Below are 57,671 nucleotides of genomic sequence, written 5' to 3'. Positions count from 1 at the left end.
TAAGACCCGGGACCGGTACCTCATGTCCACCGACTCCCTCGCAGCGCGTCGGGCGGCGCTGCGGTCGAAGCGCGTGCGCGGCGCGCTCCGTACCGCGGCGTTCATGTCGCCCTGGCTGATCGGCTTCAGCGTCTTCTTCGCGTACCCGCTCGTCTCGACCGTCTACTTCTCGCTGATGAAGTACGACGGCCTCAACCCGCCGACCTGGCGGGGCCTGGACAACTGGGCGTACGTCTTCTCCGATCTGCCGAAGTTCTGGCCGGCGATGCAGAACACCCTGTGGCTGGCGGTCGTCATGGTCGCCTGCCGGGTGGTGTTCGGCCTCGGCATCGGCCTGCTCGTCACCAGGATCAAGACCGGTGCCGGGGTCTTCCGCACCCTGTTCTACCTGCCGTACCTGGCCCCGCCGGTGGCCGCGACGCTGGCCTTCGTCTTCCTGCTCAACCCGGGCACGGGGCCGGTCAACTCGCTCCTGGAGGCCGTCGGGATCCCCGCGCCCTCCTGGTTCAACGACACCGCCTGGGCCAAGCCGGCGCTGACCGTCCTCGCCGTGTGGGGCGTCGGGGACCTCATGGTCATCTTCATGGCCGCGCTGCTCGACGTGCCGAAGGAGCAGTACGAGGCGGCGGAGCTGGACGGGGCCTCGGCCTGGCAGCGGTTCCGCTACGTCACCCTGCCGAACATCGCGCCGATCGTCCTCTTCGCGGTCGTCACCGGGATCATCGGCGCGATGCAGTACTACACCCAGCCGATCGTGGCGGCGAAGGTCGCCTCCGGGGTGATGGGCGGGTCGGGCCAGACCTTCGAGCCGGGTTATCCGGACGACTCCACCCTGACCCTGCCGCAGCTGGTCTACAACCTCGGCTTCGGCCGCTTCGACTACGGCGCGGCCAGCGTCGTGGCCCTCGTCCTGTTCGCCCTCTCCATGGCCTTCACGGCGCTGCTCATGCGCCGGCGGGGCGGCCTGATCGGCTCGGGTGACTGACCATGACCTCCGTATCCACGCTCGACCGACCCGCGCGCGAGGCGTCCCCGGACGCCGCCCGGACGACAGTCCGCCGCAAGGCACTCCTCCACTGGATCGCCGTGCACTCCCTCGGGGTGGCCGCGGCCCTGTTCTTCGTGCTGCCGTTCGTCTTCGTCCTCCTGACGTCCCTGATGAGCGACCAGCAGGCGCTCACCCGCGACCTCACGCCGAACTCCTGGCACTGGGACAACTACGTCCGGGTCTTCGAGACCCCCGGCTTCCTGTCCTGGTGGAAGAACTCCCTGCTGTACGCGGGGCTCGGCACCGCGCTCGTGGTGGTGTCCTCGATCCCGGTGGCGTACGCGCTCGCCAAGTTCCGCTTCCGGGGCCGGCATCTGTCGCTGCTGCTCGTCATCTCGATGATGATGCTGCCGCCGCAGGTGATCATCATTCCGATGTACCTGTTCTGGGCCAAGCAGATGGACCTCTCGGGCACGCTGTGGCCGCTGATCATCCCGATGGCCTTCGGTGACGCCTTCGCGATCTTCCTGCTGCGCCAGTTCCTGCTGACGATCCCGAACGAGTACATCGAGGCCGCGAGGATCGACGGCTGCGGCGAACTGCGCACCCTGCTCAAGGTCGTGCTCCCGATGGCGAAGCCCGGCATCGCCGCCGTGGCGCTGTTCCAGTTCTTCTACTGCTGGAACGACTACTTCGGACCGCAGATCTACACCTCCGACAACCCGGCGGCGTACACGCTGAGCTACGGCCTGGAGTCCTTCAAGGGCGCGCACCACACCGACTGGAATCTGACCATGGCCGCGACCGTCCTGGTCATGGCCCCTGTGATCCTCGTCTTCTTCTTCGCCCAGAAGGCGTTCGTCGAGGGAGTCACACTGACCGGAGTGAAGGGCTAGCCGAAGAATGAAGCTCGCTGTCGTGGGGGGCGGCTCCACCTACACCCCCGAACTGATCGACGGATTCGCGCGGTTGCGCGACACCTTGCCCGTCACCGAACTCGTCCTCGTCGATCCGGCCGCCGACCGGCTAGAACTGGTCGGCGGGCTCGCCCGGCGGATCTTCGCCAAGCAGGCCCACGAGGGGAAGATCGTCACCACCTCCGACGTCGACGCCGGGGTGGAGGGCGCGGACGCCGTGCTGCTCCAGCTGCGGGTCGGCGGCCAGGCGGCCAGGAACCAGGACGAGACCTGGCCGCTGGAGTGCGGCTGTGTGGGCCAGGAGACCACCGGCGCCGGCGGTCTCGCGAAGGCGCTGCGCACCGTGCCGGTGGTCCTGGACATCGCCGAGCGGGTCCGGCGCACCAACCCGGACGCCTGGATCATCGACTTCACCAACCCCGTCGGCATCGTCACGCGCGCGCTGCTCCAGGCCGGCCACAAGGCCGTGGGGCTCTGCAACGTGGCCATCGGCTTCCAGCGGAAGTTCGCGCAGCTGCTGGACGTGACCCCGGCCGAGATCCACCTCGACCACGTCGGGCTCAACCATCTGACCTGGGAGACCGCCGTCAGGCTGGGCGGCCCGGAGGGCGAGAACGTGCTGCCCCGGCTGCTCGCCGAGCACGGTGACACGCTCGCCGACGATCTGCACCTGCCGCGCCTGGTCATGGACCGCTTCGGCGTCGTCCCCTCGTACTACCTGCGCTACTTCTACGCGCACGACGAGGTAGTACGGGAGCTGGGCACCAAGCCCTCGCGGGCCGCCGAGGTCGCCGCGATGGAGAAGGAGCTCCTGGAGATGTACGGGGACCCGGCGCTCGACGAGAAGCCGGCGCTGCTCGCCAAGCGGGGCGGGGCCTTCTACTCGGAGGCGGCCGTGGACCTCGCCGCGTCCCTGCTGGGCGGGGGAGGTTCTCCGTACCAGGTCGTGAACGCGTACAACAACGGCACGCTGCCGTTCCTCGCCGACGACGCCGTGATCGAGGTGCAGGCGGCGGTGGGGCCGAACGGTGCGACGCCGCTGCCGGTGGCGCCGCTCGACCCGCTGTACGCCGGGCTGATCTCCCATGTGACCGCGTACGAGGAGCTGGCTCTGGAGGCGGCGCTGCACGGTGGCCGCGACCGGGTGTTCAAGGCGCTGCTCGCGCACCCGCTGGTCGGGCAGTACGAGTACGCCGACGGCCTCACCGACCGGCTGATCGCCCACAACCGGGAGCACCTCGCGTGGGCGTGAACGCGGCGTTCCTGGCGATCGACGCGGGCAACAGCAAGACGGACGTGGCGATCGTGGGGGCGGACGGGGCCGTGCTCGGCTCGGCGCGCGGCGGCGGGTTCCAGCCGCCCGTGGTCGGCGTCGAGGCGGCCCTGGACGTCCTGGCGGAGGCGGTGGGACGGGCGGCCGCCCCGACGGGCCTCCCCTTGCAGTTCACACATGTCTCCGCCTGTCTCGCCAACGCCGATCTCCCGGTGGAGGAGGCGGAGTTGAAGGAGGGCCTGGAGGCGAGGGGCTGGAGCCGGTCGGTACGGGTGCACAACGACACGTTCGCCGTGCTGCGCGCCGGGCTCGACGAGCCGCGCGGTGTCGCCGTGGTGTGCGGGGCGGGGATCAACTGCGTCGGGATGCTGCCGGACGGGCGGACGGCCCGCTTCCCCGCGCTCGGGAAGATCTCTGGCGACTGGGGCGGCGGCAGCGGGCTCGCCGAGGAGGCGCTGTGGTTCGCCGCCCGCGCGGAGGACGGGCGGGGCGAACCGACTTCGCTGGCCCGGGAGTTGCCCGCGCACTTCGGACTGCCGACCATGTACGCGCTGATCGAGGCGCTGCACCTGGGACGCATCGCCTTCGAGCGGCGGCACGAGCTGACGCCGGTGCTGTTCCGTACGAGCGCCGGGGGCGACGCGGTCGCCCGCTCGCTGGTGCGGCGGCTGGCCGAGGAGGTCGTGGCGCTGTCGACGGTCGCGCTCGGCCGGCTCGGGCTGCTCGACGAGGAGGCTCCCGTGATGCTGGGCGGCAGCGTGCTGGCCGCGCGCCATCCCGAACTGGACGGACTGATCGCCGAACTCCTCGCGGTGAAGGCGCCGAAGGCCGTGGTCGGGGTGGTCACCGCGCCGCCGGTGCTGGGCGCGGCACTGCTCGCCCTGGACGAGGTGGCGGCGGCACCGGAGGCCGCGGCGCGGCTGCGGCTCCACTACGCCTGAGGTTCCGCCCGGACTGAAGCCGCGCGGCCGGTCGAAGCCGCGGACGGGCTGCGGGGCGCCTCCCTGACGGGGGCGCCCCGTCGCTGTTTCACCCGTTCGTGGCGGGCCCGCACTGGAACCGATTTCGGCCGGGAGGCGTATTCATAGCAGGGGGTTCGCCTACGGGGGTGGCGCGAGATGGGGCACGATAGGAACAAGATCCAGTCAATCCTGGTGTGCGGGTGGGGCCCCTGAGGCCATACTGCTGGCCGGGAACGTCGGACCGAGGGGGAGGCCACGTTGACACACCCGCCGAATGCGCCCGCCGCCTCGGCGCCGGGGACCACACCCGTGCACCCGGGTCCTGGTGTGCCCGCGCAGGCGTCGCCGCCGTCCGGCGCTCCCGTGTCCGCGTCCTCCCTCGCGCCGTCACCGGCCGGGGCACCCGCCGGGCGCGGGCCCTGGGACGAGATCCGGGTGCGGATGCGCCGCGCGGCGACGACCGAGCCGGGCCGCCTCCAGATCCTCGGTGCCGTACTGGCCCTGCTGGTCGTCGCGTTCGGCGCCGTCACCGCGTACGAGGTCTCCGACCGGGCCGGCTCCGCCGACGACGTGGTGAGTCGCAGCCAGCCCCTGAGCGCCGACGCGGCCGACATCTACCGCTCGCTCGCCGACGCCGACACGGCCGCGGCCAGCGCCTTCCTGTCCAAGGAGCGGGATCCCGCCGATCTCCAGAAGCGATACACGGACGACATCACCACCGCGTCCCGTCTCCTGGTCAAGGCGGCGGCGAGCACCGGCGGTTCGTCGCAGTCCGCGCGCGAGATCACCACCCTCAACGAACAACTCCCGCGCTACACCGGCCTGATCGAACGGGCGCGTGCCGCCAACCGGCAGGGCCTGCCGCTCGGCGGCGCCTATCTGCGGTACGCGAACCAGTTGATGACCACCCAGCTGCTGCCCGCGGCCGAGCGGCTGTACGAGGCCGAGACCGCGCGGCTCCAGCAGGACGACGAGGACGCCCGCGACTGGCCGTTCCTCTCCCTGGCCCTCGGGGTCGCCGCCCTCGCCGTCCTGGTCTGGGCGCAGCGCCGGACCTACGCGCGGACGAACCGGGTGTTCAACCAGGGGCTGCTCGCCGCGACCGCCGCCTCCGTGATCGTGCTGCTCTGGCTCGCGGCGGCCCACACCGTCGCCCGCGCGGGCCTGAACGACGCCCGTGAGCACGGGCAGAGCTCGCTCCAGGTCCTCAACGCCGCCCGGATCAGCTCCCTGAAGGCGCGGGCCAACGAGAACCTGACGCTGGTCGCCCGGGGAGCGGTCCTCACCGACGACGGCAAGAACGACAAGTACGAGACCGACTACACCACGAGCATGGAGTCGCTGACGACCGCGCTCGCCGAGGCCCGCGAGCTGGCCGACGACGACGCCGGCCGCGATCCGCTCGCCGCCGCGGCGGACCGTACGGCCGACTGGCGGGAGCGCCACAAGGACGCCCGGGACAAGGACGACGCGGGCAACTACGAGGGCGCGCGGACCAGTGTCGTCGGACCGGGCGCCTCCACGGGGCAGTCCTTCGACCAGGTCGACGCGGCCCTGAAGCAGGCCCTGGACCACGAGCAGAGCGAGTTCACCCAGGCCGCCGAGAGCGGCCGGGGTGCGCTCACCGCCCTCCCGCTGGGTGCGGCCGCGCTCGGAATCCTGGGCGCGGCGGGCGCCGTCATGGGCATCAACCGCAGGCTGTCGGAGTACCGGTGAGAGGGGGCGGGATGCGGAACGGCGTCGACGGCGCGAGGAAGCGCGGCCCGGCCCGGCTCCTCGGCGGGCGTCCCCTGGGGCGGCTGCGCGGCTGGGGCGGTGTCGGGGCGATGGCGGTGGCCTGTGGGCTGACCGCGTCGCTGACCCTGCTGCCGCTGACCCACAGCGCGAACGGCGCCCCGGTCTCCCCCTCGGTGACCGGGCCTGGCGTCGGTGCCGGTGTGCAGGTCAAGGCTGACGCCTGCCGGAACCCCGAGGCGTCGCTCACCCCGTCCACCGCCGACGGCCCGGCCGTGGAGGCGATCAAGGCGCGCGGGAAGCTCGTCGTCGGCGTCGACCAGAACAGCTTCAACTGGGGGTACTTCAACCCCGAGACCAGGGAGCTGGAGGGGTTCGACATCGCGCTGGCCAAGGCGATCGCCAAGGACCTGCTGGGCAGCGAGGACGCGATCATCTTCCGCACGATCCCCACCAACCAGCGGATCGCGGCCCTGGACAGCGGGAAGGTCGACCTCGTCGTCCGCACGATGACGATCAACTGCAAGCGGATCGAGCAGGTCGCCTTCTCCACGGCATACTTCCAGGCCGGCCAGCAGGTCCTCGCGCCCAAGGACTCGACCGGGATCACCGGGTACGACTCCTCGCTCAGCGGCAAGCGGGTCTGCACGGCGGAGGGCTCCACTGCCTACGAGGCCCTGGAGGACAACTCCTTCGGCGCCACGTTCAAGGACGAGGGCGACGGCACCGAGCGGGACAAGGACCGCTTCACCGTCCCGAACCAACTGGACTGCCTGGCCCGGCTCCAGATGGGCGAGGTCGACGCCGTCGTCACCGACAACGCGCTGGCGGCGGGGCAGGCCGCGCAGGACCCGGCCGTCGAGCTCAAGGGCCGGCCGTTCACCACCGAGTACTACGGAGTCGCCGCCAAGCTCGGCAACGACGACCTGGTCCGCCGGGTCAACCAGGTCCTGGTGCAGTACCGCCAGGGCGCCTGGACGGCGGCGTACGACAAGTGGCTGAAGGCGGACCTGCCCGGGATATCCGGGCCGCCCGCACCCATGTACAAGTAGAGCGAGAGGTGATCGATGGGCGTCGCGGGCACCCCCGGGCCGGTGATGGACCGGGACGAGGTGGACCGTGCGCTGGCGCGGCTCGGCGCGGAGCACAAGGCGATCGAGGACTCGCTGCTGGCGCTCCAGGACCACGCGGGCCGCAGGCTGCTCGAAGGCGCCGAGCTGACCGGGACCACCCGGGACCGCTGGCAGTCCACCGAGCGGACGATCACCCTGCTCTGGACCTGCTTCGACGCGTACACGGACGCCCTGCACGACGCCCGTGAGCTCCGGGCACGAAGGCGCTGGGCCAGCCGTGAGGACCTGGTGGAGCTGACCGAGCGGCTGCGCGGCGAGAGCGTGCTCGTCGCGGGCGGGGCGCAGGAGCAGGCCCTGCTCTCCGAGCGGTTCACCCTGGAGGCGCTCGTACGGCGGATGAACGAGCTGTACGCCTCCTCGCTCGACATGGTCGTGACCGCCGACGCCGTCTGGTCCGCGCTGCCCGCCCGGATAGACCTCCTCGCCGCCGAGCTCGGACGGACGCGCTCGCTCGCGCACTCCGTGGGGGTACGGCCCGGGGAGCATCCGGCGGGCGACGAGCTGGAGGAGATCACCGCCGAGCTGACCGCGCTGCGCACCCAGGTCGTCACCGACCCGCTGGCCTTCTGGCGGCCCGCCGCCGGGAGTTCGGCGCCGGGCGGCGGAAGGCCGGACACCGAGCGGTACGACCGGGCGGCCCGCGCACTGGAGGACATCCGGCGGGAGATCGAGGCGGTCCTCGCGGTCCGGCAGGACTCCGAGGAGCGGCTGCTGAGGCTGCGGGACGTCCTCTCTCGCGCCGACCGGACGCTCTCCGAGGCCCGTGCGGCACGCGGCGAGGTCCTCGCCAAGATCGCCGCCTCCGAGGTGCCGGCGGTCAGCGGCCCGCCGACGGTCCTCCAGGAACGTCTCTCGACGGCCGCCGAGTACCGCAGACACGCCCAGTGGCACCGGCTCTCGCCGCTCCTGGAGTCCCTGGAGCAGGAGGCCGAGGACGAACTGCAGCGCGCCCGAGCGTCCTTGACCGCCGTCACCGCGCCGCTCGCGGTCCGCGCCGAGCTGCGCGGCCGGCTCGACGCGTACAAGGCGAAGGTGGCCCGGCTCGGCGCGGCGGAGGATCCACTGCTGATCGAGCGGTACGACGCGGCGCGCCGGATGCTGTGGAGCGCGCCCTGCGACCTGCGCGTCGCCGAGCAGGCGGTCCTGCGCTACCAGCAGGCCGCGGCGGAGGTCCTGTCCGGGCCCCGAGATGCCAGGGGGAGTCAGTGGTGAGCACCTGTCAGCGTCCCTCGTGCGAGGGATCGTACGAGGACATGGGCGGCGGCGAGCTGTACTGCGACACCTGCGGGCTCGCGCCGGTCGTCGCCGCGGGCGGAATGCTCCAGGCCAATCCGACCGGGATGGCGGTGCCCGGCAAGGGGTCGGCCTCGTCCCGTTCGAGCTCGCGCGCCTCGTCGCGCAGCTCCTCGCGCTCCTCCCGCTCGTCCACGTCCCGCCGTTCGGTCTCCGGGCGCCTGTCGCGCTCCCTGTCGGCCGGCAGCAGCGGCCGTTCGGTGTCGGTGCGCAGCTCGGGCTCGTCGACCGCCCAGTCCGGGCGGAACCGGCTGGGCGCCGGGTTGGTCGCGATCCCCGAGGTGCCGCGCCCCGACCCGCGCGCCGCGGTCATGGAGAACCCCGAGGTTCCCGAGCGGAAGCGATTCTGCTCGCGCTCGGACTGCGGTGCTCCGGTGGGCCGTTCGCGCGGTGACCGGCCGGGCCGTACGGAGGGCTTCTGCACCAAGTGCGGCCACCCGTACTCCTTCGTGCCGAAGCTGCGCGGGGGGGACGTCGTGCACGGGCAGTACGAGGTAGCGGGCTGTCTCGCGCACGGCGGCCTCGGCTGGATCTACCTCGCCGTCGACCGGGCGGTATCCGACCGGTGGGTCGTCCTCAAGGGCCTGCTGGACACGGGCGACCAGGACGCGATGGCGGCGGCGATCTCCGAGCGCCGCTTCCTCGCCGAGATCGAGCACTCCAACATCGTCCGGATCTACAACTTCGTCGAGCACCTCGACGCCCGTACCGGCTCCCTCGACGGCTACATCGTCATGGAGTACGTCGGCGGCAAGGCGCTCAAGGAGATCGCGAACGACCGCCGCACGCCGGACGGCCGGCGCGATCCGCTGCCGGTCGAGCAGGCCTGCGCGTACGGGATCGAGGCCCTGGAGGCGCTCGGCCACCTGCACAGCCGGAACCTGCTGTACTGCGACTTCAAGGTCGACAACGCGATCCAGAGCGAGGACCAGCTCAAGCTGATCGACATGGGCGCGGTCCGGCGGATGGACGACGACGAGTCCGCGATCTACGGCACGGTGGGCTACCAGGCGCCGGAGGTGGCCGAGGTCGGCCCGTCGGTGGCGAGCGACCTGTACACGGTGGCGCGCACGCTCGCCGTGCTGACCTTCGACTTCCAGGGGTACACGAACGTCTTCGTCGACTCGCTGCCCGACCCGGAGCACATCGAGGTCTTCCGGACGTACGAGTCGTTCTACCGTCTCCTGGTCCGCGCGACGGACCCCGACCCGGCCCGCCGTTTCGCCTCCGCGCAGGAGATGGCGGAGCAGCTGACGGGCGTCCTGCGCGAGGTCGTCGCCCTCCAGTCGGGCCGTCCGCGCCCGGCCCTGTCGACCCTGTTCGGCACCGAACTGCGGGTCACGGACACGGAGTTGTTCGCCGAGCTGACGGAGGACGTCTCCCTCCTCGGCGCCCGGCAGCCGGCGCGTGGGCGGAGGCGCGGCGTGGCGGGGGGCGGCGCGGCACAGCCCGTCGCGGCGGTCCCCGCGCAGGGCGCCCCGCTTCCCGTACCGGCCGGACCGGCCCCCGCGCATGCGCCGGGCGGGGCGTTTCTCGCGGCGCTCGACGGACGGGCCGCTTCGCTCGCGCTGCCCGTGCCGCGGGTGGATCCCGGGGACCCCAACGCGGGATTCCTCGCGGGCCTGATGGCCTCCGCCCCGGCCGAGCTGATCAGCGCCCTGGGGCATGCGCCCGCGCCCTCCCTGGAGTTGCGGCTGCGCGAGCTGCGGGCCCTCCTGGAGATGGCCGACCTCGGCTCCGCCGGGCGCGCCCTCGCCACGCTCGAGGAGGAGCACCCGGACGACTGGCGGGTCGTCTGGTACCGCGGCGTCGCCTCTCTGGTGACCGGCGACCACGCGCACGCGGCGCTGGCCTTCGACGCGGTCTACGACGCGTTCCCCGGTGAGCCCGCGCCCAAGCTGGCGCTGGGCATCTGCGCCGAGGTGCTCGGCCAGCTGGACAACGCCGCCGAGTACTACCGCCTGGTGTGGGCGACCGACCCGAGCTACGTGAGCGCCGCGTTCGGGCTCGCCCGGGTGCGCCTCGCGGCCGGTGACCGTACCGGAGCCGTACGGACCCTGGAGTCGGTACCGGAGGCGTCCATCCACTACACGGCCGCGCGGGTCGCGGCCGTGCGGGCGCGGCTGCGGCGGCGTGCGGCGCACGAACCGCTCGGCGCGGACCTGACGGCGGCCGCGGCACAGGTCTCGGAGCTCCAGGACTTCGGTCTGGACGCGGTGCGCCGCGAGCGGTTGTCGACGGAGGTCCTCGGTTCGGCGCTCGACTGGGTACTCTCCGGGAGTCCCGGTACTGCTCCGGGCGGGGCACGGCTGCTCGGCAGCGAACTGGACGAGCGCGGACTGCGCTTCGGCCTCGAACGCTCGTACCGGGTGCTCGCCCGGCTCGCTCAGCGGGGCGAGGAGAGGATCGAACTGGTGGAGCGGGCCAACCGTTTCCGCCCCCGGACGTGGGTGTGAGTATGTCCCAGAAGCCCCAGCACGAATTCTCCGCCTGCCCTGGCTGCGCGGAGCCGCTGGAGTCGGGTGACCGGTTCTGCGGGGCGTGCGGCTACGACCTCGCGGCCGTCCCGGCCGCGGCCCCGGAGCCGGACCGTCCGACGGTGGCGATCGGTACGCCGGTGAACTGGCCCGAGCCCCCTCCGCGCGAGCCGGGCTCCCTCTCGACGGCCACACAGCACCCGGGTGACCTTCCGGGCACGGACTCGGGCGGCCGCGACCTGCCGACGCTGGCGGTCCGCACGGACGGTCCGCCCAGGCCTGAAGCCTCGGGAGCGCCCGGTGCACCCGCGCCGGGCGGCGTGCCCGGCACGAGCGGCGCGAACGCCACTCCGGGCGTCCCCTCAGCGCCGGTCACGCCTGCGGCCCCCGCGCCCGTCCCGTCCGCCGCGCCTGTCAGTGGGGTCGCGGCGCTCGCCGCCGAGGCCGCGGTCAGTCCGGAGCAGCCCGTCTCCACCCCCGAGGGGGACTTCACCCTCGCCGCGCCCGACCCCCGCGCCGCCGCGCAGCTCGCCACCCCGCCCGCCGGGACCAAGCTGTGCGTCGCCTGCCGGGCCGGGGCCGTGGACGCCGACGGGTACTGCGAGAACTGCGGGCACGCCCAGCCGCGCGAGCGCGACCACATGGAGCAGGAGCTCTCCACCGTCGCCGCCGTCAGCGACCGCGGACTGCGCCACCACCGCAACGAGGACGCGTTCGCGGTCTCGGCCACCGCCCTGCCCGACGGCTCCCCCGCCTCCCTGGCGATCGTCTGCGACGGCGTCTCCTCCGCGACCCGCCCCGACGAGGCTTCCGCGGCCGCCGCCCGGGCGGCCGGGCAGTCGCTGCTCTCCGCCCTGCCCCGCGGCACCCACCCGCAGCAGGCGATGCACGAGGCGATCGTCGCCGCCTCCGAGGCGGTCAACTCCCTCGCCGAGGAGCCCGGCCAGGACGGCATGGAGCACGATCAGCACCGCCACCAGAACGCCCCGGCCTGCACCATCGTCGGCGCGATCATCGCCGACGGACTGCTGATCGTCGGCTGGGTCGGCGACAGCCGCGCCTACTGGGTGCCGGACGACCGCACGTCCCCGCCCGCCCGCCTCACCCAGGACGACTCCTGGGCCGCTCAGATGGTCGCGACGGGCCTGATGAACGAGGCGGAGGCGTACGCCGACGCGCGCGCCCACGCCATCACCGGCTGGCTCGGCGCCGACGCGTACGAACTGGAGCCGCACACCGCCGCGTTCAAGCCCGACCGCCCCGGGGTGGTCGTGGTCTGCACCGACGGGCTCTGGAACTACGCCGAGGCCGCCGACGACATGGCCCGGGTCGTGCCCGCCGACGCCGCGGGGCGCCCGCTGCACGGGGCCCAGGTGCTGGTCGGGCACGCCCTGGACGGCGGGGGCCACGACAACGTAACAGTGGCCCTGCTGCCGTTCTCCCCCTCGCCGCAAGGGGCAGGATCGGCCTGAGCGGTCGCCGGCGCCCTGCCTCTTTCACCCTTCACGCTTGTCTGTCGAGGAGCCTCAACCCATGGCGAACTTCTCCAAGTCGAACGTGCCGCAGTTCTCGGTGGACGTGTACCAGAACGAGTTCCTGCCGGAGGGCGGCCGCGAGGTCAACGCCATCGTCACGGTCACCTCGACCGGCGGCGGTACGAGCGGCCGCGCGGCGCCGAGCGGTTCCGACGCGGACGCGGGCGTGGTGATCATGGTCGACTGCTCCGGTTCGATGGAGTACCCGCCGACGAAGATGCGCGGCGCCCGTGATGCCACGGCCGCCGCCATCGACGCCCTGCGCGACGGCACCTCCTTCGCCGTCGTCGCCGGTACGCACGTGGCCAAGGAGGTCTACCCGGGCGACGGCCGGCTCGCCGTCGCAGGACCGGCGACCCGTGGCCAGGCCAAGGACGCACTGCGCCGGCTGAGCGCGGGCGGGGGTACGGCGATCGGCACCTGGCTGCGTCTCGCGGACCGGCTGCTCGGCTCCGCCGACGTGTCGATCCGGCACGGCATCCTGCTCACCGACGGGCGCAACGAGCACGAGTCGCCCGAGGACCTGCGGGCCGCGCTCGACGCGTGCGCGGGCCGCTTCACGTGTGACGCACGTGGTGTCGGTACGGACTGGGAGGTCAAGGAGGTCACCGGCATCGCCTCGGCGCTGCTCGGCACGGCCGACATCGTGGCCGATCCGCAGGGGCTCACGGCGGACTTCACGGCGATGATGGAGAACACCATGGGCAAGGAGGTCGCGGATGTCGCGCTCCGTCTGTGGACTCCGGTCGGCGTGGAGATCGGATTCGTGAAGCAGGTCGCGCCGACCGTCGAGGAGCTGACCGCGCGCCGTACGGAGGCGACCGCGCGGGCCGGGGACTACCCGACCGGATCGTGGGGCGACGAGTCCCGCGACTACCACGTGTGCGTACGGGTTCCCCAGGCCGGAATCGGCCAGGAGATGCTCGCCGCCCGGGTCTCGCTGATCGTCCCCGATCCGCTGGGCGACGCCCCGAAGACGCTCGGCCAGGGGCTGGTACGGGCCGTGTGGACGGACGACATGGCGATGTCGACGTCGATCAACCCCCAGGTCGCGCACTACACCGGCCAGGCCGAGTTGGCGCAGGTCATCCAGCAGGGACTGGACGCCCGCAAGTCCGGCGACCACGACGGGGCGACGGCGAAACTGGGGCGCGCGGTGCAGTTGGCGGCCGCGTCCGGCAACGAGGACACTGCGAAACTGCTTTCGAAGGTGGTGGACGTCGTCGACGCGGCGACGGGTACTGTGCGTTTGAAGGCGAAGGTCGCGGATGCGGACGAGATGACTCTCGAGACCCGCTCCACCAAGACCGTTCGCGTCAAGAAGTAGCCCGGCCACGGGCCGGACGACGAGAGGGGGAAGCACCGACATGCCGACCTGCCCGAACGGACACCAGTCGGTCTCCGACGACTGGTGCGAGGTCTGCGGCCACCGCATGACCGGGGCGGGTGCGCCGGCGGGTGCCGTACCGCCGCCTCCCCCGCCGCCGCCCGCGTACGGCTATCCCGGGCCCGGAGGCCCCGGCGGTCATCCCGGTGGTCCCCCCGGCCCCCCGCCCGGGGGCTACGACCCGAACGCGACCGCCCAGGCGGAGCTCTGCCCCCAGTGCCGCACCCCGCGCGAGGCCATGGCCCCGTTCTGCGAGGAGTGCCGCTGGAACTTCCTGACCAACACCGCGACCTCGTACACGCCGGTCGCGCCGCCCTCGCCGCAGCAGAGCCCGCCTCCGGGCCTCAACCTGCCTCCGGGCTTCCAGTCGCCGCCGCGGCCGCCGCAGCCCCAGCAGCCGGATCCGTACGAGTACCAGGGCTCGCGGCCCTCGCAGATGAACCGGCCGGCCGAGCCGCTCTCCGCCGACCCGACGCACCACCAGGCGCCGCCGCAGCGCCCGCCGGCCCCGCAGCAGCCGCAACAGCAGCCGCCACAGGGGTTCCAGCAGGGCCCGCCGCAGCCTCCGCCGTCCTTCTTCCAGGCACCGCCGCCGGGCGCACCGCCCGCGCAGCAGGGCCCGCCCGCGCCTCCGGCCGCGCCGCAGCGGCAGTCGCCGCCCGGTGGGGGCGGCGACGACTGGCTGCTGCCCCCGCCCTCGCAGCCGCAGGCTCCGCCGCAGCAGCATCACCAGCCGCAGGCGCCTCAGCAGGCGCACCAGCCGCACCAGCCCCAGCAGCAGTACCAGCCGCCGCGGCCCGCAGCGGGCTGGTCGGCGTACATCGGGCCGGACCGCGAGTACTTCCTGGCGATGATGCAGCGCAGCGGCCCGGAGGCGACGGGCCTGAACCTGCCCGCGTACTCCCCCGAGAAGCACCTGCCGCTCCAGGGCAACCAGATCAGCATCGGCCGCCGCCGGCACTCCACCGGCGAATCCCCGGACATCGACCTGTCGGTGCCGCCGGAGGACCCGGGTGTCTCGCACCAGCACGCCGTGCTGGTGCAGCAGCCGGACGGCTCGTGGGCGGTGGTGGACCAGAACTCCACCAACGGCACCACGATCAACGGCGCGGAGGAACCGATTCAGCCCTACGTGCCGGTCCAGCTCCAGGACGGCGACCGGGTGCACGTCGGCGCCTGGACGACGATCACGATCAGGCACGGCTAGCGCGGACATCGGATCAGGGATTTCGGATCACGGATATTGGATCCAAGATCCGATATCCCTGATCCAGGATCCGATATCCGCTCAGCCGCTCAGCCGCTCAGCCGCTCGGCAGTGACCAGGCGTACGGCCCCTCCGGGTCGTCCAGCCAGGCCCACTGCCGGCCGCCGCTCACCGTCACCCCGAAGCGCTCCCGCTCCGGCTGCCTCTCGCGCTGCCAGAGCGCGAGCGCTTCGCGCGCGTCGAGGGTCGCCTCCACCAGCGTGCGCAGGAACTGGAAGCGTTCGTCGTCGAACACGTGCCGGGGCAGCCCCATCGGCCGCCCGCGCGGGAAGCGGGCGTTTCCTCCGCGCAGAGCGACGAAGTACGCGGACGTGGCCAGGAATCGCCCCTCGGCGTGCGACGCGTCACGGACCCGCAGCCGGAGCAGCCCGGTGGAGAGCGGCGCGAGGACGACGGCGTCTGGGCGGCACTGCGCGAGCCAGGCGTACGGGATCGACGGCAGCGTGCAGGTCGCGATGATCCGGTCGAAGGGAGCGCGCCCGGTGCAGCCTCGGGCCCCGTCGCCGGTGATCACGGTTGGCCGGTGTCCGGCGGCGGCGAGATGGGCCCGGGCGGACTCGGTGATCTCCTCGTCGATGTCGACGGTGGTGACGTGCTCCGCGCCGAGCCGGTGGCTGAGCAGGGCGGCGTTGTAGCCGGTGCCGGCGCCGATCTCCAGGACGTCGTGCCCGTCCCGTACGTCCAGCGCCTCCAGCATCTCGGCCATCAGGGAGGGCTGGCTGGAGGAGGTGACGAGTTCGCCGTCCCGTACCCGGGTGGCCAGCGGTGCGTCCCGGTACGCCCCGCGCAGCCAGCGGGTGCGCCGTGCGGGATCGGGGTCGCCGGACCAGAGACGTTCGTAGCCGCCGATCCCGGAGACGTAGTAGTAGGGGACGAAGAGATGCCGGGGTACGTCCGAGAAGGCCGCGCGCCAGGCGGGGTCGCCCAGCGCGCCGTACGCCTCGATCTCCCGCACCAGCGCCCGTCGCGCCCGCGCACCGTCCTCGGCGAACTCGTCCCGCTGAGCGCCCATGCCTCCACTGTCCTGCGCGCGCGGTGGGGAGGCGAGTGGTCCTGGACCTCCGGTCCTCGGTCCGGCCATCTGAGACGATGGAACGGTGATGGAGATTCCGCGCGGCACACTTCAGGAGCAGACCTTCTACGAGCAGGTGGGTGGCGAGGAGACCTTCCGACGTCTCGTCCGCCGCTTCTACCAGGGAGTCGCGGAGGACCCGCTGCTGCGCCCCATGTACCCCGAGGAGGACCTCGGCCCGGCTGAGGAGCGCCTCGTGCTCTTCCTGATCCAGTACTGGGGCGGCCCCCGCACGTACAGCGACAACCGCGGCCATCCGCGTCTGCGAATGCGGCACGCTCCGTTCGCGGTGGACAAGGCGGCCCACGACGCCTGGCTGAAGCACATGCGCGCGGCGGTGGACGAGCTCGGTCTGGCGCCGGAGCACGAGAGCCAGCTGTGGAAGTACCTGACCTACGCGGCGGCATCGATGGTGAACACCGCGGAGTGACGTAGCGCCGCGGAGTGACACGGCACCACGGAGTGACCGAGCACCGTGGATCGACGTATTCCGGAGCGTGACCGCCGGATAACGGTCACGATCGAGTCAAGGTCCCCGTGCAAGCGGTTTCCACCGGCACGTGCCCTCTGAAAGCATCGGACGAACGTTCGGCGGGGTTCAGGGGGATGCGTGACCGGGTTCGTACTGCTGCGCGTGCGGGCGCACCGGTTGCTGCTCGCCGCGGCGCTCCTCGCCGTCCTGCTGACCACCTCCGTGCTCGCGACCCTCGCCGCGTTCTCCGGCTCCATCGGCGACGCCGCCCTTCAGGGCGCACTGCGGGGGCGCGCCGCGCCCGCCGCGGCGCTGGTGGTGACCGGACAGGTGCCGCCGGCCCGGCGGGAGAGCGCCGACACCGCCACGCGGGAGGCGGCCGGCCGGACCTTCGACGGGCTGCCGGTGACCGTACGGAAACTGGAGCGATCCGGGCCGTACGCGCTGCCCCGCGCCCTGCAGAGCCCGGGCGCGCGCCTGGGCGAGCCCGACCTCACCCACTTCGCGGCCCTCGACCGTTCGCGGCTCGCGCTCGTCAAGGGCGCCTGGCCCGACGGCACCGCCGGCACCGTGATCGACGTGGCGGTGCCCGAGGAGGCCGCCGGGCGGCTCCGGATCGGGCCGGGGACCGTGCTCGACCTCGCCGACCGGTTCGGCGGGAAACCGGTGCGGGCGCGGGTCACCGGGGTGTACCGGCCCGCCGATCTCACCGATCTGTACTGGCAGTTGGACCACGCGGGCGGGCGCGGTGTGAAGACCGTCAACTTCACGACGTACGGGCCGCTGCTCACCGACCCCGCCGTGCTCCGCTCCGGGCGGGTCACCTCCGGTGAGACGGCCTGGCTGGCCACCGCCGACTTCACCGGCGTCACCACCGACCGCATGGACGCGCTGCGCGCCTCCGCGTCGGCCGAGCCGAAGGCGCTGACCGCCGACACGGCCCCCTTCGGCGGTGCCGTCAGCGCGCACACCGCGCTGCCGACCGTCCTGGAGCAGACCGAGCGGTCCCTGCTCGTCTCCCGGTCGACGCTGATGATCGTCGCCGTGCAGCTGGTGCTGCTCGCCGCGTACGCCCTGCTGCTCGTCGCCCGGCTGCTCAGCTCCGAGCGGTCCGGCGAGACGGCGCTGCTGCGGGCCCGCGGCGGTTCACGGCGCCGGATCGCCGCGCTCGCCGCCGCCGAGGCGCTGCTGCTCGCCCTGCCCGCGGCCGTGATCGCCCCGCTGCTCGCGGGTCCGCTGACCCGGCTGCTCGCGGGCCGGGCCTCGCTCGACGCCCTCGGCGTACGGCTCGACGACGTCCCGCTCGGCCAGGTGTGGCTGGTCGCGGCGCTGGTCGCCGTGGCCTGTGCGGCCGCCGTCGTGGCCCCCGCGCTGAGCACCGGGGACGATGGCGCCGTCACCCTGCGCAAGGGACGTGCGGCGGCGCTGCCCGCGCCCGTACGGGCCGGGGCGGACGTCGGTCTGCTCGTCGTCGCGGCCGTGGCCTACTGGCAGCTCGACCGGCAGACCGGCGGGTCCGGCGGGGGCTCGGGCGGTGGTGCGCTCAGCGGCGACCGCGGGGGTTCGCTCGGCATCGATCCGCTGCTCGTCGCCGCCCCCGCGCTCGCGCTGCTCGCCGGCACCGTCCTGACCCTGCGGCTGCTGCCGCCCACCGCCCGGCTCGCCGAGCGGCGTGCCGCGAGCGGGCGCGGGCTTCCGGCCGCGCTGGCCGGCTGGCAGTTCAGCCGCCGCCCGCTGCGCGGCGCGGGCCCGGTGCTGCTGCTCGTCCTCGCCGTCGCGATGGGCATGCTCGCCGTCGGGCAGAGCGCCTCCTGGGACCGCTCGCAGGAGGACCGGGCCGACTTCCGTACGGGTACGGCGCTCCGGGTCCTGAGCGCCGGGGGCGCCGACCCGTCCCTGGCCGGGCAGTACACGGCTCTTCCGGGAGTCCGTTCGGTCGCTCCGGCGCACCGCGCCACGACGAGCTTCGCGGGCAACCGCACCGCGACCGTCCTCGCCCTCGACACCCGGCACGCCGCCGACGGCTTCCTGCTCCGCGAGGACCTCGCGGACGCCCCGGCCCGCGAGCTGCTCCCGTCGCTCGCCCCGAAGGCGGGTCCGCGCCCGGGGCTCGTGCTGCCGGCCGACAGCCGTGGCCTGACGTTCGAGCTGCGGCGCAGCGCGCCACGCGGCACGGCCCCGGCGCAGGTGACGGTGGTCGTGGAGGACCCGTACGGCGTTCCGTACCGTCAGCTCCTCGGGCCGCTGCCCGCCGACGGCCGGTCGCACCGGCTCACCCTCGACCTGGGCGGTCCCGGGGAGGTCCGGAGCACGCCCGTGGGCCCGTTGACGCTGACCGGCGTGGAGCTGGACGGGACGGTCGTCGACGGGCAGGACGGGAAGCAGACCTTCGCCGTCGAACGGCTCGTCTCCCGCCACGACGGCGGCTCCGAGCGCCCGGTCGACGCCGTCCGCTCCCTCGTCTCGTGGCGCGCCGGCTATCAGGAGACCAGTGGTGGCGACCCCGGGGACCCGGTCGCGCTGACCGGACGGTCCGCCGGTCCGACGCCGTACGAGGTCGGGTTCACGACCGGTGTGACGGAGCCGCAGGTGCCGTCGGGCCAGGAGGACTTCGGGCTGCGGATCACCGCGCCACGCACCGCGCCGCCGGCGACGCTGAGCGGGGTGGCGACGGACGCGTTCCTCTCGGCCGCCGGGGCGAAGCGGGGCGACCGGGTCGAGGTGGCCCTCGGCAGTCTGCACCTGAAGGTGACGATCGTGGACACCGTACGGGAGCTGCCGACCACCGGCGCCGGGGCCACGACCCTGTCCGCGTCCGCACCGGTCGCCACGCCCGACGACGGGGGTGCGCTCCTGGTCGATCTGCACGCGGCGAACCGGTCCCTCGCCGCCGACCCCACCGCGGCCCTCCAGCCCAACGAGTGGTGGCTTACCACCGAGCCCGGCCGCGCCGACGACGTGGCCCGGGCCCTGCGCGCCCGGCCCGACACCGATCCGGCGCAGGTGCTCGTACGGGACGAGGCCGCGGCCGAGCTGCTCGGCGATCCGCTCGGCGCGGGCCCCGACGCGGCGCTGATGGCGGTCGCGGTGGCCGCGGCGGCGCTCGCGGCCGTCGGCTTCGCGGTCGGCGCGGCCGGCTCGACGCGGGAACGGTCCGCGGAGTTCGGGGTGTTGCGGGCGCTGGGCGCCCCGCGCCGCCAGCTGGCCCGGCTGATCGCCGCCGAGCAGGGCCTGCTGGTCGGCATCGGCCTGCTGGTGGGCTTGGCGCTGGGCGCCGTGCTGACCCGGGCCGTCGTCCCCCTGATCGTGCTGACCGGCCAGGCGGCTCAGCCCGTCCCACGCGTCCTGGTCCAGCTCCCGCCCGGGCATGTGGCCCTGCTGCTCGCCGGGGTCGCCGCGCTGCCGCTGCTGATCGTCGCCACGATCGCGCTGCGCCGCACCGACCCGGCCGTGACCCTGCGGCACCAGGGGGACCAGTGACGCGCCGCGAGGACCGCGTGCCTCCCCCGCCCTCTCCCGGGTCCCCGCCCGCACCCGTCAGAAAGGCAGCCGCCATGCCCCGCACGCCCGTCCGCGCCGTGGCGCCCTGGGTGCGGACCCGGCTGCGGGTCGCCCCGGGGACGGCCTGGGCCTTCGCGCTGCTCGTCCTGGTCACGGCGTTCCTCGCCGCCGCGCTCCCGCGGACCGTGGACGCGTACGAGTCCGAGGGTCTGCGGCACGACATCGCCGAGGCGGCCCCCCGCACCACGGTCCTCGAGATCGCGACCCCGCTGGTCCGGCCCGACGGCCTGCCGGACGGGCAGGCGAACGGTACGGCCCCCGACGACCTGGCGCGGCAGCGGGCGCAGCTGGAGCGACTGCTGCCCGCCCCGCTGCGCATCGACCCGGAGGAGTCGGTGCACGGTGTACGCACCACCAAGTGGGTCACCGGCCTCGATCCCTGGCTTCCGCAGCCGTACGGGGTGCCCCCGGAGTTCATCCTCGCCACACCGTCGGCGCTGGCCGAGCACACGACGGTACGGTCGGGCCGGCTGCCGGCGAAGGCGGACACGGCCGAGCTCACCAGCGAGGCGGCCGTCACCGTCGAGACGGCGAAGTCCCTTCGCCTGAAGGTCGGTTCGGTGGTCCATGTGCCGAACCGGTACGGCTCGGCCCCGCTCGCCGTGACCGTCACCGGCATCGTGGAGCCGGTGCGTCCGCAGGCCGCCTACTGGTCGGTCGAGTCCCTCCTGAGGACCCCCGCGTACGCGATGAAGCGTGGCGGCATCGAGACGAAGTACTACTGGCAGGCCGCGCTGCTGCTGCCCCCGGAGGGCGGGGCCCTGCTCCAGGAGAGCCTGGGCGAGCCCGAGCTGTACTGGCGGCTGGCGCCCGTCGGCGACCATCTCACCGCGCGGGACGAGCCGCGTCTGAGCCAGGCGGTGGCCTCGCTCACGGGCGGGCCCGACCTGGCGAAGGCCCGGGAGGTGATCGGCTCCTTCGGCACGGTCACCACGGGCCTCGACGAGGTCGTCGCGGCGTACAGCGGCATGCGGACGGCGATCGAGCCGGTCGTCGCGGTCGCCGCCTTCGGCATCGGCGCGGTCGCGGCGGTCGTGCTCGCCATGACGGGCGGGCTGTTCGCCGCCCGGCGCGCCGCCGAGCTGGCGCTGCTGCGCTCGCGCGGCGGCTCCCTGGCCGGGATCGGCGTCCGGCTGCTCGGGGAGACGGCGGTCCTGGCCCTGCCCGCCGCCGGACTCGGTCTGCTGCTCGCGACGCTCGTCTTCCCCGACGCCCGATTCGGCCCCGCTCTCGCCGCGGCCGGCGCGGTCGCGCTGCTCGCCGTCCTGGCGCTGCCGCTGCGCGCGCTGTTCCTGCACCGCAGGCCGCTCGCGCACGGCGGGCGCGAGGACCTGATCGCCGCCCGCCCCTCCCGGGGCCGTACGGTCGCCGAACTCACGGTCCTCGCCCTGGCCGTCGGCGCGGTCGTGGCGCTGCGCCGGCGCGGTACGGAGGATTCCGGTGACTACCTGGTCAGTTCGGCGCCGGTACTCGTCGCGCTGATCGCCGCGCTCGTCCTCGTACGGCTGTATCCGCTGCCGCTGCGGTGGGCGACACGGCCGGCGCGCGCGCTGCGCGGCGCGGTCGGCTATCTGTCGCTCGCCCGGGCCGGGCGTTCCTCGGTGACGGGTGCGCTGCCGCTGCTGGCGCTCCTGGTGGCTCTGACGACGGCCGCGTTCGGCGGCTCGGTGCTCGCCGGGGTGGCCGACGCGCGGGACCGGGCGGCGCTCCTGGAGACGGGCGCGGACGCGCGGGTGACGGGCGACGCCGACGCGGCGCCGCTGCCGGACGGGCTCGCGAAGGCGGTGCGCGGGACGGCGGGGGTGAAGGACGTGGCCACGGTGCAGGTCGAGTACGGCGTGGCGCTGCCGACCACCGGGACGACTTCGGCGACCGAGCTGCGGACCACTCCCCTGGTGGGGGTGGAACCGGAGTCGTACGCCCGGCTCGCCGCGCGGACCGGCTTCGGGCCGTTCCCCGCCGAGCTGCTGACATCCACCGGGACGGGCGGGAAGGACGACGCGGGGCGGGTGCTGCCGGCGATCGCCTCGCCCGCGGTCGCCGAGCGGCTCGGCACGGAGCCTCGGGGCATCACGGCGGCGGCCGGTTCGTTCACGGTGCGGATCGTGGGTGTACGGTCCGCCACGCCGGCCCTGCCCGAGCAGGACTTCCTGCTGGTGAACGCGGCCGACCTGACCCATCGGGCGGACACCGTGCTGCTGGCCTCCGGACCCTCCGTGAAGGGGGACGCGCTGCGGGCCGTGGTCGCGGCGAAGAGCCGTGACTTCTCCGTGGTGCTGCGGACCGAGCAGCGGGCCACCTACGTGGACTCGCCGATGCAGGCGGGCGCCGAGCGGATCTATCTGGCGGCGATCGGGGCGGGTGCGGGCTATGCCGTCCTGGCCGTCCTGCTCTCGCTGCTGCAGTCCGCGCCGGAACGGGCCCTACTCCTCGCCCGGTTGCGGACGATGGGGCTGACCCGGCGGCAGGGCCGGCGGCTCCTCGGTCTCGAAGCGCTGCCGCAGGCGCTGCTCGCGGCGGTCGGCGGCATGCTCGTCGGCTGGGCGACGATCCTGCTGCTCGCCCCGGGCGTGGATCTCGTCCGGCTCTCGCTCGCGGCGGCGCCCGGGCTCGGCGCGCTCGACACCGCTCCGCTGCGGGTGGACGTGTGGTCGCTGGCGCTCCCGGCGGTGGGGGTGGTGGCGCTCACGGGCCTGGCGGCGGCCCTTCAGGCGTGGTGGTCGACGCGCGCCGGATCGATCAGGGAACTCAGGGCAGGAGACGCACGATGACCGATATCAGCCTTGCGGAGCTGGAGCAGCGGGCGACGGCCCACCGCCACCGGCCCTCGTTCGGGCACGACGCGCTGATCGCCTGCGACCGGCTGGTACGGATCTTCACCACGGACGGGGTGGAGGTGCAGGCGCTCCAGGGCCTCGACCTCCTGGTGCGCGAGGGCGAGCTGATGGCCCTGGTGGGGGCGTCGGGCAGCGGCAAGTCGACACTCATGAACATCCTGGCGGGCCTGGACGTACCGACGGCGGGCGCGGCGAGGGTCGCGGGCCGTGATCTGCTCTCGATGGACGCGAAGGCGCGGCTGGGGTACCGGCGGGACGTGGTGGGCTTCGTCTGGCAGCAGACGTCCCGCAACCTGCTGTCGTATCTGACGGCGGCGCAGAACGTGGCGCTGCCGATGCAGTTGCGGGGGCGGTCGAGCCGGGCGGGGAAGGCGGAGCGGGCGGAGGAGCTGCTCGCGATGCTGGAGGTCGCGGACTGCCGGGACCGCCGTCCGCACCAGATGTCCGGTGGCCAGCAGCAGCGGGTCGCCATCGCGGTGGCGCTGGCGAACAACCCCTCGGTCCTGCTGGCCGACGAGCCGACGGGCGAGCTGGACTCGGCGACGGGCGAGCAGGTCTTCGCGGCCTTCCGCCGCGCCAACGAGGAGCTGGGCACGACGATCGTGATCGTCACCCACGACCAGGCCGTCGCTTCCGAGGTCCGCCGCACGGTCGCCATCCGAGACGGCCGCACCTCCTCGGAGGTCCTGCGCCGTACGGAGGTCGACGCGGAGGGCCAGGAGTCCCTGGTCTCCCGCGAGTACGCGATGCTCGACCGCGCGGGCCGGCTGCAACTCCCGGCGGAGTACACGGCGTCCCTGGGCATGGAGCACCGCGTGATGCTGGAGCTGGAGCAGGACCACATCGGGGTGTGGCCGGACGACGCGGACGGATGAACGCGAGGGACGGGGGCGGCTCGTGGGGAAGGCACTGTCGTATCTCGGCGCGGTGGCGGTGCCTTGGGGCGCGGGGGCGCTGCTGTACGTCTGGGCCGACTGGAGCCTGCGCGGTTCGGCGACTCCCACCGGGGTCGCGGTGCTGGTCGGGCTCGCCGTCCTCGGCGCCGCTCTGGGCGCCCACAACGCCCTCTTCCGTGAGGGCGGCGGCTGCCTGGCGGCCCTGCTGATCCTGGCGGGCCTGGCGGCGGTCTGGGTGGAGGTACGGGACTCGTCGACCCGGAGCGCGGTCGTCAGCTGTGTCGTGGTGGGGAAGGTCGGGGTGACCCACCATCCGACCTTCGGCGAAGGGGCGCCCGAGCCCAGGACGCTCTTCCACCACACGGTGGACTGCCCCGGGGGCTACCCGGCGGAGTTCACCGCCGAGACCAGGGCGGCGTCCGAGGGCGGGAGGATCCGCATCGCGTACGACCCGACCCACCGGTTGGACCCGGTCCTGGCGAGCGAGAACGTGCCCCGCGGATCCCCGGTGATCCCGGCGGTCCTGCTGGCCTTGTCGGCGCTGGCCTCGGTGATCACGATCGCGAGGGAGGGCGGGAAGAGGGAGTCGCGCTGAGCGAGCCCCTCGTGGTCGGGCGCCGGCCTCAGGCGGGGGCGAACGACAGGGACGACGGGACCGTCCGTACCGCTATCGAGCCGAAGGGCGTACGGAGCCGGAGCCACGGCCCCGAGGCGAACAGCGCCACCGGCACGCCCTCCCCCGGCAGGAAGCCAAGGGACTGCGCGGCGTGCACCGCGCGCAGCGGCAGCCCGGTCTCCGCGACCGTCCGCGACCAGATCTCGCGGCCGATGCGGTCCCGCTCGGCCCGCGTCCGCCGCTCCTTCGGCAACTCCTCGTCCCGCGCGCGGAATTCGGCGACCGCCGCGGTGACCGCTCCGCGCAGCCGCTCCGCGCCCGGCAGGCCGGTGACCGGCTCCCAGCCACCGCGCGGCGGCAGGACGCCGGCCCACGGCGGGCCGGTGACGCTGTCGGGGACGACGGCCTTGCCGGCCGACTCCTCGATGCCCTCCAGGAGTTCACCGGCGGAGACGGTGACGTCCAGATCCACGGCGTCGACGAGCCGTGCCGTACGGATCGCCAGCACCTCGAACGACGGCGGCCGTCCGAACACCGCGAGCGCGCCGCCCCCGGCCTGGAGGCGGACGGCGGCGGCGCGGTCGTAGTGGATCAGCCTGGCAAGGAAGGCGGCGAGGTCCGCCGCCTCCCGGGCGTCGGCGAAGTGCAGCGGCGCGATCATGCGGCGGACGTCATCCCGTCGTCCATGTACTCCTCGAGGAACGACCGCTCCTCGGCGGAGATGCGACGCGGCCGCTGGGCCTCCAGGTCGAAGGGGACGACGACCGTCGAGGCCCGTACGTACGTCACTTCGGGGTCCTTGACCTCGTACGCGATCGTCAGCGACGCCGCGCCTATCTTCGTGACCCACGACTCGATGGTGACCGGCCTGTGCCGGTGCACCAACGGCCGCACGTAGTCGATCTCGTGCCGGGCCACGACGGACCCGCCGGAGAACGACGGCGAACCGTCGCCCGGCGCCAGCCGGAACATGAAGTCGATCCGCGCCTCTTCCAGGTACCGCAGGAAGACGACGTTGTTGACGTGCCCGAAGGCATCCATGTCCGACCAACGCAGGGGACAGCTGTAGATATGGCGCACGCTCAGCCTCGGGTCAGCTTCTTGTAAGTGGCACGGTGCGGACGGGCCGCGTCCGGGCCGAGGCGCTCGATCTTGTTCTTCTCGTAGGACTCGAAGTTGCCCTCGAACCAGTACCACTTCGACTCACCCTCGTACGCGAGGATGTGCGTCGCGACCCGGTCCAGGAACCAGCGGTCGTGGGAGATGACCACGGCCGCACCCGGGAACTCCAGGAGCGCGTTCTCGAGCGACCCGAGGGTCTCGACGTCGAGGTCGTTGGTCGGCTCGTCGAGGAGCAGCAGGTTGCCGCCCTGCTTGAGGGTGAGCGCGAGGTTCAGGCGGTTGCGCTCACCACCGGAGAGGACACCGGCCGGCTTCTGCTGGTCCGGGCCCTTGAAGCCGAAGGCGGACACGTAGGCCCGGGACGGCATCTCGACCTGGCCGACGTTGATGTAGTCCAGCTCGTCGGAGACGACGGCCCACAGCGTCTTCTTGGGGTCGATGTTGGCGCGGCTCTGGTCGACGTACGAGATCTTGACGGTCTCGCCGACCTTGACGGAGCCGGTGTCCGGGGTCTCCAGGCCCTGGAGCATCTTGAAGAGCGTGGTCTTGCCGGCGCCGTTCGGGCCGATGACGCCGACGATGCCGTTACGGGGCAGCGTGAAGCTGAGGTCGTCGATGAGGACCTTGTCGCCGAAGGCCTTGGAGAGGTTGTTGACCTCGACGACGATGGAGCCCAGGCGCGGGCCCGGCGGAATCTGGATCTCCTCGAAGTCCAGCTTCCGCATCTTGTCGGCCTCGGCGGCCATTTCCTCGTAGCGAGCGAGACGGGCCTTGGACTTGGCCTGACGCCCCTTGGCGTTCGACCGCACCCACTCGAGCTCTTCCTTCAGACGCTTCGCACGCTTGGCGTCCTTCTGGCCCTCGACCTTGAGGCGGGTGGCCTTGTTCTCCAGGTAGGTGGAGTAGTTGCCCTCGTAGGGGTGGGCGCGACCACGGTCGAGCTCCAGGATCCACTGGGCCACGTTGTCGAGGAAGTACCGGTCGTGGGTGACGGCTACGACGGTGCCGGGGTACTTGGCGAGGTGCTGCTCCAGCCACTGCACGGACTCGGCGTCCAGGTGGTTGGTGGGCTCGTCGAGGAGGAGCAGGTCGGGCGCCTCGAGGAGGAGCTTGCAGAGCGCGACGCGGCGCTTCTCGCCACCGGAGAGGTTGACGACCGGCCAGTCACCGGGCGGGCAGCCCAGCGCGTCCATGGCCTGCTCCAGCTGCGCGTCGAGGTCCCAGGCGTTGGCGTGGTCCAGGTCCTCCTGGAGCTTGCCCATCTCCTCCATGAGCGCGTCCGAGTAGTCGGTCGCCATGAGCTCGGCGACCTCGTTGAAGCGGTGAAGCTTCCCCATGATCTCGGCGGCGCCGTCCTGGACGTTCTGCAGGACGGTCTTGGTCTCGTCGAGCGGGGGCTCCTGGAGGAGCATGCCGACGGTGTAGCCGGGCGACAGGAAGGCGTCACCGTTGGACGGCTGCTCAAGACCGGCCATGATCTTGAGGACGGTGGACTTACCGGCACCGTTCGGGCCGACCACACCGATCTTCGCACCGGGCAGGAAGCTCAGCGTCACGTCATCGAGGATGACCTTGTCGCCGTGCGCCTTGCGCGTCTTGCGCATCGTGTAGATGTACTCAGCCAAGAGAAACCGTCCGGCAAAGAGTGAGTGGGCAGATACACCCCATCTTGCCTGACCGCCACCCCCGGGGGCCAACCAGTAGGCGGGGCACCCCCTGACCTGCGCGTTCCCGGGCCACCCCCGTAGCCGACCTGTCACTGTTGGTCGCCCCCGGCCACCCGTGAGCCCCTCGCACGGCCCACAGACGGCCCGGCCGCCACCGCCGCTCCGCCACCGTGCCCCCTAGGGCAATCGCCAGCAGGCAGAAGGGGCAATCAAGACCAGCGGGGATCTTGCAGACAGTTAGAGGCAGGGTCGCCTTCGGAGCGATACCTTCCTGCTGCACTCGCAGCGCATCAACCGCAGCGAAGGGCACCTCCACAAGAGATGCCACATGCGCTGAATTGCCTTTTGTTTGGAATCGTCGGAGGGGACTTGGAATGCCGGACGTGCTGGACGGACGTGCCTTCAATCTGGCAACGATCGTCATCGCGATCCTCGCGCTATTTCTCGGAATCGTCGGAGTGATCTACGCGCGGCGCGCCCTCTTTCCGCCAAAGCGCGAGATCACTTACGCGATCGAAAGCGCTCCATTGATGAACGAAACGAGCACTCTTCAGCACGGCGTCTCTGTGGTACATAACGGCGTCACCATTCGCGACCCCCACATGTTCACCCTTCGCCTGACGAACACAGGTCGGCATGCTGTGGCCAGCGACTACTTCGATCAGGCGCGCCCTCTGGCCTTCGATCTCGGGACACCGATCCTGGAAATTACTACCACCTTTGACGGTCAGTACAGCACGCAAGGAAGCGTCATCAGCTTTGGGCCAGATCTCTTGGCGAGCAAGCAAAGCATCTCCTTCGCGGCTCTTACAGAGGGTCGCCCCGATGTCCAGGTGCAGGAATACTTGATCGACACGAAGCTGCGGAAACTTGTAGACCAAAACCTGACGCCTCGCACTGTCGTAATTCACGCACCGAGCCTATTTGCCGCCGTCGCAGCCTCAGTGTCAGCAGTGCTGTCACTTCTTTCGCTCGGTTAATCGTCCGGGGTCTATACGGTCGCCGCTCGCTCCAAACGGCAGCCCAGCCACAGCGCACCCCCCGCTCCCATCCCGTCTGCCGTCGACCCACACACCGTGGAGCAGGCGCGGGTCCTGGCCTCCAGGTGGAGCGCGCCACTGCACGAACGACCTGGACGCCAGGGCCCGTGTCTGCTCGGCTCTGCCTGGGTCGATGGCAGACGGGATGGGGCCCCACCTTCACCACGACGCTGCATGGCAGACGCCCACGGCCTGAGATCTTCGGGCTCGGCGTCGACAACATCGGCGACCTCGGCTGGCTCTACGTGCGCCAGCAGGTGAAGAAGGTCCGCGGTGGGCTCGTGTTCGTCCCGCCCAAGCGCGGGAAACTCCGGGACGTGCCGCTCGACCCCGAGGTGTCGACCGCCCTCCGCGAGCACATCAAGCACTTCCCGCCGGTCGACGTCACCTTGCCATGGCTCACCCCGACTGGGCCCAAGGTGACGCACCGGCTCGTCTTCACGGCCCCCGCCGGCACCGCACTGTGGAGCAACGCGTTCAGCGACAAGACGTGGAAGCCGGCACTCGCTGGCGCCGGAATCATCCCCGTCCCCGAGAAGGGGCACCGCTTCGCCGCCGCCCGTGAGCACGGGATGCACGCACTCCGGCACTTCTACGCCTCCGTCCTCCTGGACGCAGGCGAGAACATCAAGGCCCCCTGAGTCTCTACCTTGGGCACAGCGACCCAGGGTTCACGCTCCGGGTGTACACGCACCTGATGCCGAGCAGCGAGACGCGGAGCCGCAACGCCATCAGCAGTATGTACCGGGCTGCCGGCCACGCGCATGACGGCCCAGACACGGCCCAGGCCGCCTGAGACGGCTCCTCATCGGCGGGAAACCTGCTGGTGAGGGGCTGTTTTGTGTCCTCGCTCGGAAAGAGCATCCGTAGCCACCGCACTGCGGCAGGATGCCACTGACATGATTCCGTCAATCAGTCAGGGGGATCAATGGGAAGCGCGCTCATCGGCTTAGACGTCGTTTCTTTTGGCGTGACTATTCGTTGGGCCGTGCATGACAGATCTGGTTGAGCGGTTGGTGCCGGAGGAGTTGTGGGTGCTGTTCCGGCGGGTGGTGCCGCCGACTGAGGTGAAGCGTCCGCAGGGCGGGGGCCGGCGTCGGGCGGGTGACCGTGAAGCTCTGGCCGCGATCATCTTCGTGGCGACGTCGGGCTGCACCTGGCGGCAGTTGCCGCCGGTGTTCGGACCGGCCTGGCCCACGGTCTACCGGCGTTTTGCCCAGTGGAGCCGGGACCGGGTCTGGGCCCGGTTGTATCGGGTCGTGCTCGACGAACTCGGGGCCCGGGGTGAGCTTGACTGGTCGCGGTGCGCGATCGACTCGGTCAGTGTCAGGGCTGCAAAAGGGGGCCTTTGACGGGACCGAATCCGACCGATCGCGGCAAGCTGGGATCGAAGATCCACCTGATCACCGATCGCAACGGACTGCCGCTGTCTCTGGGTATCTCCGGTGCGAACATGCACGACAGCCTGGGCCTGGAGCCCCTCGTGCGTGGGATCCCGCCCATCCGCTCCCACCGCGGCCCGCGCCGTCGGCGCCCGGGCGAAGCTGCACGCCGACAAGGGCTACGACTACGACCACGGTGGCTTCGCAGCCGTGGCATCCGCCACCGCATCGCCCGCAAGGGCGTCGAGTCCTCACAGCGGCTCAGCCGTCACCGGTGGGTGGTCGAGAGGACCGTGTCCTGGCTGGCCGGATGCCGACGGCTCCACCGTCGCTACGAGCGCAAGGCCGAATATTTCCTTGCCTTCGTCGGCATAGCGGCCCTCCGTATCTGTTTCCGTCGGCTGTACCTGAATCCCAAGACACTGACGGGGTGGTGAGCCAGTCCTGTCAGAGTCCCGACGGGTGGCTGGAAAGCCAGTCGGCATGCCGATCGCGCGTCTGATCCCGCTCCTCGGGCGTGGCGAGGAAGACATCGGCCCCTCCGTCGTAGGGGTGGTAGATGCGTCGCATCTGGGTGTCGGTGATGAGGACTCCCGCCACCTTGTCGTCCGCGATGTCACGGAACAGTTCGTCGAGGCAGCCGTATCGCCAGGGCCGGCGGGCGGCGAAGAGGTGGCAGTAGGTACGGAACTCCGGATCTGGATCGTCCTCCACCAGCAGGCTCTGCCAGTAGCCAGCATCTGGAAGAGATGGCGCAACCTCGGCTTCGGTCGCCCAAACTGGGGTGATCACGTAGACATCCCCACCAGCGAACAACTCATCGAGGACGGTGTTGTACCGCTCCAGGACGATGGTGTACTCGCTCTCGTCCTCCGCGTATCGCTTCGACTCCGGCAGGCTGTGGAAGCGCACCCAGACATTCCAGTACGGGTCGCGGAGCTTGTACCCGACTGGAGGACAGTTGGGCCAGTGCTGCTGCCACAACTCTGTCAAAGCCTCCCTCGCACCTCCAGACATCTGCCGTACTCGTCCTCTCGCACCGTGGCCTCTACCGATGGTCATGATGCCCCGCGCTGGGTCACCAAGAGAAACGACGTCTTAGCCGCTGCGGTGGTTGGCGTCACAGGCACGCTTGTTGCCTCTGTCCTGTCGCAACGCCTTCTGGCTCGCGTTCAGTCGGAGCAGTTCGAGCGTCAGCAGCAGGCAGCCGAAGCCCAGTGGCGCCGCGAGCATCAGGTAGCTGAGCTGAACCGTCGACGCGACGGCTACATGCAAGTCGACGCGTCCCTACGCCGCTACCGAACCCACCTCATGAACTTCTTGTGGATCGTGCACAAGGGAGCTGTCACGCCGGATGCACGTGAGCTGGTCGAGGAGGCCCGACGCGATCACCACTCCGTCTTCGCCGAGGCTCAGATGGTCGCCTCCGCAGCGGTCTTGGCCGAGCTGGATGAGATGACGAAGGCGCTGTCTGAGGTCTACCGGCGAACCATGTGCCTGGAAGAGGGGCATCCGGATCCAGATGGGTCCGTTCGACGAAATACGAACGGACTTCGTTCGGCTCTGGGAGCAATGGGAGCGGATGCGCGCCACGATGCGCGCCGATCTCGGCCTCGGGAACATTGCCGGCGAGCAGCCCGCACTCTCGGTTCCCTGACGTCCCCTCCCCCAGCTAACGGCCCAGAGACGGCCCAGGCTGCCTGAGACGGCCCCTCATTGGCGGGAACCTGCTGGTGAGGGGCTGTTTTGTGTCCTCGCTCGACGAGAAACACCCCATCCTGCCTGACCGCCACCCCCGGGGGCCAACCAGTAGGCGGTGGGCGCCCTGACCTGGGGGTTCCCGTGCACTCCGTAGCCAACCTGTCACCGCTTGTCGTCGGCAGGCGCGCCGGGCCTCTCGCACGGCCTCCGGACGGCCCAGCGCACGCGCGTCCGTGGTCACTTCTTCCTGAAGTGCTCGATCAGGTGGGAGTAGCTGTCGTGGGCGTGGCCGTTCTCCACGGCCTTGTTCACGAGGGCGAGGGTGTAGCGGGGGAATGCGGCGTCGATGTTCCGCGCCTCGCTTTCGCGGACGAGGTCCTCGACCGAGGGCCGGTGGTGCTGGAGCGCTCCGTACGGCGTCGCGTACTCGCCACGGTCGACCTCGTCGGCGATCACCGGGAGGAACCCCAGGAGGGCGTCGACGGAGGGGTGGGCGTCGTCCAGGAACCGCCGCGTCTCGATGCCCTCACTGGACAGCAGGGCGGCCGCGTGCAGGAATCCGTTGAGCGCGCCCCACATGGTGCCGTGCACGGCCATCCCGTACAGCGCGGGCACTCCGGCGTCGGCCGAGATCAGCGTTCCCCTGCCGCCGACGAGCTGAAGCGTCGCCTGGAACTGGCGGAACACGGCGTCGGAACCGCCGTAGAAGATCACCGACTTTGCGCCGCCGATGCCCGGAGCGATCGTCATGATCTGCCCGTGGAGATACTGCGCGCCCTGGTCTCCGACCCACTCGGCCACGGCCCTGGCCTCCGCCGATGTCCCGTCCGTGAGGTTGAGGACCGAGCGGCCGGCAAGCGCGTCGCCCGCCGATTCCAGCACCGCGCGGGCCGTCGCGTTGCCCTTCACGCTGACGACCACGAGAGGACTGGCGGCAACGGCGTCGCGGACGGAGGCAGCCCGCTCGGCTCCCCTGGCGACGAGTTCGCCGGCCTTGTCCGGCGTACGGTTCCAGACCGTGGTCGCGTGCCCGCCGTCCAGGAAGGCGCCGGCGAGCGCGAAACCCATTTCGCCCAAGCCGATCACGGTCACGGCCGGCTTGACGTCGGTTCGTTCCGGGGCAGTGGTCATCGAAGTCGCTCTCTTCCGGGTCGCCGTGGCCAGGCCCCCTGCGGGGCCGCCACCGGTGCTGGGCGAACGCCACGCTAGAACCTCAACCGAAGTCGAGGTCAAGGGATTTCGGGGCGTGCGCGTGGAATCGGAGCGGGGCGTGTCTCCCCGTACACGCACGACGGCCCCGGTGCGCGTGTCGCGCACCGGGGCCGGTGGTACTACGGGTGTCCTACCGGACTGTTACTGGCCGGCCGTCTTCTTCTTGCGGAGGAAGAAGACCGCGCCGCCGCCGAGAACCACGAGGAGCGCGGCGATGCCGGCGATCATCGGGGTGGCGTTGGAGCTACCGGTCTCGGCGAGGTCGCCGCCACCGGTGGTGGAGCCGGTGGTGGAACCGCCGGCCGTGCCCTCGGTGGGCGGGGTGGTGACGGACGGCTCGGTCGACGGGGTCTCCGACGGGAGCGGGCCCGGGGTGGCCGTCTTGCAGTCGAGAACGCCCTTGAAGTTCTTCTCGAAGCCGTTCGGGCCGGTGATCGTGAAGTCGTAGGCCTCGTCCTCGGCGAGCGGGACCGTCACCGTCTTCGACTCGCCGCCGGCGATGGTGACCTTCTGGCCCTTGACCTCGAAGGTGAAGTCCTCGTCACCCTCGTTGGACGCCGTGACGTCCAGGCCGCCCTTGGCGCAGTTCTTCTCGACCGTGACGGCCGGGATCGCGCCCTTCTTCGCCCAGGTGGCGGTGGCCTTCGCGGTGACGCTGGAGGTGCTGGTGCCCGCCAGGATCAGGGTCTGGCTCTTGACCTTGGTGGAGACGAACGCGCGGCCGATCGGGACCGTCGTGTCGGCCTGGACCTTCAGCTCGGCGGCGCCGTCGGCGGTGCCGGCCGGAACGTCGAAGAAGACCTGGCCGCCCTTGGCGACGTTGGTGACGACCTTGCCGTCCTTGTCGACCAGCTTGACGCCCGCGGGCGCGCCCGGGGCGAGGGAGACCGCGGCGGAGGCGGCGTTGGTGTCGACCGTGATCGGGCCGAGGCGCTCGCCCGACTTACCGGCGACCGAGGCCGGGGAGACGCTGAGGGAAGCCTTGGGCTCCTCCAGGTTCACCGCCTCCTTCTCCAGGTACTCCGTGAGCTTCTGCGCGTCCTTGTTGACGGGCTCGGCGTCCACGTTGTCGGAGAAGTGCCAGATGGCGGCCTGGGTGGCGGCCGCGGCCGTCTCCTTGGTCAGGTTCGCCGCGCCGACCTTCTTGGCCAGCTCGTCGAGCTTGTCGACCTGCGGGTAGGAGTTCTGCAGGATCCAGCGGATCTTGCCCGCGTTCTTGTTGTTGTGCAGGGACGACTGGTCCCAGCCGACCTCCTTGTACTCCTGGCCCGTCTTGGCGCCGGTGTAGAGGTCGATGCAGTAGGTCTGCAGCACACCGCCGGGGGTGACCTGCATCTCGAACAGGCCGGCGGAGACCTTGCCCTGGCCCTTGATCTTGACCGTGTCGAAGACGGTGAGCTTGCCCAGCGTGGCGGTCGCGCCGCCGGTGCCGTCCGCCCCGTCCTCGGCCAGCGCCGGTCCCGCTACAGCTATCGCACCGGCCGCGACGAGGCCGGTGACCACGGTCGCGGCGGCAAGGCGGGCAACGCCGCGCCTCCGAACAGAAAACATGAATTTCCCCTCCGGGCGAGCTGCTCCGTGCCGTAGGTCATTCGTGACACGTGGGGGGAGCGCATCGCCAGCAGATTCACAGACCCGGTTGACTCAACTGTCGACTCAAGTGGTGACTCAAGTCCCGTATGAGTACCTGGGAATCCTAGAGATGGGGAAGAGCTGGGTGCCCGCTCATACGACCTGATAACCATTCCGTCTCGGAATCGTTATGAGGGCGTCCGCTCTGCGGAGAATCGCAGGTCACAGAGTCGACAAATCACTACAACACCAGTTCAGAGCGCGGGTTCCAGGACCTTAGGCGCCTCCGGGCGCTCCCACAGGTCCCGTTCAACCCCTCCCTCTCCGCCGCTCCCCTGACGCTCCGTCGAGCGTGAATCGCCCTTCGCCACCCGGCGGAAGGCCGCCGTTCCGCGCGTCAGATCGTGGCCCACGGCGAGCGCGTCGATGTCCACGAACGTCCTGCGGCGGCCGTCCTGCCGGTCCTCCCCCTCCTCCTCCCGCACCCGCAACCGGCCGTGCACCACCAGCGGCTCGCCCACCGAGACCGACGCGGCGAGGTTGGCGCCGAGCGCCCGCCACGCGAACACCGTGTAGAAGCTGGTGTGTCCGTCCGTCCAGGTGCCCCGCTCCCGGTCCCAGCGGCGCGCCGTCACGGCGAACCGGAACCGGGCCACCCCGCCCGTCGCCGTCTCCCGGTACTCCACGCTCGTCGCCACGTTCCCGACCAGCGTCACCATCGTGTCGTTCATGTCCGTCCCTCCCCGTTCCTCAGGCCTGGCTGCCCTGCACCTCCATGCTGGACGGGGCGGCGGAACCCCGCCGAAGCCTGTGGACGGACGAGGTGTTGGGGAGAAGACCGTCACCCGCAGGGGTGAACCCGCGCCACGTGACCGGCGCCCCGGGACGCGCCCCGAGCAGGGCCCCCGACGGGCAGCGCCCCTGCGAGCAGCCCCTCCGCGGACTGCTCCCCCGCCGCCGACCTCACCTCATCCGCGCGCCCGCCCTCGTACCACCCCACCGGACACCGCCGCCGCCCAGCCGCGTCACCCGGGCCCCCATGCGCGTCCCCGACACCGTCACGAACTGGTCGCGCACCTCCCGGTAACGCATCAGCTCGGCCGAGATCGGGTCCAGGACCCGCGCGCGCCCGCACGCGGCCGCCGCCTCCCGCAACTTCCGTTCGGCCTCCTGCCCGTACCGCCGGGCCGGCCCCTTCACCGCCGCCGCGCACGCCCACTCCACCAGCGGTCCGCCGACGATGCCGCCGAGCATGATGAGGACGGGCGGCAGCAGCCCCGGCTCCACGACGCCGATGATCTGGCCGACCAGCCACAGCGCGCCGAAGACCTGGAGCAGCGTCATCAGGACCTGGGCCAGCACGGCCGCCGGCCACCAGGCGGGCCGCGGGGGGCGGGCGGCCGGATCGCCGATGGACGCGGTGAGTTCGTCGAGCGCTTCGGGCAGCCCGTCGGCTCCCCGGGCCGCCGCCTCGCGCACCGCCTGCGCCCAGGGCGCCGGGAGCCCGCGCGAGGCGTCGTCGGCGACGACCCGTACGGCCTGCTCCACCCGTTGCCGCGCCGTGAGTTCGTCCTCCAGCGGCGCCTGGAGGCGCGGGTCGGTGGAGCCGTGCGCGCGCATCCGTTCGTACCAGCGGTAGAGCCGCAGCCAGGGCGTGCCGCAGGCGCGGATGGCGCTCCGGCGCCAGACGCGTTCGGCGGCCTCGCCCGCCGCCGCGGCGCCGACGGCGACCGCGAGCCGGGCCGCGAAGTCCTCCCGTGCCCGCTCCCCCAGACCGGTCTGGCCGTCGGAGACGTATGCGGGGCGAAGCCGGACCGCGGCCGCGTCGACGTCGGCGGAGAGCCGGAGCGCGGGCGCGGTCCGTTCCGTTACGAACCGGCCGAGCAGTTCGCGCAGTTCACCCACGCCCTCGCCGGTGAGGGCGGAGAGCGCGAGGACGGTGGCGCCGGGTTCGCCGTGTTCGCCGAGGGCCATGCCGTCCTCGTCCAGGAGACGGCGCAGATCGTCCAGGACCAGGTCGGCGGCCTCGCCGCCCAGCCGGTCGATCTGGTTGAGGACGACGAAGGTGACCTCGGCGTGGCCCGCGAGCGGGCGCAGATAGCGCTCGTGGAGTACCGCGTCGGCGTACTTCTCCGGGTCGACGACCCAGATCACGGCGTCGACCAGGCCGAGGACCCGGTCGACCTGGTCGCGGTGGGTGGTGACGGCCGAGTCGTGGTCGGGCAGGTCGATCAGGACGAGGCCCTGGAGGTCCTCGTCGGCGGCCCCGCCCGCCAGGGGGCGGCGCCGGAGCCGGCCGGGGACGGCGAGCCGGTCGAGGAGACCGGCCGAGCCCTCGGACCAGCTCAGCGCGATGGGCGCCGAGGTGGTGGGGCGGCGCAGTCCGGTCTCGGAGACGGGTACGCCCGCGAGGGCGTTGAAGAGCGTCGACTTCCCGCTGCCGGTGGGCCCGGCGATCGCCACGACGGTGTGGCGTGCGGAGAGCCGCTGGCGTGCGGCGGCCTCGTCGAGTACGCGTCCGGCCTCGGCGAGCGTCTCGTTGGCCAGTCGTGTACGGGAGAGGCCGACGAGTTCATGGAGGGCGTCGAGCCGGGTGCGCAGGGAGCCGCCGTACTGCCCGCCGAGCGGCGGAAGACTGTCCTCCTCCGCCTCGGCAGGGGCCTCTTCGGCTTCCTGGGCCCGTTCACGCTCGCTCGCCCGCCGTGCGATCAGGCCGTCGTCCCAGCGGTCGTCCGCGCGGTCGTCCACCGTGCTGCTCACCGGTCCTCACTTCTCCTTCTGCAGTACGGAGAGCGCGGCGATCAGTTCCGCCTGCGGCTCGGGGGTCACTTCGAGGGCGTCGAGGGGGGCGAGGCGCCGGTCGCGTTCGGTGTGCAGGGCGCGGTCGAGGCACGTCATGACCAGCGCGCCGCCCGTGTCGCGCAGACGCAGGGCGGCCTTGGCGCCGAGGAGTTCGGCCAGCCGCTCGCCGGCGCTGCGGGTGCGGCGGCCGCCGAGCGCGGCGGCGGCGAGGAGGGCGGCGACGGTGTCGGCCTCGGGGGCGGCGGTACGGGCGGTTCCCGGCCGCTCCGTGCTGCGGAGCTCCTCCTCGGCCAGCTCTTCGAGTTCGCGCCGCCAGCGCCGTACGGTCATCTCGATCCGCTCGGCCGCCTCCCGGTCGGGCGCGACGGGCGCGGCACGGAGGGCGGCCGCGGCGGGTTCGCGGCGCCAGGCGTCCCGTACGCGCTCGTCGGCGGCGGCGACCGCGCACTGGAGCAGGGCGGTGAGCGACTCGACGAGGGCGTCGAGCAGTTCGTCGGCGGTGCTGTCGCGGGGGTAGCCGCGCCAGCGGGTGCGGGCGTCGCCCGCCAGCACGGCGCCGCGGCGCACCTGCTGCCGGACCCGTTCGCCCTGCTCCTCGTACGCGGCCTCGACGGCGCCTCCGAGCCGGACCGCGGCGGCGTACTGGGCGGCGACCGCCCCGGCGAGCTCGGGCATCCGGCTGTCGAGGGAGTCGATGACTCCGGAGGCCGTACGGCCCATGGCCTGCTGGCGTGCGGCGGGGTCCTGGGCGCTGTGGGCGAGCCAGGCGCGCAGCGGCGCGACGGCGCTGTCGGGCAGCAGCCCACTGCCGCCGCCCGCGGACTCGGGCAGCTCGGGAATGGTGAACCGGGGCACGTCCCTGAGCCCGGCCTTGTCGAGCAGGGCCTCGTACTGCCGGGAGACCTCGCCGAGGATCTGGTGCGGCACGCGGTCGAGGACGGTGACGAGCGTGACGTCGTACTCCTTGGCGGTACGGAGCAGGTGCCAGGGGATGGCGTCGGCGTACCGCGAGGCGGTCGTGACCATGACCCAGATGTCGGCGGCGCAGATCAACTCGGAGGCGAGCAGCCGGTTCTCGACGACGAGGGAGTCGATGTCGGGGGCGTCGAGCAGGGCGAGGCCGGGGACGAGGGCGGAGGAGGTCTCGACGCGGAGCGCGTTCTCCTCCGGGGGTTCGTCGCCCTGGCTGTCGTCGTCCTGCTGTGGCAGCCAGACGCGGGTGAGCTGGGGCAGGACGCGCATTCCGGCGAACCAGTGGTGGTCGTCGGGGTGGCAGACGAGCACGGGCGTACGGGTCGTGGGCCGGAGCACTCCGGCCTCACTGACGCGCCGCCCCACAAGGGAGTTGACGAGCGTCGACTTCCCGGCCCCCGTGGATCCGCCGACGACGGCGAGGAGGGGGGCGTCGGGGTCCTTCAGCCGGGGCACCAGATAGTCGTCGAGCTGCGCGAGCAGCTCGGCCCGGGTCTGGCGGGCGCGTGGGGCGCCTGGGAGGGGGAGTGGGAGACGCACGGCGGCGACACAGTCGCGCAGGGCGGAGAGTGCGTCGATCAGCTGAGGCCGTTCGTCCAAGGTCACCACATGCGAAGAATGCCCAATTTTGGAGCCTTTTTGAAGCGTATACGGGCCCTGCGCGCCGACCGAACAGCAGACGACAGGCACCTCAGGCATAACGAGTGCACAACACCCGGCCCGAGTGGCGTGAAAAACACTGCGCGAATCGCACCTGCCTGCGATTATCGTTCCGCTTCACCGAACCTCCACATCGTGCCACGCAGGTGAAGCAACCGGGCCAAGGCGATCGGAGCCCTATCCTTGACCCGGCAGGCCACGCCCCACCCACCAGGGGCTCCCGGCCACCGGTCCACCACCCGGCCCCCGTAGCTCAGTGGATAGAGCAGGTGCCTTCTAAGCACTTGGCCGCAGGTTCGAGTCCTGCCGGGGGCGCTCCACCACAGACCCTCCTTCGGGAGGGTCTTTTTGCTGGTCATGGCGCATTCTGGTCATCGCCCCCGCGCGGGGACGCACGTGTGGCTCCGCACCTCGACGGCGCGGAGCCACGGCCACCTCCGCGCGGGCCCGTATCTGCCGGTTGCCGGTCGCCGCGCTGTGGGACTCTTCAGTCCCCCTGGTGCGTCCCCGTCAGTCAGTCAGCGAAGGCATCGCGTGGGGGCGCAGGACCATGAGCGGGCCTTCCGGGGTTGCCACCATGGCGAAGGGGAAGCGGTCGACCTCCAGGCAGAGGGCGACGTCGTCCGGGTGGGCTCCTCGACGCACCCCTTCCGTCAGTTCGGTGGCGGCGCGTGACTCGGCGGCGCGGCGGAGGAACTCGGCCGCGTCCGTCACGGTCTCGGTGGTCCTTCGAGCGATGTACTGGGCACACGCCAGGTCTTCCTCGGCCCGACCGTCTTCGCCCGTGACCACGAACGTGACACTGTCGCTCCTACGCGCCCGCAGGAACGACGCCGTCGCCTCCGCCACCACGAAGCCGGCGCACAGCACCAGCGACGCCTCCTTCACGGCGAGGGCGCCGACCGTTCCCGCCGTGGTCTTCTGCACGACCGTACGTCCGCCGAGGTCGACGGAGCGCAGCAGGCCCGGCGAGTTGACCGCGTCGAAACCGGGCGCGGGCGGGCCGTCCTTGAGCGTCACCCAGTCCGGGTGGCGCGCCTTCAACTCCAGGGCCTCGTCCAGCGACCCGGCGAGAACGATCTTTTCCGCCCCTTGCGCGAAGGCCCAGGCGGCGACGGTGAAAGCGCGCATGACGTCGACCACGACCGCCACGGACGGGGTTTCGACCAGATCGGTGATGCCACGGAAACGAGCGTCCATCCGGTCATGATCACGCATGCCCGACGCGAAGCGCTCGGAGAGTGGTGCGCCTCACTCGTTCCAGCGAGGCGCGGTCAGTCGCGGGGCTCGATGCCGAGATCGGTGAGCAGGACGCGGATGCGTTGTTCGATCTCGTCACGGATGGGGCCGTCACCGCCGCCACGGAACGGCTCGAGAACGCGGGCCTGGCGACCTTCGCTGCTACGCCGTCCAGGACAAGGTCCGGGTCACGGGTCGCGGTCCGAGGTCCGCTCCCCGGAGCGGCCGGGCGCGGAGGCCGATGCCTGCTCCTGCGGACCGGCGAGGTTGATCCCGGACCGGAAGAACGTCCGCGGGCCCCCCGCTACCGCGCCGCCCCCGCCGCCCTCCGTTCGGCGAGGAAAGCGCGGTACCAGGGGGCCGCCGCCGCGAGGCGGGACAGGGGGCCCGGGCCCGGGGGGCACGAGGTCGCGTGCCAGATGTCCTCGGACGCGTACCAGTGGTCCTGGGCGAGCAGTGAGAACTGACGCTCGCTCATCCGGCCCGGCGTGCTCCGCAGTCGGTCGAGGCAGGCCCCCCACGGCCAGTCCTCCTCGGCCGAGGGCAGGACGTCCAGGGCCGCCAGCGCCGCCATCAGGTCGCCATTACTGACAGGCCGGGGATGACTCGCGTGGTACACCCCGGACGCCGGCGCGTCCGGCGCGGTCGCCAGGGCCGTGATCAGGCGGGCCAGGTCGTCCACGTCCACCAGCGACAGCATCCCGCGCCCGCCGTCCCATCGGGCCGGAACCCGTTCGAGCAGCTCCGCGAGCGCGGGCACCACCCAGCGGTCGCCCGCGCCCAGGACGAGCCCGGGGCGCAGCACGATTCCGCCCGCGGCCAGCACCGGCGTCTCGCCGGCCAGCCGGGTGCGGCTGGCGGGTGAGACCGGCGCGGGCGCGATCTCATCGACCGCGATCCCGCGGTGCGGGCCCGGTCCGTAGACCGCCGCGGTGGACAGGTGGACGACACGGTCCACCCCCCAGTGGACGGCCGCGTCGACGAGGGCCGCCGTTCCCCTCATGTTGACCGCCGCGCACTGGGCCTCGTCGCCGGAGATGCGCGAGGCCAGGTGGATCAGGACGTCCGCCCCGCCCTCCGCCCCACGCAGCGACGCCCGGTCCGTCAGGTCCACGGGCACCCACGTCACGCCGGGAACGGCCCACGCCGAGGTCGTCGCAGACGCCGGCACAGGCGCCGACGCAGGTGCCGAGGCCGACGCAGGTGCCGAGGCCGATCGGCCGAGAGCGCGGACCGAGAGCTCGCGGCCCGTCTCCCGCGCGGACGCGGCCAGTTCGTGCAGCACGCGTGAACCCACGAAACCCGTCGCCCCGGTCAGTACGACCCGTAGGGGACGGCTCACGTGGCGCCCACCGCGTCCCCCTCGGGGATCCGCAGGCCGCGCATGACGGACGCCGGCGCAAGGGCCGGCAGCAGACAGCGCCACATGTCGGCGATCCGACGGGGCAGGTCGGCACGGCCGGTGGAGAGCTGCGACATGACCTGCGTACCGGTGTACGCGGCGACCAGGAGCTGCGCGAAGGCGGCCTCGTCCACGCCGTCGAGCAGCTGGTCCTTCTGCCGCGCCACGACGAGCTCCTGATGGAAGCGGTCGGCCCACCACTCGTATATCGAGTACTCCTGCTTGCCCACCACGCCCTGCTCGACCGCCAGTCGGACACCGGCCCGCAACAGGGTGTTGCGCTGCATCTCGACCGCGAGATACCCGGTCATGTCCAGGAGCTGCTGGAGACCGCCCTCCCCCTCCGGGAACTTCAGGTCCGCGGCCTGTTCGAGGATGACCGCGCGGGCCAGCCCCTCCTTCGACCGGAAGTGGAAGTACACGGCACCCGCCGTGACGCCCGCACGATCCAGGATCTTGGTGATGCTCGCGCCGAGGTACCCGGCTTCGTCGAACACTTCCGCTGCGGCCCGGAGCACCAACTCCCGCGTGCGGATTGCCCGTTCCTGCCTGTGTTCCGCCACTGGCCCGTTACCTCGTATTACCTCGACAAAGAAAAAGAGTGACCACTATCTTATGTGAGCGGACAGCCGAGACACCAGTGCTCGGACCCCGCGAATCTTGTGGAACAGTCAGGGGAGAACTGTTGTGCCTCCGATAGACCTTGCGCGAGACCGGGCGACCACCGGTCCCGTGCCTGTGCCCATGTCGTACACCCATAAGACGAATCCCGCCGAAGTACTTCTGGCGAGCTGGCACCGGACGGGGAACGACACGTTCACCGTCACCGCCCGATGGCCTCGTGAGCACGCGTTCTACCTGGCCCGGTTCGGAAGGCACGACCCCCTCTTCCTGACGGAGACGGTGCGTCAGACGCTGCCGCTGCTGTCGCATGCCGCGTACGACGTCCCCTTCGGGCACCAGCTGCTCTGGAAGGACTTCGGCTGGGACGTGGATCCTGACGCGCTTCGGGTCGAGGGGGGCTCCGACGCCGAGGTCGCACTCCACATCACCGCTTCGGACGTGAAGTACCGCAGGGAACGGGCGACGGCCGTCACGCTCTCCGTCGAGGCCGAGCGCGCGGGCCGCCGACTGGCCACCGCCAGGACCAGTTTCACGATCCAGGACCGCGCCGTGTACGAGCGGCTGCGCGGCCGGTACGCCGACATCGAGAGCGCGAACGCCAGGGTGCTGCCGCTGCCGCCGCCCTCGCCCACCCAGCAGACGGGCCGCGACCGCTTCCAGGACGTCGTGCTCTCGTGCACCGACGTCCCCCTCCGCTGGCAACTGCGGACGGACACCTCGCATCCCGTCCTCTTCGACCACCCCGTCGACCACGCCCCGGGCATGCTGCTCCTCGAAGCCGCCCGCCAGGCCGCACAGGCGGCGGCGCACCCGCGGCAGACGCTGGTCGCCGGCATGCAGTGCGACTTCAGCCGGTACGCCGAACTCGACGCACCGTGCTGGCTCACGGCCAAGGCCCTGCCCCGCGACCTGGACGGGCGGCCTCGCATGCTGGTGACGGCGGAGCAGAACGACGAGGAGATCTTCACGTCGGTCGTCGCGCTGTACGAGGTACCTGCGGACCGCTGACGGAACCGGTCACGCGCGGTCGGTGGGCCCGGACGGCACTCGCCCGTCCGGGCCCCAGCCGTACCGGGTGGATCTCTCCTGCGATTACTTCACTGAGCAATCAGATGCGCATGCCCCAGAAGGTGGGTTCCACGATCTCGGTGTACTTGATCGAGCAACCGAGCTCTAGGCGCCGGCAGCCCGCAGCGAGTTGACCGTGGAGGCGTACTCGGGGTCGGCGGTCAGTGCGTTGAGCGCCGAGGAGAGGACGTCCGCGTACGTCGACCGGGCCGCCGCGTACCGTTCACGGCCCTCGTCCGTGATCACCGCGTAGACCCCTCGCTTGTCGGACGGGCACAGGTCCTTGAACGCGAATCCGGCCGCTTCCAGCCGGGCCACCAGACGCGTCACCGACGACTGACCGAGACCCACGCGCTCGGCCAGGTCCTGCATGCGCAGCTCACCGTCCTCGGCGTGGGCCAGCAACTCCAGCGCCCGGTACTCCGACAGGCCGATCCCATGACGCCGCTGGAGCGCATGCGCCAACTCCCGCTCCACACGGGCATGGAGCACCAGCAGACGGCTCCACACCGCCTGGTCGGACGACGCGGAGAGGGAAGCGGCCACGAGCTGACGCTCCTTTCATGAGGAGATTGACAACAGAGTACATGTACATGCAACCTCGTCTGGCCGCGTCGATCCGTCATCGGCCGACTACGGCAAGGAAGAATTTGCACGTACAAGCAACTTACTGGAAGTGGGTCAGTTCCGTGTCGTCTCCCTCCTCGCAGAGCCCGGCGCCCCAGAACGCCGACGTCGGATGGGCCTGGCTGCTGTTCTCGTCGCTGTTCGAGATCACCTTCGCGCTCTCGACCGAGGCCACCGACGGCTTCACCAGACTCGGCCCGTCCCTGCTCACCGTGGCCGCCGCCTCCTGCGGCATCTTCACCCTCTCCATGGCGCTGAAGACCGTGGACGTCGGCGTGGGTTACACCGTGTGGGCCGGTATCGGCGGTGTCGGCACCGTCGTCTTCGGCACGCTGATCTACGACGAGCCGATGACCGTGTGGAAGGTGATCGCCTTCGTCCTGATCATCGGCGGCGCCCTCGGGCTGCGTATCTCCGACAGCGTCGCCGCGAAGAAGCAGGCGGCCGCCGACGAGGCCACGAGCGCCCCGGCCGCACAGCCCGCCGCCTGACGCGCGCCCGGCCTGACGCTCGCTCCGTCCCTCCGCCCGTTCCCCGCACCGTCGACGCCCTGCCGACGCCCTATCGAAACGAGTGACACCACCATGACCTGGGTCTACCTCGGCATCGCCATCGTCTTCGAGGTCTTCTTCGCCCTCGGCACCAACGCCACCAAGGGATTCACCCGCCTGTGGCCCTCCGTGCTCACGCTGCTCGCAGCCGCGGGCGGTATCTACTCCCTGTCCCTGGCCCTGCGCGAACTCGACGTCTCCGTCGGCTACACGATCTGGACCGGCATCGGCGGCGTCGGCACGGTCATCTGCGGCGCGATCATCTTCAAGGAGAGGATCACGCTCGCCCGGCTGCTCTCCTTCGCCTCCATCATCGGCGGCGCCGTCCTGCTCCGTCTGACGGCAGTCTGAGCGACCGTCAAGGGCCCGTCGGGCGGCCGTCCGACCGACCCGCGGCATCCGCGCACGGGCACGACCGTGCCCCGGTCCGCAGGGGGGAGGCTGCGGACCGGGGCACGGCCGTTCATGGGGTGCGCCCGGTGATCAGGGAGCCGGAGGGCGACGGAGGCCCGCACCGCCGGCACCCGCACCGCCGGCACCCGTACCGGCACCGGCACTCGCGCCGTCAGCGAGGCGTGCTCTCGACGCGCTCCGCCTTCTCCTCGGGCAGGGAGGCCGGGGCCTGCTCCTCGGACGCGGTCCTGGGCAGCCAGCGAAGCGCCAGGATGCCGAGCGCGACGTGCAGGAAGCTGGCCACCGCCACAGCCGCGTGCAGGCCGGTGACGAAGGCCGACTTCGCGTCCGTGACCACCGAAGACGCGAGACCGGGGAGCTGGAGGGTCTCGTCGAGCGTGGGCGCGAGGTCGGGCCCCTGGAGCCGGAAGAGCAGCGCGGCGAGGGAGCCGATGAGCGCGATGCCGAGGGCGTTGCCGATCTCGTTGCTGGTCTCGGCGATCGCGCCGGCCGAACCGGCTCGCTCGGCCGGGACCGCGCCGACCGCGGTGTCGGCGACGACGCTGAAGGAGATGCCGTAGCCCAGGCCCGCGATGGACGTGGAGGCGATGTACCAGCCGACGCCGCCGGTGATGGTGGTGGGGAGCAGGAACAGCAGCCCGGCCGCGATGGAGAAGTGGCAGATGATCAGAATCGTCCGCTTGCCGATCCGGTCGACCACCATGGGCGTGACGACACAGGTCACGGTGAGGACCACCGCGCCGGGAAGTGCCAGGAGTGCCGCCTGCAGGACGGGGAGGTCGAGGACGGACTGGAGGTAGACGCCCGACAGGTAGGCGGCCGCCGACCAGGCTGCCAGCGGCAGCAGGCCTGTGATGATCGCGACGGTGAAGACCCGGTCGCGGAAGAGGGAGAAGTCCATCAACGGGTACTCGAGGTGCCGCTGCCGGCGCACGAACAGGGCCAGGAGCACCACGCCGCCCAGTCCCACGAGGACGGAGAGCAGCGAGAACCCTTCGGCGGCCGCGTGCTTGAGGCCGTACACGAGGCCCAGGAGGCCGGCTGCCGAGGCCACGACGCTGAAGACGTCGACGCGGCCGGGACGGGTCGTACTCACCTCACGCAGCAGGATGGGCGCGAAGATGAGGAACAGGGCGATGACGGGCAGGTTGATCAGGAAGACCGAGCCCCACCAGAAGCGCTCGAGCAGGATGCCACCCGCGACCGGGCCGATGGCGAACCCAGCCGCGAAGGCCGCGGCGAAGATGCCGATGGCCTGCGCCCGCCGTCGCGGGTCGGTGAACAGCTCGCTCAGCACGGCCAGCGCCGACGGCAGCAGAGTCGCACCGGCCACACCCATCAGAGCGCGGGACGCGATGAGAAGCTCCGCGCTGGGCGCGAAGGCGGACGCCGCGGACGCGAGGCCGAAGACGGTGGCTCCGATCATCAGCAACTTCAGCCGACCGTACCGGTCACCGATGTTGCCGAACGCGATCAGCAGCGAGCCGACCGCGAAGCCGTAGATGTCCAGGGTCCACAGGGCCTGATCGGCTGTGGGGGTGAGGTCCTGACTGACCCGGGGCATCGCCAGGTACAGGATCGACCCGTCCATGGAGACCAGCAGGACGGGGCCGAGTACGACCAGCAGTCCCAGCCACGCACGCAGGCCGGGTGAGTTGTGTGTGTGCTGTTCCGACATGCCTCGACCGTCGGCCATCGCCCTGCCGACAGCCACCCCCCTGCTGGGGGTACACCTGACAGGTATACCCACCGGTGCGCACGGTCGGCTTACGCTTGCAGTCGTGGAGAGCCTCGGAACGTTCTTGAAGAGCCGCCGTGACCGGGTCACCCCGGCCGAGATCGGGCTGCGCACCCATGGCAACGGGCGCCGCGTTCCCGGGCTGCGGCGGGAGGAGCTCGCCCAGCTCGCCGGAGTGAGCGCGGGCTACTACACGCGGCTGGAGCAGGGGCAGGCCGAGACGGCCTCGGAGCAGGTGCTCGACGCGCTCGCCCGGGCGCTTCAGCTCGACTCGACCGAGACCGTGCACCTGCACAACCTCGCTCGGCACTCGCCGACGCCACGGCTTGCCGAGCCTCCGGCGGAGGAACCCCACCAGCGCGTCCTCGCGCTCCTGGAATCCCTCGGCGAGGCGACGCCGGCGATCGTTCTGGGCCGCCGCGGAGACGTGCTCGCGTGGAACCGCAGCGGGCACGCGCTTCTCGCCGAGCACATCGCCTTCGAGACGCCGGACGATCCGGAACGGCGCCCGTCGATCCCCCGCATGTTCTTCCTCGATCCGGTGACGCGTGACCTGTACAGCAACTGGCACACGCTCGCCCGCGCACACGTGGCGTACCTCCGGCTGACCGCCGGCCGCTATCCCACCGATGCGCGTCTGGCGGGGCTGATCGGCGAACTCACCATGCGCAGCGACGACTTCTCGGCCCTGTGGGCGAATCGGGATGTCGCGGACTGCACCACGGGAACGATGCACATACAGCACACGACCGTGGGCGCGGTGAGTGTCGACTACCAGGTCTGGCTGCAGCCTGACAGCCCCGACCACCGCCTCGAGGTCTACACCCCGAACGATTCGAGTTCCGCCGACGCCCTGCAGGTCCTGACCCACCAGAGCCACCGCTCCGCCGATTCCCAGCGCGACGGCTGATCGGCGTACTCGCTTTCACCGCCGCCGACACCGTACGGGCCCCGGTCCGTACGGTGTCGGCGCGTTTCCGCCTGCCCGCGATCCATTGGCCTCGCGGGCACGATCACTGCGCAGTCGCTTTCGCGCGACGGACATGACATAGACGTTCTTCGGCTTAGCCATGGGGTGCTCGACTAGGTAGCGTCGTGTCGCGAGCAGGGGTGGCGCGCCCCGGGTTCCCTGTACCTGTGGGCCAGTACATCGTGTCCGAATTCGATGATCCCTTTCCCGTCCGAAGCGGGACGGCGCCGCCGGGAGACCACCGGCCACCAATCCCTCTCGCTGTCAGCCGAGATCAGGTCCGTACACGACGCGGAGACCAAAATGCGACTTGCGCAAGTGATGGAAAACGTAATGGTGCGCCATGCCGATCGGCCGGCCATCGGAGAACGTGCCAAGGAATTTGTGCAGGACCCGGGGACCGGCCGTGTGTCGTACCGTCTGCTCCCGCGGTACGAGAAGACCAGTTTCGGCGAGCTGTGGGCGCGTGTGCGCGCGGTGGCGAACGAATGGCATGGTGACGCGCGGCATCCGCTGAGGCCCGGCGACCGGGTCGCCATGCTCGGGTTCGCGAGCGGCGACTACACCGTCGTCGATCTGGCGTGCACGTACCTCGGGTTCGTCAGTGTCCCGCTCCAGACCAGCTCGCCCGCGTCGCAGCAGAGGACCATCGTCGACGAGACGGAGTCCCGCGTCGTCGCCGCGAGCGTCGAACGCCTGGACAGGGCGGTGGAGCTCGCTCTTGGGAGCCCGTCGGTCGAGCGCATCCTGGTCTTCGACTTCCACACGGAGGTCAGCGACCACGTCGACGCGTTGGACGAGGCGCGCGACCGCCTCACGGGTGCCGGCCGGTCCGTGCGTGTCGATCCCCTTCCCGAGGTGCTCCGCCGGGGGGCCGGTCTTCCCGAAGCGCCGCTGTTCGTCCCGGGCGACGACGACGACCCGCTCGCGATGCTCATCTACACCTCGGGGAGCACGGGAACGCCCAAGGGCGCGATGTACACCGACCGTCTGACCAGCGCGATGTGGGGAGGTGCGTGGTCGAAGCTCTTCTCCGAGGGCGAGACGGTCACCTTCAGCTACATGCCGATGAGCCATGTCGCCGGCCACTCCTCGCTGAAGAACACCCTGGCGCGGGGCGGCATCACGTACTTCACGGCCAGGAGTGATCTGTCGACCTTCTTCGAGGACATCGCGCTGGCGCGCCCGACGGAGCTCTCGCTGATCCCGCGAATATGCGAGTTGATCTTCCAGAAGTACCAGAGCGAACTCGACCGGCGGACCACGGCGGGCACCGCCGACCGTGCCGCCCTGGAGGCTCAGGTCAAGGAGGAGATGCGGGTGAACCTGCTCGGCGGCCAGGTCGCCTGGGCCGGCTGCGCGTCCGCTCCCCTGTCCGCCGAGCTGACGACCTTCATGGAGTCTCTCCTCGGCCTCGACCTGCACAACATCTACGGCTCCACCGAGGCCGCGGCCGTTTCGGTGGACGGGGAGATGCTGAGCCCGCCGGTCATCGACCACAAGCTCGTCGACGTTCCCGAACTCGGCTACTACCTCACCGATTCCCCGCATCCCCGCGGAGAACTGCTGCTCAAGACCGACGCCCTCATTCCCGGCTATTACAACCACCCGGAGCTGACCGCCGAACTCCTCGACGAGGACGGTTTCTACAAGACGGGTGACATCGTCGCCGAGATCGGGCCGGGCCGGCATGCCATCATCGACCGCCGCAAGAGTGTGCTGAAGCTTTCTCAGGGCGAATTCGTGGCGACCGCGCGCCTGGAGGCCATTTTCGCCTACAGCCCTCTGGTCCGCCAGGTATTCGTGTACGGAAACAGTGAACGGTCCTATCTGCTGGCTGTCGTCGTCCCTTCCACGGACGCCCTCACCCGATTCGAGGGCCGGACGGAGGAACTTCAGCAGGAGCTCAGCGATTCCTTCGTCGAGGTCGCGAAGGAGGAAGGGCTGAACTCCTACGAGATCCCGCGCGAATTCCTGATCGAGACCGAGCCGTTCAGCCAGGACAACGGCCTGCTCTCGGATCACCGGAAGCTTCTGCGTCCCCGCCTTCTGGAGCGGTACCGGGAGCGGCTGGAAGAGCTGTACGTGGACATCGCCGCGCGGGAGAACGAGGAGCTGCTGGACGTGCGCCGCGGCGCCGCGGAGCGGTCCGTGCTGGAGACGCTCCAGCGTGCGGCCCGGGCGCTGCTCGCCGGCTCGGGGGTCGAGGTGAGCCCCTCGGCGCACTTCAGGGATCTGGGTGGCGACTCGCTCACCGCGGTGTCGTTCTCCGACCTGCTCGACGACATCTTCGAGGTCCGGGTCCCGGTGGACATGATCATCAGTGCGGCCACCGACCTCCAGCAGATGGCCGACCACATCGAGGCCAAGCGCGAGAACGGACTGAACCGGCCCGGCTTCGCGTCGGTGCACGGGCAGGGAAGCACCGAGGTCCGGGCCGCCGACCTCACCCTGGAGAAGTTCATCGACGCGGAGACGCTCGCCGAGGCCAAGCGACTGCCGCTTCCCGAGTCGCCTCGGACCGTCCTGCTGACCGGGGCGAGTGGGTATCTCGGGCGCTTCCTGACCCTGGAGTGGCTGGAGCAGCTGGCGACGACCGACGGCCGGCTGGTCTGCCTCGTGCGCGGGAAGGACGTGGCGGCTGCCAGGAAACGCCTGGAGGAGTCGTTCGCCGGCGGCGACGGGCAGCCGGCGCAGCGGTTCGAGACCCTGGCCGCCGACCACCTGGAGGTCGTGGCGGGCGACATGGCGGAACCGCAGCTGGGACTGAGCGACCGCACCTGGGAGAGGCTGTCCCAGGAGGTGGACGTGATCGTCCATGCCGGCGCTCTCGTCAACCATGTGCTGCCGTACAACCACCTGTTCGAGGCCAACGTGGTGGGCAGCGCCGAGCTGATCCGGCTGGCGCTCACCGGACGGATGAAGCCGTTCACCTACATATCCAGCGTGGCCGTCGCCACCTCCCAGAGCCCCGCTCTCGGGGAGGACCCCGACGTCAGGCAGGCGCTCCCCGTACAGCCGGTCGACGCGGGGTACGCCAGCGGCTACGCGACGAGCAAGTGGGCGGGAGAGGTGCTGCTGCGCGAGGCGCACGACCTGTGCGGTCTCCCGGTCACCGTGTTCCGGTCGAACATGATCCTCGCCCACAGCCGCTACGGCGGACAGCTCAACGTCCCCGACATGTTCTCCCGGCTTCTCTTCAGCGTGCTCGCGACCGGTGTCGCGCCCGCGTCCTTCTACCGCGCCGACGGTGAGGGGAAGCGGCCGAGGGCGCACTACGACGGTCTCCCCGTGGACTTCACCGCCGCGGCTGTGGTGACGCTGGGCGGACAGATCACCGGCGAGTACCGGACGTTCAGTCTGGTGAACCCGCACGACGACGGGATCTCGCTCGACACCTTCATCGACTGGCTGAGCGATGCGGGCCGTCGCATCGAGCGGATCGACGACTACGCGGACTGGCTGGACCGGTTCGAGACGGCGATGCGGGCGCTTCCCGAGGAGCAGCGGCAGTACTCGTCATTGCCGCTCATCCATGGATTCAAGGATCCGGAGACCGCGGTGCGCGGATCCGACATTCCCTCCGAGCGATTCCGTGCGGCCGTCCGGGCCGCGAAGGTCGGGGCCCACGAGGACATCCCGCACATCTCCCCCTCGCTCATCGAGAAATACGCCCGGGATCTGACGTCGCTCATGTCCGCCTGAATCGACTGGTCGCACGGGTCCGACGACCGGCACGCACGCCGCTTCGGCAGGAATGGTCCCATCCTGCCGGGCGGCGCGTTCTCTCCTCACAGGACCGAGGTCACGTTGATCGAAACTCTGCTGCCCATTCCGATGGTTTCCGCGGAGCGGTTCAGTGACGTCTCGGGTGACATTCTCTTTCCTTCCGAACGTCAGGTGATCGCCGGGGCGGGCATCTCGCGGCGTCGAGAATTCGCCACCGTACGGGCCTGCGCCCGCACGGCACTCGCGCAGCTCGGCATTCCCCCGGCGCCGATCCTGCCCGACGCCGAGGGCGCTCCCCGGTGGCCCGCCGGCGTCGTCGGTTCCCTGACGCACTGCGCGGGCTACCGGGCCGCGGCCGTGGCCCGCGCGTGCGACGTGGTGGCGATCGGTATCGACGCCGAACCCGATGCGCCGATCCCCACCCGCGGCGCGCGCGATCTCGTCACTGTGGCCGAGGAGCGCGCCCACATCGCGGAGCTGGGTGAGCGCAGTCCCGGTGTCAGCTGGGATCGGCTGATCTTCAGCGCGAAGGAGAGCGTCTACAAGGCCTGGTATCCGCTGACCGGCCGATGGCTGGAATTCGACCAGGTATTGATCACCGTCTCTCCCGACGACGGCACGTTCTCCGCCCGTCTGCTCGTACCGGGGCCGAAAATCGGCGCGCGGAGAATCCGCGGATTCGCGGGCGGCTGGACACAGGCCCAGGGGCTTCTCCTCACGGCCGTCGCCGTGACGCCGGCGGTTCATTCCCCCTGCTCGGACTCCGCCCCCGAGCGCACTTGACGTACTCCTGGAGCCGTCGTTGCGCGGCCCATTCCGTCGGCCGATAGTGAAGTTCGACGGATCGGCGCACGCGCTGAAATGAAAGCGCCGACGTGCTCGACCACCGAGAAGGCACGCCGACGGCGCACGGCACTTTCGGAATTGCCCATGCCCCGCCGGAAACCGTCCGTGAACCGCTGAATACCGCGTCGTCCAGACGGATCCGGCCGGCGCACTCCTGTCCGTGCCCCGCTGCGAATTGACCCACGTCCGCTCCTGCCCGGATTCGCTCCGGCATGCTCGCTGAGGGAATCGATGATCGACATCCAGTCCTACCTCCGGTCCATACCCGCGCTGCAGCAGCCCGACTGGGAAGGCCACGCCTCCCTGGAAGAGGTCCGTACGGATCTCGGGCGGATGCCGGCTCTCGTGGACGCCGAAGCCGTCCGTCGTCTGCGCGCGCTGCTGATGGAAGCCGCCGCAGGGCACCTCCAGGTGATCCAGACCGGCGACTGCGCCGAGGACCCCGCCGAGGCCACCCCCGAGGACGTCTCGCGCAAGGCCGCGCTGCTCGACGTGCTGGCCGGCACGATGAAGCTCGCCTCGGGCAGGCCCATCATCAGGGTGGGAAGGATCGCCGGGCAGTACGGCAAGCCCCGCTCCTCCCCGACCGAGACCGTCAACGGCACCCAACTGCCGGTCTACCGAGGGCACATGGTCAACCGCCCCGAGCCGGACGCGGTGCTGCGCCGGCCCGACCCCCGGCACCTGCTGAGCGGCTACCGGGCCGCGAGCGACACCATGCACTACCTCGGCTGGCGCGGCACCGCCAGCCGGTCCGAGCTCGAGGTTCCGGTGTGGACCAGCCACGAGGCGCTGCTGCTGGACTACGAACTGCCGCTGCTGCGCCGGGAACCGGACGGCTCGCTGCTGCTGACGTCCACGCACTGGCCGTGGGTGGGCGAGCGGACCCGGCAGCTCGACGGCGCCCACATCGGGCTCCTGGCCGCGGTCTCCAACCCGGTCGCCGTCAAGGTGGGCCCGACCATGACACCCGACGAGCTGCTCGCCCTGTGCGAGCGCCTGGACGCCCAGCGGCGTCCCGGACGGCTGACGCTGATCTCCCGTATGGGTGCCGACAACGCCGGCGAGCGGCTGCCCGCGCTGGTCGAGGCGGTCGCCAAGGCCGGTCACCCGGTGCTGTGGCTGTCGGACCCGATGCACGGGAACACGGTCTCCAGTCCCGAAGGGCTCAAGACGCGCCTGGTGCGGACGGTCGTCCGCGAGGTCGAGAACTTCCAGGCCGCGGTGAGCCAGAACGGCGGCGTCGCGGCGGGCCTGCACCTGGAGACGACCCCGGACACGGTCACCGAGTGCGTGAGGGACGAGTCCGGCCTCGACCGACTCGGCGACAAGTACCTCAGCTTCTGCGACCCCCGCCTCAACCCCCAGCAGGCCATCGAGGTCGTCTCGGCCTGGCGGGGCTGAACCCGGCGCCGCACGACGGCACGCCCGCACACATCCGTACCCGTGGAACTCCCCAGCGAAGAGAGGACCGACCGGCCCATGTCCGGTATCCCCCCGATCGAGCCCTATCCGATGCCCCAGGAGGGCGAGCTGCCGGAGAACACCGTCAGCTGGCCCGTGGACCCCCGCCGGGCCGTACTGCTGCTGCACGACATGCAGGAGTACTTCCTCAAGCCGTTCCCGCGCTCCGAGGCGCCCGGCGACGCCCTGGTCGGCAACACCGCGCTGCTGCGCGAGCGGTGCGTCGAGCTCGGCATCCCCATCGCGTACACGGCCCAGCCCGGCGGCATGACGCCCGAAGAGCGCGGACTCCTGAAGGACTTCTGGGGGCCGGGGATGAACCCCACGCCCGAGCACCGCAAGGTGGTCGAACCCCTCGAACCGGGCCCCGGCGACTGGACGTTCACCAAGTGGCGCTACAGCGCCTTCTTCAAGTCCGACCTGCTGGAGCGGATGCGGTTCCACCAGCGCGACCAGCTGATCATCTGCGGTGTGTACGCGCACGTGGGCGTCCTGATGACGGCGGTCGAGGCGTTCACCAACGACATCCAGCCCTTCCTGGTGGCCGACGCCGTGGCCGACTTCTCGGCCGGCCACCACCGGCAGGCCCTCGACTACGCGGCACAGCGCGCGGCCCGCGTCGTGTCCGCCAAGACCGTGCTGAGCGAACTCGACGCGGGCGACGCGGCGCTCTGACCGGGCCCCACCGCCGAAAGGAATCCCCATGGCAAGGCAGGACAGCGCGCACGACCTCCTGGCACGCATCCTCGACGGCTCGGCCGGCGCGTTCGCACTGATGCACCGGCCCGAGACGGTGGACCCGGACACCCTGGAGCTGCTGGCCGGCGACGTGACGCAGATCGCGTCGCTCGCCGACCTCGACCTGCCCCCGCAGGACGGCACGGGTGCCCGTACGGAGCTGCTCACCCTCATCCCCTACCGCCAGCTCGCCGAGCGGGGCTTCGCCGCTCCCGACGACGGGGCGCCGCTGCTGGCGATGACGGTGCGCGAGCAGGCGGCGGTGCCGCTGCGCGCGACGCTTCCGCTGCTGCCGGACGAGCCGGTGAAGCTGACCGACGGCCACTTCGACGTGGACGACGAGGCCTACGCCGAGATCGTGCGGCGGGTCGTCGCGGACGAGATCGGCACCGGCGAGGGCGCCAACTTCGTGATGCGGCGCACGTTCACGGCACAGCTGCCCGGGTTCGGTCTGCCCGCGGCGCTGTCGTTCTTCCGCCGCCTGGTGCAGCGGGAGGCGGGGGCGTACTGGACGTTCCTCGTGCACACCGGCGAGCGGACGTTCGTGGGCGCCACGCCCGAGCGGCACATCAGCGTCCACGACGGCACGGCCGTGATGAACCCGATCAGCGGCACCTACCGCTACCCGGCGGGCGGCCCGGACCTCGACGGCGTCATGGAGTTCCTCGCCGACCCCAAGGAGGCCGACGAGCTGTACATGGTCGTCGACGAGGAACTCAAGATGATGGCCCGGATCTGCCCGGAGGGCGGCCGGGTGGTGGGCCCCTATCTCAAGGAGATGGCGCGGCTGGCGCACACCGAGTACTTCATCGAGGGCCGGACCGACCGCGATGTGCGGGACATCCTGCGCGAGACGCTGTTCGCGCCGACCGTGACCGGCTCCCCGCTGGAGAGCGCCGCGCGGGTCATCAGCCGGTACGAGCCCCAGGGCCGCGGTTACTACAGCGGTGTGGCCGCCCTGATCGGCCGCGACGCCGCGGGCGGCCGCACCCTGGACTCGTCGATCCTGATCCGTACCGCCGACATCGACGACGAGGGCATCATGCGGATCGGGGTCGGCGCGACCCTGGTGCGCCACTCCGACCCGGAGTCCGAGGTGCACGAGACCCGGGCCAAGGCGGCCGGGCTGCTCGCCGCGCTCGGTGACCCCGAGCCCATCCGGTTCGGGGCGCACCCCGCGGTCCGCGAGGCCCTCGACGAACGCAACGAGCGCATCGCCGACTTCTGGCTGAAGGACCAGGGATCACGGGACGGCACGGGCGGTCCGCTGTCCGGCCGGCGGGTGCTGGTGATCGACGCCGAGGACACCTTCACGGAGATGATCGCGCATCAGATACGTTCGCTCGGCGGCGAGGTGAGCGTACGGCGCTTCGACGAGCGCTACTGCTTCGACGAGCACGACCTGGTCGTGATGGGGCCCGGTCCCGGCGACCCGCGCGAGACGAACGACCCGAAGATCGCGCACCTGCGGTCGGCGGTGGCCCAGCTCCTGGAGGAGCGCCGGCCGTTCATGGCGGTCTGCCTGAGCCACCAGGTGCTCAGCACCCTGATCGGACTCGACCTGGTGCGCCGGCCGACGCCCAACCAGGGCGCCCAGCACGAGATCGACCTCTTCGGCGCACGGGAGCGGGTCGGCTTCTACAACACCTTCGCCGCGCACTCCGAGGGTGACTCCTTCGAGCACCCGGTGCACGGGCGTGTCGAGGTCAGCCGTGACCCGAGGACGGGCGAGGTGCACGGTCTACGGGCGGCCGGTTTCGTGTCCATGCAGTTCCACGCCGAGTCCGTACTGACCGTCGACGGGCCCCGCATCATCGGCACGCTCCTCGCGGAGGTGGCCGGCGGCTGACCCGGGCGGCCCTTCGCTCCTCGGCCGCACAGGGCGAGACGGCCGTCAGGACGCCCGGGGTGTGCGGCGATCTCTCCCGGACCGCCGCACACGCGGCGGCCGTACTCGCAAAGGACAGCCATGACCATCGCCGTACCGGCGACCCCCGCCCTGCACGCCCGGATACCCGGGTCGAAGTCGCTCACCAACAGGGCGCTGCTGCTCGCGGCCGCCGCCGACTCGACGAGCGCCCTCGGCGCCCCGCTGGTCAGCGACGACACCGCGGCCTTCCGCGAGGCCCTGGACGGCCTCGGCGTCCGCATCGACTCCCCCGACGACGACAGCGTCTGGAACGTGACCGGCCTGGGCCGCGGCCCGGTCGGCACGGGGACCGCCTGGTGCGCCGACGCCGGCACGGCGGCCCGCTTCCTGCCGCCGTTCGCCGCCACGGGCCACGGCGACTTCGGCTTCGAGGGCTCCGACCAGCTCACCGCCCGCCCCGTGGCCCCCCTCGCCGACGCCCTGCGACGGCTGGGGGCCGACGTCACCACGGCACCCGGCGGGCGCCTGCCGCTGCGGGTGCGAGCGCGGGGCCTCGACGGCGGTGCGCTGACCGTGGACTCCACGCTCAGCAGCCAGTTCCTGACCGGGCTGCTCATGGCGGGCCCGCTGATGCGCCGGCCGCTCGCGCTGACCGTGCCGGAGCTTGTCAGCCGGCCGTACATCGACATGACGATCGCCCTGATGCGGCACTTCGGCGCCGAGGTCGAGGAAGCGTCCCCGGGCGAGTTCACCGTCCGGCCGACGGGCTACCGGGGTACCGATCTGCCGATCGAGCCGGACGCCTCCACGGCCTCGTACGTCTTCGCCGCCGCGGCGATCACCGGAACGAGCGTGCGCGTGCCCGGTCTCGGCCGCGGCAGCCTCCAGGGCGACCTGCGCTTCGCCGAGGTCCTGGCCCGGACGGGCGCCCGGGTGGAGACCACCGACGAGGCGACCACCGTGACCGGCACCGGAGAGTTCAGGGGCGGGTTCACGGTCGACATGGGCGAGATCTCGGACACCTTCATGACGCTCGCCGCGATCGCGCCCCTGGCCGACGCCCCGATCACCGTCACCGGCATCGGGCACGCGCGCCTGAAGGAGTCGGACCGGATCGCCGCCGTCGAGGGCAACCTGCGCGCGCTGGGCGTCCGGACCGAGACCGGCCGCGACTGGATGACGGTCCACCCCGGCGCTCCCGAGCCGGCGCGGATCGCCTGCCACCGCGACCACCGCATCGCGATGGCGTTCTCCGTCCTCGGTCTGCGCGCCGAGGGGATCACGCTCGACGACCCCGGCTGCGTCGCGAAGACCTTCCCGGGCTTCCACGAGGAGCTGAACCGGCTCTTCCCCCGCCACTCCGTACCGACGGGCCGGCACGTCCCGGCCGCAGAAGGGACCCGAGGATGAGCAGGTTGCGCTGGCTGACAGCCGGAGAGTCGCACGGTCCCGCGCTGGTCGCGACGCTGGAGGGTCTTCCCGCCGGTGTCCCGGTCACGACGGAGCTGGTGGCGGACCACCTTGCGCGGCGGCGTCTCGGCTATGGGCGCGGTGCGCGGATGAAGTTCGAGCGGGACGAGGTCACGTTCCTGGGTGGGGTCCGGCACGGTCTTTCGCTGGGTTCGCCGGTTGCGGTGATGGTGGGCAACACGGAGTGGCCGAAGTGGGAGAAGGTCATGTCGGCCGATCCCGTCGACCCCTCGGAGCTCAGGGAGACCGGTCGTAACGCGCCGCTGACGCGGCCGCGGCCGGGTCACGCCGACCTCGCCGGTATGCAGAAGTACGGGTTCGACGAGGCGCGGCCGATCCTGGAGCGGGCTTCGGCGCGTGAGACGGCGGCG

The 57,671-nt window shown here is 71.5% G+C and carries 46 protein-coding genes, 1 tRNA gene and 1 pseudogene (1 of these 48 running past the window's edge); 32 read left to right on the top strand and 16 right to left on the bottom strand.

The features are described from left to right. The 12 genes from ACZ3OF_RS05165 to ACZ3OF_RS05110 form a co-directional block, all read left to right on the top strand. A protein-coding gene (locus ACZ3OF_RS05165) for an ABC transporter substrate-binding protein (protein WP_361678427.1) crosses the window boundary here: on the top strand, positions 1-3 show its 3' end. The gene continues 1,335 nt to the left of window position 1, outside the view; 3 of the gene's 1,338 nt are visible here — the last part of the coding sequence; the start codon falls outside the window, past its left edge; it ends in the stop codon at positions 1-3. A 19-nt stretch (positions 4-22) separates the two neighbouring features. After that, positions 23-985: a carbohydrate ABC transporter permease gene (locus tag ACZ3OF_RS05160; RefSeq protein ID WP_361678425.1), complete on the top strand. Its 963-nt coding sequence runs from the start codon at positions 23-25 to the stop codon at positions 983-985. A 2-nt stretch (positions 986-987) separates the two neighbouring features. Beyond that, a complete protein-coding gene (locus ACZ3OF_RS05155) occupies positions 988-1,884 on the top strand; it encodes a carbohydrate ABC transporter permease (RefSeq protein ID WP_361678422.1) in 897 nt (298 codons plus the stop codon). A gap of 7 nt (positions 1,885-1,891) precedes the next feature. Further along, positions 1,892-3,157, top strand: coding sequence for a 6-phospho-beta-glucosidase (locus ACZ3OF_RS05150; protein ID WP_467302928.1), 1,266 nt, complete (start codon positions 1,892-1,894; stop codon positions 3,155-3,157). Further along, on the top strand, positions 3,148-4,119 hold the full coding sequence (locus ACZ3OF_RS05145; protein WP_361678416.1) for an N-acetylglucosamine kinase: 972 nt from the start codon (positions 3,148-3,150) through the stop codon (positions 4,117-4,119). The genes ACZ3OF_RS05150 and ACZ3OF_RS05145 overlap by 10 nt, the downstream gene beginning before the upstream one ends. Before the next feature lie 279 nt (positions 4,120-4,398). Then, the gene (locus ACZ3OF_RS05140) at positions 4,399-5,856 is read left to right on the top strand and encodes a hypothetical protein (RefSeq protein WP_467302925.1); all 1,458 of its coding nucleotides are present in this window, start codon (positions 4,399-4,401) and stop codon (positions 5,854-5,856) included. Between the two features lie 11 nt (positions 5,857-5,867). Beyond that, entirely contained in the window at positions 5,868-6,926 is a 1,059-nt protein-coding gene (locus ACZ3OF_RS05135) for a glutamate ABC transporter substrate-binding protein (protein ID WP_361678413.1), read from the top strand. 15 nt (positions 6,927-6,941) lie between these two features. Beyond that, positions 6,942-8,219 carry a coiled-coil domain-containing protein gene (locus ACZ3OF_RS05130; RefSeq protein ID WP_361678410.1) on the top strand — a complete coding sequence of 426 codons (1,278 nt, stop codon included), beginning with the start codon at positions 6,942-6,944 and terminating at the stop codon, positions 8,217-8,219. Between the two features lie 41 nt (positions 8,220-8,260). Further along, entirely contained in the window at positions 8,261-10,756 is a 2,496-nt protein-coding gene (locus ACZ3OF_RS05125; RefSeq protein ID WP_361678573.1) for a serine/threonine-protein kinase, read from the top strand. Positions 10,757-10,758: 2 nt separating this feature from the next. After that, complete coding sequence (locus ACZ3OF_RS05120; RefSeq protein ID WP_361678407.1) at positions 10,759-12,249, top strand: PP2C family protein-serine/threonine phosphatase; 1,491 nt, start codon at positions 10,759-10,761, stop codon at positions 12,247-12,249. A gap of 61 nt (positions 12,250-12,310) precedes the next feature. Next, positions 12,311-13,639, top strand: coding sequence for a vWA domain-containing protein (locus ACZ3OF_RS05115; RefSeq protein ID WP_361678404.1), 1,329 nt, complete (start codon positions 12,311-12,313; stop codon positions 13,637-13,639). Between the two features lie 40 nt (positions 13,640-13,679). Further along, positions 13,680-14,906 carry an FHA domain-containing protein gene (locus ACZ3OF_RS05110; RefSeq protein ID WP_467302921.1) on the top strand — a complete coding sequence of 409 codons (1,227 nt, stop codon included), beginning with the start codon at positions 13,680-13,682 and terminating at the stop codon, positions 14,904-14,906. A 97-nt stretch (positions 14,907-15,003) separates the two neighbouring features. On the opposite strand, the gene ACZ3OF_RS05105 is transcribed toward ACZ3OF_RS05110, so the two are convergent. Continuing rightward, a complete protein-coding gene (locus ACZ3OF_RS05105; protein WP_361678398.1) occupies positions 15,004-15,978 on the bottom strand; it encodes a methyltransferase domain-containing protein in 975 nt (324 codons plus the stop codon). A gap of 88 nt (positions 15,979-16,066) precedes the next feature. Here ACZ3OF_RS05105 and ACZ3OF_RS05100 point away from each other — a divergent pair, with 88 nt between their 5' ends. The 5 genes from ACZ3OF_RS05100 (at position 16,067) to ACZ3OF_RS05080 (ending at position 24,399) form a co-directional block, all read left to right on the top strand. Beyond that, on the top strand, positions 16,067-16,468 hold the full coding sequence (locus ACZ3OF_RS05100; protein ID WP_361435087.1) for a globin: 402 nt from the start codon (positions 16,067-16,069) through the stop codon (positions 16,466-16,468). 180 nt (positions 16,469-16,648) lie between these two features. Next, positions 16,649-19,990, top strand: a complete 3,342-nt coding sequence (locus ACZ3OF_RS05095) for an FtsX-like permease family protein (RefSeq protein ID WP_467302916.1) — start codon at positions 16,649-16,651, stop codon at positions 19,988-19,990. A 74-nt stretch (positions 19,991-20,064) separates the two neighbouring features. Then, on the top strand, positions 20,065-22,842 hold the full coding sequence (locus tag ACZ3OF_RS05090; RefSeq protein ID WP_467302914.1) for an FtsX-like permease family protein: 2,778 nt from the start codon (positions 20,065-20,067) through the stop codon (positions 22,840-22,842). Continuing rightward, a complete protein-coding gene (locus tag ACZ3OF_RS05085) occupies positions 22,839-23,783 on the top strand; it encodes an ABC transporter ATP-binding protein (protein ID WP_361678390.1) in 945 nt (314 codons plus the stop codon). Before ACZ3OF_RS05090 ends, ACZ3OF_RS05085 begins: the two co-directional genes overlap by 4 nt. Positions 23,784-23,805: 22 nt before the next feature. Next, positions 23,806-24,399: a DUF3180 domain-containing protein gene (locus ACZ3OF_RS05080; protein ID WP_467302912.1), complete on the top strand. Its 594-nt coding sequence runs from the start codon at positions 23,806-23,808 to the stop codon at positions 24,397-24,399. A gap of 28 nt (positions 24,400-24,427) precedes the next feature. On the opposite strand, the gene ACZ3OF_RS05075 is transcribed toward ACZ3OF_RS05080, so the two are convergent. The 3 genes from ACZ3OF_RS05075 to ettA are packed head-to-tail and all read right to left on the bottom strand — an operon-like array spanning position 24,428 to position 27,167. Next, entirely contained in the window at positions 24,428-25,081 is a 654-nt protein-coding gene (locus tag ACZ3OF_RS05075; RefSeq protein ID WP_361678385.1) for a DUF8010 domain-containing protein, read from the bottom strand. Then, on the bottom strand, positions 25,078-25,500 hold the full coding sequence (locus tag ACZ3OF_RS05070; RefSeq protein ID WP_361678382.1) for an acyl-CoA thioesterase: 423 nt from the start codon (positions 25,498-25,500) through the stop codon (positions 25,078-25,080). The genes ACZ3OF_RS05075 and ACZ3OF_RS05070 overlap by 4 nt, the downstream gene beginning before the upstream one ends. 2 nt (positions 25,501-25,502) lie before the next feature. Then, a complete protein-coding gene (ettA, locus tag ACZ3OF_RS05065; protein WP_361678379.1) occupies positions 25,503-27,167 on the bottom strand; it encodes an energy-dependent translational throttle protein EttA in 1,665 nt (554 codons plus the stop codon). Between the two features lie 416 nt (positions 27,168-27,583). Here ettA and ACZ3OF_RS05060 point away from each other — a divergent pair, with 416 nt between their 5' ends. The 3 genes and pseudogenes from ACZ3OF_RS05060 (at position 27,584) to ACZ3OF_RS05050 (ending at position 30,068) form a co-directional block, all read left to right on the top strand. Further along, entirely contained in the window at positions 27,584-28,189 is a 606-nt protein-coding gene (locus tag ACZ3OF_RS05060; protein ID WP_467302907.1) for a hypothetical protein, read from the top strand. 254 nt (positions 28,190-28,443) lie between these two features. After that, a pseudogene (locus ACZ3OF_RS05055) lies at positions 28,444-29,045 on the top strand (tyrosine-type recombinase/integrase); the annotation flags it as partial. Positions 29,046-29,241: 196 nt separating this feature from the next. Continuing rightward, a protein-coding gene (locus tag ACZ3OF_RS05050; RefSeq protein WP_467302905.1) for an IS5 family transposase occupies positions 29,242-30,068 on the top strand; the annotation gives its coding sequence in 2 pieces (ribosomal slippage) (positions 29,242-29,596 and positions 29,596-30,068; 828 coding nt in all). Between the two features lie 10 nt (positions 30,069-30,078). Here the strand turns inward: ACZ3OF_RS05050 and ACZ3OF_RS05045 are convergent. From ACZ3OF_RS05045 to ACZ3OF_RS05015, 7 genes are all read right to left on the bottom strand, one after another. Beyond that, a complete protein-coding gene (locus ACZ3OF_RS05045; RefSeq protein WP_361681877.1) occupies positions 30,079-30,543 on the bottom strand; it encodes a DUF3885 domain-containing protein in 465 nt (154 codons plus the stop codon). Positions 30,544-30,729: 186 nt separating this feature from the next. Further along, positions 30,730-30,906 carry a hypothetical protein gene (locus ACZ3OF_RS05040; protein WP_467302901.1) on the bottom strand — a complete coding sequence of 59 codons (177 nt, stop codon included), beginning with the start codon at positions 30,904-30,906 and terminating at the stop codon, positions 30,730-30,732. 663 nt (positions 30,907-31,569) lie between these two features. Then, on the bottom strand, positions 31,570-32,463 hold the full coding sequence (locus ACZ3OF_RS05035) for an NAD(P)-dependent oxidoreductase (RefSeq protein WP_467302899.1): 894 nt from the start codon (positions 32,461-32,463) through the stop codon (positions 31,570-31,572). A gap of 222 nt (positions 32,464-32,685) precedes the next feature. Next, positions 32,686-34,095, bottom strand: coding sequence for a Cys-Gln thioester bond-forming surface protein (locus ACZ3OF_RS05030; protein ID WP_361678376.1), 1,410 nt, complete (start codon positions 34,093-34,095; stop codon positions 32,686-32,688). Between the two features lie 275 nt (positions 34,096-34,370). Further along, on the bottom strand, positions 34,371-34,847 hold the full coding sequence (locus ACZ3OF_RS05025; RefSeq protein WP_361678373.1) for a single-stranded DNA-binding protein: 477 nt from the start codon (positions 34,845-34,847) through the stop codon (positions 34,371-34,373). 232 nt (positions 34,848-35,079) lie between these two features. Further along, positions 35,080-36,876 (bottom strand): GTPase, encoded by a 1,797-nt coding sequence (locus tag ACZ3OF_RS05020; RefSeq protein ID WP_467302896.1) that lies wholly within the window; start codon positions 36,874-36,876, stop codon positions 35,080-35,082. A 6-nt stretch (positions 36,877-36,882) separates the two neighbouring features. Further along, complete coding sequence (locus ACZ3OF_RS05015) at positions 36,883-38,490, bottom strand: dynamin family protein (RefSeq protein WP_467303784.1); 1,608 nt, start codon at positions 38,488-38,490, stop codon at positions 36,883-36,885. A 302-nt stretch (positions 38,491-38,792) separates the two neighbouring features. Here ACZ3OF_RS05015 and ACZ3OF_RS05010 point away from each other — a divergent pair. Continuing rightward, positions 38,793-38,865 (top strand) — tRNA-Arg (locus ACZ3OF_RS05010). 195 nt (positions 38,866-39,060) lie between these two features. Here ACZ3OF_RS05010 and ACZ3OF_RS05005 read toward each other — a convergent pair. The 3 genes from ACZ3OF_RS05005 to ACZ3OF_RS04995 form a co-directional block, all read right to left on the bottom strand. Beyond that, the gene (locus ACZ3OF_RS05005) at positions 39,061-39,750 is read right to left on the bottom strand and encodes a 2-phosphosulfolactate phosphatase (RefSeq protein ID WP_361678364.1); all 690 of its coding nucleotides are present in this window, start codon (positions 39,748-39,750) and stop codon (positions 39,061-39,063) included. A gap of 343 nt (positions 39,751-40,093) precedes the next feature. After that, the gene (locus ACZ3OF_RS05000) at positions 40,094-41,131 is read right to left on the bottom strand and encodes an NAD-dependent epimerase/dehydratase family protein (RefSeq protein ID WP_361678361.1); all 1,038 of its coding nucleotides are present in this window, start codon (positions 41,129-41,131) and stop codon (positions 40,094-40,096) included. Further along, the gene (locus tag ACZ3OF_RS04995; RefSeq protein WP_467303782.1) at positions 41,128-41,709 is read right to left on the bottom strand and encodes a ScbR family autoregulator-binding transcription factor; all 582 of its coding nucleotides are present in this window, start codon (positions 41,707-41,709) and stop codon (positions 41,128-41,130) included. The genes ACZ3OF_RS05000 and ACZ3OF_RS04995 overlap by 4 nt, the downstream gene beginning before the upstream one ends. Before the next feature lie 226 nt (positions 41,710-41,935). On the opposite strand from ACZ3OF_RS04995, the gene ACZ3OF_RS04990 reads away from it, so the two are divergent. After that, on the top strand, positions 41,936-42,823 hold the full coding sequence (locus ACZ3OF_RS04990; protein ID WP_467302892.1) for a ScbA/BarX family gamma-butyrolactone biosynthesis protein: 888 nt from the start codon (positions 41,936-41,938) through the stop codon (positions 42,821-42,823). A 165-nt stretch (positions 42,824-42,988) separates the two neighbouring features. On the opposite strand, the gene ACZ3OF_RS04985 is transcribed toward ACZ3OF_RS04990, so the two are convergent. Next, on the bottom strand, positions 42,989-43,429 hold the full coding sequence (locus ACZ3OF_RS04985; protein ID WP_361678352.1) for a MarR family winged helix-turn-helix transcriptional regulator: 441 nt from the start codon (positions 43,427-43,429) through the stop codon (positions 42,989-42,991). A 143-nt stretch (positions 43,430-43,572) separates the two neighbouring features. Between ACZ3OF_RS04985 and ACZ3OF_RS04980 the strand changes: the two genes are divergently transcribed. After that, positions 43,573-44,001: a DMT family transporter gene (locus tag ACZ3OF_RS04980; protein WP_361678348.1), complete on the top strand. Its 429-nt coding sequence runs from the start codon at positions 43,573-43,575 to the stop codon at positions 43,999-44,001. 93 nt (positions 44,002-44,094) lie between these two features. Next, positions 44,095-44,412: a DMT family transporter gene (locus ACZ3OF_RS04975; protein ID WP_361678345.1), complete on the top strand. Its 318-nt coding sequence runs from the start codon at positions 44,095-44,097 to the stop codon at positions 44,410-44,412. 214 nt (positions 44,413-44,626) lie between these two features. On the opposite strand, the gene ACZ3OF_RS04970 is transcribed toward ACZ3OF_RS04975, so the two are convergent. After that, complete coding sequence (locus ACZ3OF_RS04970; protein WP_361678342.1) at positions 44,627-46,153, bottom strand: MFS transporter; 1,527 nt, start codon at positions 46,151-46,153, stop codon at positions 44,627-44,629. Positions 46,154-46,256: 103 nt separating this feature from the next. On the opposite strand from ACZ3OF_RS04970, the gene ACZ3OF_RS04965 reads away from it, so the two are divergent. The 8 genes from ACZ3OF_RS04965 to ACZ3OF_RS04930 form a co-directional block, all read left to right on the top strand. Further along, positions 46,257-47,123: a helix-turn-helix transcriptional regulator gene (locus ACZ3OF_RS04965; protein ID WP_361678339.1), complete on the top strand. Its 867-nt coding sequence runs from the start codon at positions 46,257-46,259 to the stop codon at positions 47,121-47,123. Between the two features lie 255 nt (positions 47,124-47,378). Further along, positions 47,379-50,888: a carboxylic acid reductase gene (gene car / locus ACZ3OF_RS04960; RefSeq protein WP_467302887.1), complete on the top strand. Its 3,510-nt coding sequence runs from the start codon at positions 47,379-47,381 to the stop codon at positions 50,886-50,888. A 105-nt stretch (positions 50,889-50,993) separates the two neighbouring features. Beyond that, positions 50,994-51,695 carry a 4'-phosphopantetheinyl transferase family protein gene (locus ACZ3OF_RS04955; protein WP_361678333.1) on the top strand — a complete coding sequence of 234 codons (702 nt, stop codon included), beginning with the start codon at positions 50,994-50,996 and terminating at the stop codon, positions 51,693-51,695. Positions 51,696-51,989: 294 nt separating this feature from the next. Then, positions 51,990-53,162 (top strand): 3-deoxy-7-phosphoheptulonate synthase, encoded by a 1,173-nt coding sequence (locus ACZ3OF_RS04950; protein ID WP_467302883.1) that lies wholly within the window; start codon positions 51,990-51,992, stop codon positions 53,160-53,162. A 78-nt stretch (positions 53,163-53,240) separates the two neighbouring features. Next, a complete protein-coding gene (locus ACZ3OF_RS04945) occupies positions 53,241-53,897 on the top strand; it encodes an isochorismatase family protein (protein WP_467302881.1) in 657 nt (218 codons plus the stop codon). A 28-nt stretch (positions 53,898-53,925) separates the two neighbouring features. Beyond that, positions 53,926-55,809, top strand: coding sequence for an anthranilate synthase family protein (locus tag ACZ3OF_RS04940; protein ID WP_467302879.1), 1,884 nt, complete (start codon positions 53,926-53,928; stop codon positions 55,807-55,809). A gap of 120 nt (positions 55,810-55,929) precedes the next feature. Beyond that, entirely contained in the window at positions 55,930-57,240 is a 1,311-nt protein-coding gene (aroA, locus tag ACZ3OF_RS04935) for a 3-phosphoshikimate 1-carboxyvinyltransferase (RefSeq protein WP_467302877.1), read from the top strand. Next, positions 57,237-57,671, top strand: a 435-nt coding sequence (locus ACZ3OF_RS04930; RefSeq protein WP_467302875.1) for a chorismate synthase, incomplete at its 3' end; no start/stop codon positions are given. The genes aroA and ACZ3OF_RS04930, both read left to right, overlap by 4 nt.

The sequence above is a fragment of the Streptomyces sp. NPDC022552 genome (genome assembly GCF_055561875.1).
The sequence above is the reverse complement of the archived record's forward strand: the minus strand, read 5'-3'. Positions and strand labels throughout refer to the sequence as shown.

Coding starts and splice junctions, on each gene's coding strand:
- ACZ3OF_RS05160 (WP_361678425.1), top strand. CDS start 23: ATGTCCACCGACTCCCTCGCAGCGCGTCGGGCGGCGCTGCGGTCGAAG.
- ACZ3OF_RS05155 (WP_361678422.1), top strand. CDS start 988: ATGACCTCCGTATCCACGCTCGACCGACCCGCGCGCGAGGCGTCCCCG.
- ACZ3OF_RS05150 (WP_467302928.1), top strand. CDS start 1,892: ATGAAGCTCGCTGTCGTGGGGGGCGGCTCCACCTACACCCCCGAACTG.
- ACZ3OF_RS05135 (WP_361678413.1), top strand. CDS start 5,868: ATGCGGAACGGCGTCGACGGCGCGAGGAAGCGCGGCCCGGCCCGGCTC.
- ACZ3OF_RS05130 (WP_361678410.1), top strand. CDS start 6,942: ATGGGCGTCGCGGGCACCCCCGGGCCGGTGATGGACCGGGACGAGGTG.
- ACZ3OF_RS05125 (WP_361678573.1), top strand. CDS start 8,261: ATGGGCGGCGGCGAGCTGTACTGCGACACCTGCGGGCTCGCGCCGGTC.
- ACZ3OF_RS05120 (WP_361678407.1), top strand. CDS start 10,759: ATGTCCCAGAAGCCCCAGCACGAATTCTCCGCCTGCCCTGGCTGCGCG.
- ACZ3OF_RS05115 (WP_361678404.1), top strand. CDS start 12,311: ATGGCGAACTTCTCCAAGTCGAACGTGCCGCAGTTCTCGGTGGACGTG.
- ACZ3OF_RS05110 (WP_467302921.1), top strand. CDS start 13,680: ATGCCGACCTGCCCGAACGGACACCAGTCGGTCTCCGACGACTGGTGC.
- ACZ3OF_RS05105 (WP_361678398.1), bottom strand. CDS start 15,978: ATGGGCGCTCAGCGGGACGAGTTCGCCGAGGACGGTGCGCGGGCGCGA.
- ACZ3OF_RS05100 (WP_361435087.1), top strand. CDS start 16,067: ATGGAGATTCCGCGCGGCACACTTCAGGAGCAGACCTTCTACGAGCAG.
- ACZ3OF_RS05090 (WP_467302914.1), top strand. CDS start 20,065: ATGCCCCGCACGCCCGTCCGCGCCGTGGCGCCCTGGGTGCGGACCCGG.
- ACZ3OF_RS05085 (WP_361678390.1), top strand. CDS start 22,839: ATGACCGATATCAGCCTTGCGGAGCTGGAGCAGCGGGCGACGGCCCAC.
- ACZ3OF_RS05075 (WP_361678385.1), bottom strand. CDS start 25,081: ATGATCGCGCCGCTGCACTTCGCCGACGCCCGGGAGGCGGCGGACCTC.
- ACZ3OF_RS05060 (WP_467302907.1), top strand. CDS start 27,584: ATGCCGGACGTGCTGGACGGACGTGCCTTCAATCTGGCAACGATCGTC.
- ACZ3OF_RS05035 (WP_467302899.1), bottom strand. CDS start 32,463: ATGACCACTGCCCCGGAACGAACCGACGTCAAGCCGGCCGTGACCGTG.
- ACZ3OF_RS05030 (WP_361678376.1), bottom strand. CDS start 34,095: ATGTTTTCTGTTCGGAGGCGCGGCGTTGCCCGCCTTGCCGCCGCGACC.
- ACZ3OF_RS05025 (WP_361678373.1), bottom strand. CDS start 34,847: ATGAACGACACGATGGTGACGCTGGTCGGGAACGTGGCGACGAGCGTG.
- ACZ3OF_RS05005 (WP_361678364.1), bottom strand. CDS start 39,750: ATGGACGCTCGTTTCCGTGGCATCACCGATCTGGTCGAAACCCCGTCC.
- ACZ3OF_RS04990 (WP_467302892.1), top strand. CDS start 41,936: ATGTCGTACACCCATAAGACGAATCCCGCCGAAGTACTTCTGGCGAGC.
- ACZ3OF_RS04975 (WP_361678345.1), top strand. CDS start 44,095: ATGACCTGGGTCTACCTCGGCATCGCCATCGTCTTCGAGGTCTTCTTC.
- ACZ3OF_RS04970 (WP_361678342.1), bottom strand. CDS start 46,153: ATGTCGGAACAGCACACACACAACTCACCCGGCCTGCGTGCGTGGCTG.
- car (WP_467302887.1), top strand. CDS start 47,379: ATGATCCCTTTCCCGTCCGAAGCGGGACGGCGCCGCCGGGAGACCACC.
- ACZ3OF_RS04950 (WP_467302883.1), top strand. CDS start 51,990: ATGATCGACATCCAGTCCTACCTCCGGTCCATACCCGCGCTGCAGCAG.
- ACZ3OF_RS04945 (WP_467302881.1), top strand. CDS start 53,241: ATGTCCGGTATCCCCCCGATCGAGCCCTATCCGATGCCCCAGGAGGGC.
- ACZ3OF_RS04940 (WP_467302879.1), top strand. CDS start 53,926: ATGGCAAGGCAGGACAGCGCGCACGACCTCCTGGCACGCATCCTCGAC.
- aroA (WP_467302877.1), top strand. CDS start 55,930: ATGACCATCGCCGTACCGGCGACCCCCGCCCTGCACGCCCGGATACCC.